We start from the raw sequence: 55,917 nt of genomic DNA, 5'->3' as shown, positions 1-55,917 counted from the left end.
CGCGCGGCCGCGCTCGCGGCGCTCGTGCTGCTGGTCGTGCAGATCGCGCTCGGCGGCTGGGTGAGCACCAACTACGCGGTGCTCGCGTGCACCGACTTCCCGACCTGCAACGGCCAGTGGATTCCGCCGATGGACTTCCAGCACGGCTTCCACCTGTGGCGCGCGCTCGGGATGACGAAGGACGGCGAGGCGATCACGCAGGACGCGCTGGTCGCGATCCACTGGACGCACCGCACGTTCGCGTTCGTGGTGGTCGCCTACCTGGTCGCGTTCGCGCTGAAGATGCGCCGCTTCGAGTCGCTGCGGCGGCCCGCGAACGGCGTGCTGCTGGTCGTCCTGCTGCAGTTCGTGACGGGCCTGACCAACATCGTGCTGCAGTGGCCGCTGCCGGTCGCCGTCGCGCACAACGGCGGGGCCGCGATCCTGCTGCTGCTCGTCGTCATGTTAAACTTTCGCATCCTTTCAAGCCGCCCCGGCCGTGTCGCGCAGCCTGTGCGCGACGCCGCCCCGGCGTGACCGCCCCCATGCAAAGCACCCTCTCCCAATCGCCCGGTAGCCGGTTTTCGCAATACATGGCGCTGACGAAGCCGCGTGTCACGCAGCTCGCGGTGTTCTGCGCGGTGATCGGCATGTTCCTCGCGACGCCGGGCATGGTGCCGTGGCACGTGCTGATCGGCGGTACGGTCGGCATCTGGCTGCTGGCCGGCGCCGCGTTCGCGATCAACTGCCTCGTCGAACAGAAGATCGACGCGATGATGCGCCGCACCGCGTGGCGCCCGTCCGCGCGCGGCGAGATCACGACCCCGCAGATCCTGCTCTTTTCGGCCGTGCTCGGCAGTGTCGGCGCATGGACGCTCTATACGTTCACGAACCCGCTGACGATGTGGCTGACGATCGCCACGTTCGTCGGCTACGCGGTGATCTACACGCTGCTGCTCAAGCCGATGACGCCGCAGAACATCGTGATCGGCGGCGCATCGGGCGCGATGCCGCCGGCGCTCGGCTGGGCCGCGGTCACCGGCGCGGTGCCGGGCGACGCGTGGATCCTCGTGCTGATCATCTTCGTGTGGACGCCGCCACATTTCTGGGTGCTCGCGCTGTATCGCCGCAAGGATTACGAGAACGCGGGGCTGCCGATGCTGCCGGTCACGCACGGCGAGAAGTTCACGCGGCTGCACATCCTGCTGTACACGGTGATCCTGTTCGCGGTCACGCTGATGCCGTTCATCTCCGGGATGAGCGGGGCCGTCTACCTGACGAGCGCGGTGCTGCTCGGCGCGGTGTTCCTCGCGTATGCGTGGAAGATCCATCGCGACTACTCGGACGAACTCGCCCGCAAGGCCTTCCGCTACTCGATCGTCTACCTGTCGCTGCTGTTCGCCGCGCTGCTCGTCGATCACTATGCACGCCCGCTGCTCGGCGTGTAACCGCACGGTTTGAACGCAATGCTCCAATCACGGTTCGGGCGCCGCGCGCGCCAAGGCTGGATGCTCGCATGCGCATTCACGGCAGCGCTGCTGCTCGCCGGATGCGACAACGCGCCGAAATTCCAGAATCTCGACATCACCGGCAACACGCAGTTCGGCAGCGATTTCTCGCTGCCCGATACGGCCGGCAAGGTGCGCACGCTCGCCGACTTCAAGGGTAAGGCCGTCGTGATGTTCTTCGGCTATACGCACTGCCCGGACGTGTGCCCGACGACGATGGCCGAGCTGTCCGAAGCGCTGAAGCAGCTCGGACCCGATGCCGCGAAGCGCGTGCAGGTGCTGTTCGTCACCGTCGATCCGGAGCGTGACACGCCGGCGCTGCTCGGCCAGTACGTGCCCGCGTTCGATCCGTCGTTCATCGGCCTGCGGCCGGCCGACGAAGCGGCACTCAAGAAGGTCACGAAGGATTTCCGCGTGTACTACGCGAAGGTGCCCGGCAAGACGCCCGGCAGCTACACGATGGATCACACGGCCGCGAGCTACGTGTTCGACCGCGACGGCAAGCTGCGCCTGTTCGTGCGCGACGGCCAGGGCCCCGGCCCGTGGGTCCACGACCTGAAGCTGCTGGTCGACTGACCAGTAGCCGCCGGGCGCCCGGCCCGGCGATCACGTGACGGCCGCCTCGCGCCGTCACGTTTTCCCTCTCTCTTCGTTGTTTGCATGCGCCGCCCGTGGGGCGGCGTGTCGGCCTGCGCGCGTATCGTGCAGAGGTCGCGCAGGCGTCGCGTTACGGCAGCGCGGGCACGTTGAAGCCGGATGCGGCACGCGTGATCCGGAATTCCGTCACGCGATACGTGGCGAGCCCCTCGATGACGAACGGATCGGTCTTCAGGATCGCGTCCAGCTCGTCGCGATCGATGCGGGCCGCGAGGATCACGCCGCCTTCGCGCGGCACCTTCGGCCCCGCTGCGATGAAGATGCCCTTGTCGAACTGCGGCTGCAGGAATGCGCGATGGCGTTCGAGCGCGTCGTCGATGCGCTCGAGCGATGCGGTGTAGTGAATGTCGATGACGTACATGGGTGGCCCTCGGAATGGCGCCGGCTCTTCGTGTGCCGGCTGGCCGGTCTTTTTAGCACAGCGGATGCGGACTGTCGCGCCGGCGGCCGCTGTGCGGCGCGGGGCGCGGGCGGCCTGTCGATCGCCGGTTCGCGGCGCCGGCCGTATTCAAGTTGTAAGCCTCGGTGCCGTAAATGAATGGGCAAGCGTTTGCGCGCGGCAGGCCGTTCGCGCGCAGCGTGCGCATCGACATCGACAGAGGCACGCAGATGAGCAGAATGAGTTTGAACCGCAAGCTGTGGCTCGCGCTTGCGCTGGTATGGATCGGTCTCCTGGGCGTCGGCGCATGGAGCGCGTACGAGACGCGCGCGACGATGCTCGCCGAACGCAAGGCAGGCATCGCGAATCTCGTCGATTCGGCGGCCGGCATCGTGAAGGCGTATCACGCACTCGCGCAGAGCGGCACGCTGCCCGAGGCCGACGCGAAGCGCGACGCGCTCGCGAGCCTCGCCGCGATGCGCTACGGCGATTCGGGCTACGTGTTCGTGATGGACTCGAAGCCGGTCGTGCTGATGCATCCGACGCTGCCGAAGCTGGTCAACACGCAGGTCGGCGACTATCTCGACCCGGACGGCAAGCCGCTGTTCGTCACGATCCTGAACGCCGCGAAGGAAACCGGCAGCGGCTTCGCCGAGTATCGCGGGCGCCTGCCGCACAGCGAGACCGCCGTGCCGAAGATCAGCTACGTCACGCGCTTCGCGCCGTGGGACTGGAACATCTCGAGCGGCGTGTTCCTGAAGGACATCGACACCATCTACTACCGGACGCTGCTCGGCCACCTCGCGGTCGTGTTCGTGATCGGCTTCGTGATCAGCGCGGCGATGCTGGTGATCATCCGCAACGTGCGCAGCAGCCTCGGCGGCGAGCCCGACGAAGCGGCCGCGCTCGCGACGCGCATCGCGCAGGGCGACCTGACGCAGCCGGTGCCGGTTCGCGCGGGGGACCGCACGAGCATGATGGCCGCGATGCACGACATGCAGGCACGGCTGCAGGCGACGATCGGCGGGATTCGCCAGTCGGCCGGATCGATCGCGTCGGCGAGCCGCCAGATCTCGGCCGGCAACGACGACCTGTCGCAGCGCACCGAGGAGCAGGCCGCCTCGCTGGAAGAAACCGCCGCGAGCATGGAGCAGTTGACCGCAACCGTGAAGCAGAACGCCGACAACGCGCGGCAGGCGAGCGGGCTCGCGAACAGCGCGTCGGAGATCGCGCGCACGGGAAGCGACGTCGTGAACCGCGTGATCGGCACGATGGGCCAGATCGACGACAGCTCGCGCAAGATCGCCGACATCATCGGCGTGATCGAGGGCATCGCGTTCCAGACCAACATCCTCGCGCTGAACGCGGCGGTCGAAGCCGCGCGCGCCGGCGAGCAGGGCCGCGGCTTCGCGGTGGTCGCGGGCGAAGTGCGTTCGCTCGCGCAGCGCAGCGCGACGGCGTCGAAGGAGATCCGCGAGCTGATCGTCGACTCGGTCGAGCGCGTGCGCAACGGGTCGACGCTGGTCGGCCAGGCCGGCACGACGATGGGCGAGATCCTGCAGGCCGTCGCGCGCGTGACCGACATCATGGGCGAGATCGCGGCGGCATCCGAGGAGCAGGCGAGCGGCATCACGCAGGTCGGGCGCGCGGTCACGCAGATGGACCAGGTGACGCAGCAGAACGCGGCGCTCGTCGAGGAGGCCGCCGCGGCCGCCGCGTCGCTGCAGGAACAGGCCGCGCGACTGCGCGATACGGTCGGCGCGTTCCGGGTCGGCGGGCAGATGGGCGAGCCTGCATTCGAGACGAAGGCGGCCGACCGGGCGGCGGTGGCGTAACGCGCTCGGGCCGATGCGCGACTCGCACAAATGCAACTAACGGCCGAGTCGCGCCACCCCTGCCAGCACCGCTGCGGTGCATACCCATATGAGCGGGATGTATTTCACTTCCCGCGGATCCTGTGACACCATTTACCCCTTCCTGCGAGTCGGGGCATACCCGTATCGCGCCCCATTTTCAGTCATCCAGTAAGCAAGAAAGCGAGAAACAGATGAAGCGTCGCAGTCTCCTGAAGGTATTTTCCGTGCTGGCCACCGGTGCAGCACTGACGCTGTCGGCAGGCGCGCACGCCGAAGACAAGGTGATCAAGGTCGGCACGGTCGCCGGCCCGGATTCGGAAGTGTGGCAGCTCGTGCAGAAGGTCGCGAAGGAGAAGGAAGGCCTGAACGTGAAGGTCATCGAGTTCAACGACTACGTGCAGCCGAACGCGGCGCTCGACTCGGGCGACCTCGACGCGAACAGCTTCCAGCACCAGCCCTACCTCGACAGCCAGGTGAAGCAGCGCGGCTACAAGCTGGTCAGCGCGGGCCTGACCTACATCTCGCCGATGGGCGTGTACTCGAAGAAGTTCAAGGCGCTGAAGGACCTGCCGCAAGGCGCGAAGGTCGCGGTGCCGAACGATCCGTCGAACGAGAACCGCGCGCTGCTGCTGCTGCAGACGCAAGGCGTGATCAAGCTGAAGGCGGGCGCCGGCACGGGCGGCAACAACGCGACGGTGCTCGACATTGCCGACAACCCGAAGAAGCTGAAGATCTCCGAACTCGACGCCGCGCAACTGCCGCGCGTGCTGTCGGACGTCGACGCGGCCGTGATCAACACGAACTACGCGCTCGCCGCGAACCTGCAGCCGACCAAGGACGCGATCGCGCTCGAATCGCTGACGAGCCCGTATGCGAACCTGATCGCCGTGCGCGCGAAGGACAAGGACCAGCCGTGGGTGAAGAAGCTGGTCAAGGCATACCAGTCGCCGGAAGTGCGGGAATTCATCAAGAAGCAGTTCAAGGGCTCGATGGTCGCGTCGTTCTGAACGCCGCCCACCCGTCGGACCGCTGAACGAAAAGGCCTGCATCGCGCAGGCCTTTTTCATTGGCGCGGCCGATCGACGACGGCCGCACGGTGTGGCGCGTTCAACGCCGGCTCACATCTCGCCGCGCCGCGAGCAGATCGACATGATCTGCTGGATCGCATAATTGTCGCGCACGCCGGGCAGCGACTGCACGACGCACTCGTGAAAACGCCGCTCGCGCGGCAGCAGCATCGCGTTGTTGCGATACAGCGCGTCGCACGAGCGCTGGATCAGTTGCGCCGCCGCGCCGTTGCGGCTTTCGCGCAGCGCATTGAGCATGCAGTCGTCGTATTGCGCACTGCCGTCGGTCAGTGCGAATGCCGCACCCGGCAGCGCCAACGCGACGGCCGCGCATGCGATGGCTCGGATCCCCCGTTTCATGTGCCCTCCGATGGCGTGGACTGGGTCGGCCGACAGCATAACGTAAAGCCGCGAGCGCGGCTGACGCGTTGCGCCGGGGCCGGCGGGAACCGCCGCCGGCCGGGCTTCGCGCGCGTTCGCGCACGTCGGCGCGCGCTGCAATCCGGGGCGCGATACGAAAGCGTGGAGTCAGGCGGTGGTCTGCGGAAATGGTATCCTCGTGCGTTCGCCGCTGCACGCTTTCCCGGAGCGTGCGCGGGCCGTTCGCCAGCGCGTCGCACGCATGGCGGCGCCCGCCCGACGGCGGCGGCGGGAATCCATCATCCAGAACCGACACAATACGGGGGAGACACACCCATGAAGCGTTTCAAGACTTTTGCGATCCGTTCGATCACGGCCGGCGTGGCCGCACTCGCGCTGGCCGGTGCCGTGCACGCCCAGACCGTCAAGGTGCTGTCGATCGTCGACCACCCGGCGCTCGACGCGATCCGCGACGGCGTGCGCGCCGAGCTGAAGGCGGAAGGTTACGGCGACGACAAGCTCAAGTGGGAATACCAGAGCGCGCAGGGCAACACGGGCACGGCCGCGCAGATCGCGCGCAAGTTCGTCGGCGACCAGCCCGACGTGATCGTCGCGATCGCGACGCCGGCCGCGCAGGCAGTGGTGGCATCGACGAAGAGCGTGCCGGTCGTCTATTCGGGCGTGACCGATCCGGTCGCCGCGCAGCTCGTGAAGGGCTGGGGCCCGTCGGGCACCAACGTGACGGGCGTATCCGACAAGCTGCCGCTCGATCGCCAGGTCGCGCTGATCAAGCGCGTCGTGCCGAATGCGAAGACGGTCGGCATGGTCTACAACCCGGGCGAGGCGAACTCGGTCGTCGTCGTGAAGGAACTCAAGGAGATCCTCGCGAAGCAGGGGATGACGCTGAAGGAAGCGGCCGCGCCGCGCACCGTCGACATCGGCCCGGCCGCGAAGAGCCTGATCGGCAAGGTCGACGTGATCTACACGAACACCGACAACAACGTCGTGTCCGCGTACGAAGCGCTCGTGAAGGTCGCGAACGAAGCGAAGATCCCGCTCGTCGCCGGCGACACCGACAGCGTGAAGCGCGGCGGCATCGCGGCGCTCGGCATCAACTACGGCGACCTCGGCCGCCAGACGGGCAAGGTCGTCGCGCGCATCCTGAAGGGCGAGAAGCCGGGCGCGATCGCATCGGAAACGAGCAGCAACCTCGAGTTGTTCGCGAACACGGGCGCGGCCGCGAAGCAGGGCGTGACGCTGTCGACGGACCTGCTCAAGGACGCGAAGACGGTCATCAAGTAAGCCGCGGCCCGACCGCCGCGCTTGCGGGCCCGATCCGGGCCTGAACGACACCGCCGGACGGGCGGCTCCCACCCGGGGCCGCCTGTTCGCTTCGCCCGGCCGTACACGTCCGGCCGGGAAGCAACAGGATTTCCCCATCATGTCTCTGTTCTCGTTTCTGGGCGCGCTGGAGATCGGCCTGATCTTCAGCCTCGTCGCCCTCGGGGTGCTGATCTCGTTTCGCATCCTCAACTTCCCCGACCTCACCGTCGACGGCAGCTTTCCGCTCGGCGGCGCCGTCGCCGCGACGCTGATCTCGGCCGGCTACGACCCGTTCAGCGCGACCTGCATCGCGATCGTCGCGGGCGCGGTGGCCGGCTTCATCACCGGCTGGCTCAACGTGCGCCTGAAGATCATGGACCTGCTCGCCAGTATCCTGATGATGATCGCGCTCTATTCGGTGAACCTGCGGATCATGGGCCGGCCGAACGTGCCGCTCATCACCGAGCCGACCATTTTCACCGTGCTGCAGCCGGACTGGATGCCCGACTACGTGCTGCGCCCGGCACTGCTCGCGATCGTCGTCGTGGTCGCGAAGCTCGGCCTCGACTGGTTCTTCTCGTCGCAGCTCGGCCTCGCGATGCGCGCGACCGGCGCGAACCCGCGGATGGCGCGTGCGCAAGGCATCGCGACTGGTCGCGCGACGCTCGCCGGGATGGCGCTGTCGAACGCGCTCGTCGCGCTTGCCGGCGCCCTGTTCGCGCAGACGCAGGGCGGCGCGGATATCTCGATGGGGATCGGCACGATCGTGATCGGGCTGGCCGCGGTGATCATCGGCGAGACGCTGCTGCCGGCGCGCCGGCTCGTGCTGACGACGCTCGCCGTCGTGCTCGGCGCGATCGTCTATCGCTTCTTCATCGCGCTTGCGCTCAACAGCGAATTCATCGGGCTGCAGGCGCAGGATCTGAACCTCGTGACGGCGGCGCTCGTCACGATCGCGCTGGTGCTGCCGGCGACGCGCAAGAAGCTGTTCGCGCGCAAGAACGGAGGTGCCTGACATGCTCTCCGCACAAGACCTGAAACTCACGTTCAATCCCGGCACGCCGATCGAGACGCGCGCGCTGCGCGGGCTGTCGCTCGAGATTCCCGACGGCCAGTTCGTCGCGGTGATCGGCTCGAACGGCGCCGGCAAGTCGACCTTCCTCAATGCGGTCAGCGGCGACCAGGCCGTCGATGCGGGACGCATCTCGATCGACGGCACCGATGTTACGCGCAAGGCCGCGTGGGATCGCGCGCACCTCGTCGCGCGCGTGTTCCAGGATCCGATGGCCGGCACCTGCGAGGCGCTGACGATCGAGGAGAACATGGCGCTCGCGATGGCGCGCGGTGCGCGGCGCGGCTTCCGGGCCGCGCTCGACCGGCCGTCGCGCGAGCGGTTCCGCGACAAGCTGCGGCTGCTGAACCTCGGCCTCGAGAACCGGCTGACCGACCGGATCGGGCTGCTGTCGGGCGGCCAGCGGCAGGCGGTGAGCCTGTTGATGGCGTCGCTGCGGCCGTCGCGGATCCTGCTGCTCGACGAGCACACGGCCGCGCTCGACCCGAAGACGGCCGCGTTCGTGCTGGAGCTGACCGCGCGCATCGTCGCCGAGAGCAAGCTGACGACGATGATGGTCACGCACAGCATGCGGCAGGCGCTCGACTACGGCGACCGCACGGTGATGCTGCACCAGGGGCAGGTCGTGCTCGACGTGTCGGGCGACGCGCGCAAGGGGCTCGACGTGCCGGACCTGCTGCAGATGTTCGAGAAGGTGCGGCACGAGCAGCTCGACGACGACGCGCTGCTGCTCGGCTGACGGTCAGATGGTGGACCGGCGCGGTGTGCAGGGTGCGCATCGTGCCGGTTGGCCGGCCGGGCCGGGCTCTGCCTGGTTCGGCCGGGCTGCGCGATTCGGTTCGCATGCGCCTGCGCCCGACTGGTGTGGCGGGCGTCGGGGCGGTGCGAGCCGGTGATGCCGGGGGCGACCCGCCGTCATGTCGTGGGCCTGCCGGCTTTTCACCCGTCTTTCATCTGACGAAATACCGGTTTCGTACCAGTACTGTGCGGCGTGGACGCATTGCCATATACTGTATATCCATACAGTTGTGGGTGGCATCATGCTCGCATCCTCCATTTCTCCCGAATCCCTTCATCCGTCGCTGTGGCGCGGCTCGCAGCTCGCGCGCGGCGGTCCGCGCACGATCGAGACCGGCTTCGCGCCGCTGTCGGCCGAATTGCCGGGCGGCGGCTGGCCGGTCGGCGGGCTCGTCGAACTGCTGGCCGCGCAGCCGGGCTGCGGCGAGATGCGGCTGCTCGCGCCCGCGCTCGCGCGCACCGTCAGTGCCCGGCGGCCACTCGCGCTCGTCGCGCCGCCGCAGTCGCCGCATGCGACCGCGCTCGCCAGTCTCGGCGTGCCGGCCGACGCGCTGCTGTGGCTGCGTGCCGGCAGCCACACGGATGCGTTGTGGGCCGCCGAGCAGGCACTCAAGACCGGTTGTTGCGGCGCGCTGCTGCTGTGGCAGGACGCGCGGCCCGATGCGCTGCGGCGCCTGCATCTCGCGGCCGCGCGCACGGGCGACACGCTGTTCGTGATGCTGCGCCCGCTGTCGGCCGAGCGGCAACCGTCGCCGGCCGTGCTGCGCGTTGCGCTGTACCCGGTGCCGGGCGGCGTGTCGCTCGACATCGTCAAGCGACGCGGCCCCGCCCGCAGCGAGCCGCTCGTGCTCGACCTGCCGTCGCCCATCGTGGAGAGCCGCTATGCGCGTCTTGCTCGGCATCCATCTGCCGCGCCTGCCGCTCGACGTGTGCGTCGCGCTTCCGTCTGACGGCGAGGCGGGCGAGGCCGGCAGCGCAGGCAGTGCGGTGCTCGAGCAGGGTGTCGTGCTGATCGCCGACGCGGCCGCGCGCCGGCAGGGCGTGCGCGCGGGCATGAAGCGCGGCGGCGTGCTCACGCTCGCGCCGCACACGCAGCTCGTCGAACGCGATCCCGCGCGCGAGGCCGATGCGCTGCGCGCGGTCGCGCTCGCGTTGCTGCGCTTCTCGCCGTGCGTCGCGCTCGGCGACGAAGCCACGCTGCTCGTCGACGTCGGCCCGAGCCTGCGCTTGTTCGGCGGCTTGCCATCGCTGTGCCGCCAGGTGCGCGCGACGCTCGCGGCGCTCGGCTATGCGGCACGCCTGTCCGCCGCGCCGACCGGGGGCGGCGCGTGGCTGCTCGCGCGTGTGTCGGCCCGTGCGCGGATCCGGCGCCGCGTCGCGAGCCCGGCCTCGCTTGTTCGCGCGCTCGACCGGCTGCCCTGCGTGCTGCTGCCCGATGCGCGTCCGTATGCGGGCTGGTTCGACGGGCTCGGTTGCCGCACGCTCGCCGATCTGCGCGGCCTGCCGCGCGCGGGGCTGCAGCGCCGTTGCGGTCCCGCGTTGCTGGCTGCGCTCGATCGTGCGTATGGCGACGCGGTCGAGCCGCTTGCGTGGATGGCGGTGCCGCCCGTGTTCGACGTGCGGCTCGAATTGCAGGAGCGGGTCGAATACGCGGAAGCCGTGTTGTTCGTGGCGCGGCGGCTCGTCGTGCAGCTGTGCGGCTGGCTGGCCGCGCGGCACCTGTCGCTGGCCGCGATGACGTTCGATCTCGAACACGAGCGCGGCCGCCAGGCCGTGCCGCCAACGCCGCTCGAGCTCGCGTTCGCGTCGCCCGTGCGCGATGAGGCGCATTTCATGCGGCTGCTCGGCGAGCGGCTCGCGCGCGTCGAGTTGCCGGCCGCGGTGATTGCGGTGCGGCTGAAGGCCACGCGGGTCGAATCGGTCGCGCCGCCGGCCGACGATCTTTTCCCCGAGCCGGGCGGCACGCGCGAGACGCGCGCGCGGTTGTTCGAGCTGCTGGTCGCGCGGCTCGGCGCGGACAACGTGCTGCGCGCGGCGCCCGTCGCCGATCACCGGCCCGAGGCGGCGAACCGCTGGCTGCCGCTCGATGCGCAGGCGGGCAAGCCGGCTCCCGGGCCGCCCGCCGTGCCGCCGAGGCCAGCCTGGTTGCTGGCGGAGCCGCTGCCGCTGTTGATGCGCGGGGAGCGGCCGGTATTTCATACGCCGCTGAGGATGATGTCGTCGGTGGAGCGGATCGAGGCCGGGTGGTTCGACGGTCAGCTCGCTGCGCGCGATTACTGCGTCGCGCAGGACGAGGCCGGCGCGTGCTACTGGGTGTTCAAGGAGCGGGCGGGGAGCGAGGCCGAGCCGCGCTGGTTCCTGCACGGCCTGTTCGGGTGAACGGTGATGGTTGCGGAATTCAGCTGGCTGCCCGATTACGCGGAATTGTTCTGCCGTTCGAACTTTTCGTTCCTGCATGGCGCGTCGCATGCGGAGGAACTGGTCGAGCGCGCGGTCGAGCTCGGCTATCGCGGGATCGCGATCACCGACGAATGCTCGCTTGCCGGCGCGCCGCGCATGCACGTCGCGGCGAAGGCGAAAGGGTTGCCGCTCGTCATCGGGTCGTATTTCGACGTCACGCCGGATGAAGTCGCACCCGGCCACGATCCGGGCCCCGGCGCGTTCGGGCTCGTGTTGCTGGCGCAGAATCGCGAGGGCTACGGCAACCTGTCCGAGATGATCTCGTGGCGGCGGATGGCGTCGCCGAAGGGGACTTACAAGCTGACGTCGCGGATGCTGTCGGCGCCGCCAGCGGAGTTTGCGCATTTGCGCGGCATGCCTGATTGCTTCGCCATCCTCGTGCCGACGTATCCAGTGCGTGCTGATGTACTCGATGCGCAGGTCGCGTGGTTTCGCACGACGTTCGGCGAGCGGGCGCGGCTCGGGCTCGTGCAGCTGCAGCGCGCGCTGGACGGTGCGCAGCGCGAGGAGATTCGTGCGGCGGGTGAGCGGCGTGGCGTGCGTGTCGTCGCGCTGGGCGACGTGACGATGCACCGGCGCTCATGCAAGGAACTGCAGGACGTGATGACGGCGATTCGCGTCGGCATGCCGGTTTCCGAGTGCGGGTATGCGCTTGCGCCGAATGCGGAACAGCATTTGCGTGGGCGGAACCGGATCGGGAATCTGTTCTCGCCGGAGGAGATTGCGGAGACGTGCGCGATTCTCGATGCGTGTCCTTTCGAACTGGATTCGCTGCGCTACGAGTATCCCGACGAGATCGTGCCGAAGGGGCATACGCCGACGAGCTATCTGGAGCAGGAAACCATGGCCGGGGCGGCCACACGCTATCCGCAAGGTGTGCCGGAGAAGGTGTCGAAGCAGATCCGGTATGAACTCGACCTGATCGCGCAACTGAGTTACGAACCGTTCTTCCTGACCGTCTACGACATCGTCAAATACGCACGCAGCCAGAACATCCTGTGCCAGGGGCGTGGCTCGGCGGCGAACTCGGTCGTCTGCTTCTGCCTCGGCATCACCGAGGTGAATCCCGAGCAAAGCACGATGCTGTTCGAGCGCTTCATCAGCGCGGAACGCGGCGAGCCGCCCGATATCGACGTCGACTTCGAGCATCAGCGTCGGGAAGAGGTGATTCAGCATATCTACGAGAAGTACGGACACAACCGCGCAGCACTCGCAGCCGCCGTATCGACGTATCGTCCGCGCGGCGTGCTGCGCGAAACCGGCAAGGCGCTCGGCGTCGATCCGATGCTGGTCGATCGCGTCGCGAAAGCGCACCGCTGGTTCGACGGTAGCCGCGACCTGCTGCAGCAATTCTCGACGATCGGGCTTGATCCCGAGACGCCGCTCATCCAGGCATGGGCCCGGCTCGCCGCGCGGCTCCTCAACTTTCCGCGTCATCTGTCGCAGCACTCGGGCGGCTTCGTGATCAGCCGCGGCAAGCTCACGCGGCTCGTGCCGGTCGAGAACGCGGCGATGGACGGGCGGCGCGTGATCCAGTGGGATAAAGACGACCTCGAATCGCTCAAGCTGATGAAGGTCGACGTGCTCGCGCTCGGCATGCTGTCGGCGCTGCATCGCGCATTCGACATGCGTACCGCGTGGCGCGGGCCGCCGGAGCCGGATGGCGAGCCGTTCACGCTGAAGCACATTCCGCAGGATGACAAGGCGACTTACGACATGATCTGTCGTGCCGACACGGTTGGCGTGTTCCAGATCGAATCGCGCGCGCAGATGTCGATGCTGCCGCGCCTGCGCCCGGAGACTTACTACGATCTGGTGATCGAGGTGGCGATCGTGCGGCCGGGGCCGATCCAGGGCGGGGCCGTGCACCCTTATCTGAAACGGCGCCAGGGACTCGAAAAGGTCAGTTATCCCAAAGAGGAATTGAAACCCGCGCTCGAACGGACGTGCGGCGTGCCGATCTTCCAGGAGCAGGTGATGCAGATCGCGATGATCGCGGCAGGCTTCACGCCCGGCGAGGCGGATGAACTGCGTCGCGCGATGGCCGCATGGAAGCGCAAGGGCAATCTCGAGAAATATCACCGCAAGATCGTCGACGGGATGCGCGAGCGCGACTATCCGCCCGACTTCGCCGAACAGATCTTCGAACAGATCAAGGGCTTCGGCGATTACGGTTTCCCCGAAAGCCACGCAGCCAGCTTCGCGAAACTCGCGTACGCCAGCAGCTGGCTCAAATGCCACGAACCGGCGATCTTCCTCGCCGCGCTGCTGAACAGCCAGCCGATGGGTTTCTACCCGCCGTCGCAGCTCGTGCAGGACGCGAAGCGGCACGGCGTGCAGGTGCGGCCGATCGACGTGACGCAAAGCAACTGGGAAGCATCGCTCGAAGCGCTGCCCGATCAGCCGCCGCCGCACGGCCAGCCGGCCGTGCGGCTCGGCCTGTCGCTCGTGCGGGGGCTCGGCGAAGCCGCCGCACGCCGCATCGAAGCCGCGCGCACGGCGGCCGGCCGGTTCGACAACGTCGACACCCTCGCACGCCGCGCGCAGCTCGAACGCCGCGATCTCGAAGCGCTCGCCGCCGCGAACGCGCTTGCGACGCTCGCCGGCCATCGCCGCGATGCGCTATGGCAAGCGGTTGCGGCCGCCCCCGAACGCGACCTGCTCGCGACCGCGCCGATCGACGAAGTGGAGAAGCCCGCACTCGGCGCGCCGTCGGAAGCCGACGACATCCTCGCCGACTATCACACCACCGGCCTCACGCTGAACCGCCATCCCGTCGCGCTGCTGCGGTCCGAACTGCGCGCGCGGCGGCTGTCGTCCGCGGCCGAATTGCACGACCGCCCCGACGGGCGGCTCGCGCGCGCGTGCGGGCTCGTGACCGCGCGGCAGATGCCGGGCACCGCGAAAGGCGTGATGTTCATGACGCTCGAGGACGAAACGGGCTGCGTGAACCTGATCGTCCGGCCCGAGCTGCTCGCGCGGCAGCGCCGCGAAACCCTCGATTCGCGGCTGCTTGCCGCGTCCGGCGTGTGGCAGGTCGCGAGCGACGTGAGGCACCTCGTCGTGCAGCATTTCGAGGATCTGACGCCGCTGCTCGGCGGCCTGCGCACGTCGAGCCGCGAATTCCACTGATTCCACTGACGCAACCGGCGCGCGCCGCCGAACGCGCGGTGCGTCGCCACCCGTGCATACCAGTTGGCCAAACTGGTTCTATCCAGGTCTCATATTCGTGCCCAAAACCTGGCCGAACCGCGTACTGGAACTGTCCCCTTGCATACCAATCCGGGTAAATCCCTACCCCGTACTTCATTGTAAACAAAGAGTTTGTGAGAACTAAAACGCTTGCCGGGCAAGGCTTCCAGCGATTTCCGCACCACTAATACCAGTTCGTTGACTGGTATTATGGTGGTTATATAATGCCCTCACTTTCGACGGCCTGCGGTCGTCGTCCGACACCCGGAGGCACATGGAAACCGGCTGGTCCGAACTGGCGCCCGATCCCCTCAGCGATACGCCGCTCTATCTGCAGCTCGCCCGCAATCTGGCGAGCGCGATCCACGCCGGCGCGTGGCGGGCCGGCGAGGCGCTGCCGTCGGAACGGCTGCTGTCGGTGTCGGTCGGCGTGTCGCGGATCACGGCCCGTCGCGCCCTCGCGCTGCTGGTCGAGCAGGGGCTGATCAAGCGGGCGCGCGGGGCGGGCAGCTTCATCACGCCGCGCGTCGCCGATCCGCTGTCGCGTCTCGTCGGCTTCACCGCGAAGATGCAGCAGCGCGGTTTCGTGCCCGATTCGGTGTGGCTGTCGCGCACGCTGCGTGCCGCAAACCGCGACGAGATCACGCGGCTCGGCCTCGCGCCCGGCGCGACGGTGGCGCGGCTCGAACGGCTGCGCCGCGCGGACGGCATCGTGATGGCCGTCGAACACTCGACGCTGCCGGCCGCGGTGGTGCCCGATCCGCAGGTGCTCGGCGCGTCGCTGTACGAATACCTCGAAGCGCGCGGCATGACCGTCGTGCGCGCGCTGCAGCACTTTCGCGCGGCGAACGCGACGCACGCGATCGCGAAATGGATGGCGGTGAAGCCGGGATCGGCCCTGCTGGTGATCACGCGGATCGGCTACGGCGCCGACCAGCGCGCGATCGAAGTGAGTGAAACGTATTGCCGCGACGATTACTACGACTTCGTCGCCGAACTGAAACGCTGACGCGCGAGACTGCCCGCGCGCGACACGCGTGAAGCAACGACACGGATTTGCAAATCACGACGCGGATGCCCGCGTCACCAGATCATCAAGAGAACGTCATGCTGACTGGAAACATCCTTACCCCCGACGGCTGGATTCACGGTTCGCTCGATAGCGAGAACGGCCGCATCACGACCCTCGACGGCACGCCCGTCGATCCCGCGAAGAACGACGCGCCTTACATCCTGCCCGGCTTCATCGACCTGCACGTGCACGGCGGTGGTGGCGCCGACGTGATGGAAGGCGGCGACGCGATCGAGACGATCGCCCGCACGCACGCGCAATTCGGCACGACGAGCCTGCTCGCGACGACGATGACCGCGCCGCGCGACGAACTGATGCAGGTCGTCGCGAACCTCGGCACCGTCGCGCGCACCCGCACGCCGGGCGGCGCGCGCGTGCTCGGCGTGCACCTCGAAGGCCCGTACATCAACCCCGGCAAGCTCGGCGCGCAGCCCGACGCGGCCGTGTCGGCGGTGCTCGACGAAGTGCTGAAGTACCTGTCGATCGCGCCGATCCGCGTCGTCACGCTCGCGCCGGAAATCGCCGGCCACATCGAGATCATCGGCGAGATGGCCGCGCGCGGCGTGCGCGTGCAGCTCGGCCATTCGCTCGCGACCTACGACGACGCGGTGGCCGCGCTCAAGCATGGCGCGTGCGGTTTCACGCACCTGTTCAACGCGATGTCGCCGCTGCATCACCGCAACCCGGGCCTGGTGGGGGCGGCGCTTGCCCACGCCGAATACGCGGAAATCATCCCCGACCTGCTGCACGTCCACCCGGGCGCGATTCGTGCTGCGCTGCGCGCGATCCCGCGCCTGTACGTCGTGACCGACAGCACGTCGGCAACCGGCATGCCCGACGGCGAATACCGGCTCGGCAGCCAGCACGTGACGAAGTGCCTCGGCGGCGTGCGCCTCGCCGACGGCACGCTCGCCGGCAGCACGCTGACGATGGACCAGGCGCTGCGCAACCTCGTATCGCTCGGCCTGCCGATCGCCGACGTGTCGAACCGGATGTCGCGCTACGCGGCCGACTACCTCGGCGTCGCCGATCGCGGCCGCCTCGAGCGCGGCGCATGGGCCGACCTCGCGGTGTTCGACCGCGACCTGAACCTCACCGCGACCTACGTCGAAGGAGAATCGATTGTCGAATATGCTTAAGGAAGCGCGCGAGTCCGCCCAGGTCGTCGCCGCGCAGATCGCCGACACGACGCGCGTCGAAGCGCTTGCCGGCCAATTGCTCGATCACCCGCCGGCCGTCGCGCTGACGGTCGCGCGCGGCAGCTCGGATCACGCCGCGAGCTATTTCGCGAGCCTGACGATGAGCCGCCTCGGCGTGCCGGTCGCGTCGCTGCCGATGTCGGTCGCGACGCTGCAGCAGGCGCCGCTGAAGGTGCAGGACCAGCTCGCGATCGCCTTCTCCCAGTCGGGCAAGAGCCCCGATCTCGTCAATACGATGGCCGCGCTGCGCGAAGCCGGCGCGCGCACCGTCGCCGCCGTGAACGTGCTGCCGTCGCCGCTCGCCGACGCGTGCGAGCACCAGTTGCCGCTGCTCGCCGGCCCCGAACTGTCGGTGGCCGCGACGAAGAGCTATATCGCGATGCTGTCGCTGTCCGCGCAGATCGTCGCGTACTGGCAGCGCGACGCCGCGCTGATGACCGCACTGCGCGGCCTGCCCGACGTGCTCGCACAGGCCGGCCAGCTCGACTGGTCGCAGGCCGTCGCGGCGCTCGCGGGTGTCGAGCGGATGATCGTGATCGGCCGTGGCCTGGGCCTCGCGATCGCGCAGGAAGCCGCGCTGAAGCTGAAGGAAACGTCCGGCATCCAGGCCGAGGCGTTCTCGAGCGCCGAAGTCCGTCACGGCCCGATGGAGCTGATCGACCGCGACTATCCGCTGCTCGTGTTCGCTCCGCCGGGGCCCGAGCAGGCCGGCCTGCTGCAGCTTGCCGCGGACATGCGCGCCCGCGGCGCCGCCGTGCTGCTCGCGGCGCCCGCCGGCATACCCGGCGCGACGCTGCCGCTCGCGCAGTCTGCCCATTCGGCGCTCGACCCGATCGCCGCCATTCTTTCGTTCTACGTGATGGCGGCGGATCTCGCCGTTGCGCGCGGCCGCAATCCCGACACGCCGCGCCACCTGAACAAAGTCACCGAAACGCACTGATAGCCGAGACCGCCGATGAGACGCGCCGAGGAGTCCCAGTTGAAGAGCCCCACCCACGATCAGATCGTCCTGCTTAGCCCCATGACGGGGCCGATCGTCGCACTGGCCGACGTGCCCGATCCGGTGTTCTCCGGCGGGATGTTCGGCGACGGCATCGGCATCGACCCGCTCGCGGGCCAGCTCGTCGCGCCGTGCGCGGGCGTCGTGTCGCATCTCGCGCGCACGGGCCACGCGGTGACGATCACGACGCCGCAAGGCGCGGAAGTGCTGCTGCACATCGGCATCGACACGGTCGAGCTGAACGGGCAGGGTTTCATCGCGCACGTCGAGGCCGGCGAGCGTGTCGAGGCCGGCACGCTGCTGATCGAGTTCGACCAGGATGCGGTGGCGCGCAGCGCGCATTCGCTCGTGTCGGTGATCGCGATCGCGAACTCGGATGCGTTCGAGGTCGTCGATCGTGCCAGTGGCTTCGCGACGGCCGGCGAGACGCCTCTGCTGGCACTGCGCGGCAAGGGCGAAGCGGCCGCGCAGGCGGCACAAACCGGCGCCGCGGCGCAAAACGAAGTGCGCCGTGAAATCGTGCTGGCGCAGCCGGGCGGCCTGCATGCGCGGCCGGCCGCGCGGGCGCGTGAAGCCGTGCGCGGGTTCGACGCGACCGTCGATGTGCTGTTCGACGGCCGCAAGGCGTCGATCGCGAGCGTCGTCGGCCTGCTCGGCCTCGGCGCCGGCGAAGGCGCGACGGTCGAACTGGTCGGCCGTGGCGCGCATGCGCAGCAGGCCGTCGATGCGGTCGAGCACGAGCTGCTGCGCGAAGCGCACGGCGAAGTCGAGGAGAAACCGGCGCGGCTGAGGTCGCCCGCGCCCCAGACGGTCGCGCGCAACGTCGGTGCCCCCATCGACCCGAACACGCTCGCAGGCGTGTGCGCGGCGCCCGGCATCGCGGTCGGCACGCTGGTGCGTCTCGACGCTGCGGAAATCGTGCCGCCCGAGCAGGCCGCCGGCACGCCGGCCACGGAAAGCCGCCAGCTCGACCAGGCACTGAAGGCCGTCGACGCCGAACTCGACGAAACGGTACGTAACGCATCGGCGCGCGGCGCGGTCGGCGAAGCGGGCATCTTCGCGGTGCACCGCGTGCTGCTGGAAGACCCGACGCTGATCGACGCGGCGCGCGACCTGATCAGCCTCGGCAAGAGCGCGGGCTTCGCGTGGCGCGCGACGATCCGCACGCAAATCGACACGCTGTCGAAGCTCGACGATGCGCTGCTCGCCGAACGCGCGGCCGACCTGCGCGACATCGAGAAGCGCGTGCTGCGCGCGCTCGGTCACACGAACGGTGCCGCGCGTGCGCTGCCCGACGAAGCGGTGCTCGCGGCCGAGGAATTCACGCCGTCCGACCTGTCGTCGCTCGATCGCCAGCGCGTGACCGCGCTCGTGATGGCGCGCGGCGGCGCGACGTCGCACGCGGCGATCATCGCGCGGCAGCTCGGCATTCCGGCGCTGGTCGCGGTCGGCGATGCGCTGTACGCGATTCCGGACGGCACGCAGGTCGTCGTCGATGCGAGCGCGGGCCGGCTCGAACACGCCCCGACCGCGCTCGACGTCGAGCGCGCGCGGCACGAGCGCCAGCGCCTGGACGGCGTGCGCGAGGCGAACCGGCAACTGGCAGGTGAAGCCGCCGCGACGGTCGATGGCCGTGCGATCGAGGTCGCCGCGAACATCGCGACGCTCGACGACGCGAACACCGCGGTCGACAACGGTGCCGACGCGGTCGGCCTGCTGCGCACCGAGCTGATGTTCATCCATCGCCAGGCCGCGCCGACGGTCGTCGAGCACCAGCAGAGCTACCAGTCGATCGTCGACGCATTGCAGGGCCGCACGGCGATCATCCGCACGCTCGACGTCGGCGCCGACAAGGAGGTCGACTACCTGACGCTGCCGCCCGAACCGAACCCGGCGCTCGGCCTGCGCGGCATCCGTCTCGCGCAGGTGCGCCCCGATCTGCTCGACGATCAGTTGCAGGGCCTGCTGGCAGTGAAGCCGTTCGGTGCGGTGCGCATCCTGCTGCCGATGGTGACCGACGCAGGCGAGCTCGTGCGCCTGAAAAAGCGCATCGACGAATTCGCGCGCGCGCAGGGCCGCACCGAGCCGATCGAGGTCGGCGTGATGATCGAGGTGCCGTCCGCCGCGCTGCTGGCCGACCAGCTCGCGCAGCACGCGGATTTCCTGTCGATCGGCACCAACGACCTGACGCAGTACACGCTCGCGATGGACCGCTGCCAGGCCGATCTCGCCGCGCAATCCGACGGCCTGCATCCGGCCGTGCTGCGCCTGATCGACATCGCGGTGCGCGGCGCCGCGAAGCATGGCAAGTGGGTGGGCGTGTGCGGTGCGCTCGGCGGCGATCCGCTCGCGGTGCCGATCCTGGTGGGCCTCGGCGTGACCGAACTGTCGGTCGACCCCGTGTCGGTGCCGGGCATCAAGGCGCGTGTGCGCCGTCTCGATTACCAGTTGTGCCGTCAGCGCGCGCAGGATCTGCTCGCGCTCGATTCGGCACAGGCGGTAAGGGCAGCAAGCCGCGAGGTCTGGCCGCTCGACTGAGCGTCGACGGCAGGTTCGCGACCGGTTTCAAGACGAAAGCAATTAGGTCAACGACGATTAATGACGAGACAAGGATTGGAGGACTGAATGAACGGGAATCCGTTTCTGAAAATACAGGGCCTGGGCCGGGCGCTGATGCTGCCGATCGCGGTATTGCCGGTTGCCGGCATCCTGCTGCGACTCGGCCAGCCGGACGTGTTCAACATCAAGATGATCGCCGACGCCGGCGGCGCGATCTTCGACAACCTGCCGCTGCTGTTCGCGATCGGCGTGGCGGTCGGTTTCGCGAAGGACAACAACGGCGTGGCGGCGCTCGCGGGCGCGATCGGCTACCTGATCGAAACCGCGATCATGAAGGACATCGATCCCAAGCTGAACATGGGCGTGCTGTCCGGGATCATCGCGGGTGTGGTCGCGGGCCTGCTGTACAACCGCTACAAGGACATCAAACTGCCGGACTACCTCGCGTTCTTCGGCGGCAAACGGTTCGTGCCGATCATCACGGGCCTGGTCTGCGTGGTACTCGGCATCGCGTTCGGGTACGTCTGGCAGCCGGTCCAGCATGCGATCGACGCGGCCGGCCAGTGGCTGACGACGGCGGGCGCGATCGGTGCGTTCGTGTTCGGCTTCCTGAACCGCCTGCTGCTCGTCACGGGCCTGCACCACATCATCAACTCGCTCGCATGGTTCGTGTTCGGCAACTTCACGCCGCCCGCCGGCGGCGAGATCGTGCACGGCGACCTGCACCGCTTCTTCGCGGGCGACCCGACCGCGGGCACCTTCATGGCCGGTTTCTTCCCGATCATGATGTTCGGCCTGCCGGCCGCGTGCCTCGCGATGCTGCACGAAGCGCCGAAGGAACGCCGCGCGATGGTCGGCGGCCTGCTGTTCTCGATGGCGCTCACGTCGTTCCTGACCGGGGTGACCGAGCCGATCGAATTCAGCTTCATGTTCCTCGCACCGGTGCTGTACGTGATCCACGCGGTGCTGACGGGGCTGTCGCTCGCGATCTGCCAGATCCTCGGCGTGAAGCTCGGCTTCACGTTCTCGGCCGGTGCGATCGACTACGTGCTGAACTACGGGCTGTCGACGAAGGGCTGGATCGCGATCCCGCTCGGCATCGCGTACGGCGCCGCGTACTACGGGCTGTTCCGCTTCTTCATCCGCAAGTTCAACATGGCCACGCCGGGCCGTGAGCCGGCATCGGCCGACGCGGCCGCGGAATCGTACGCATCGGGCGGCTTCGTCGCGCCGGCTGCAGGTGCCGCTGCGGTTGCCGCTGCACCGCGTGCGCAACGCTACATCGCCGCGCTCGGCGGGGCAGGCAACCTGTCGGTCGTCGACGCGTGCACGACGCGCCTGCGCCTGACCGTCGTCGATCCGGAGAAGGTGTCGGAGCCGGAACTGAAGTCGATCGGCGCACGCGGCGTGCTCAAGCGCGGCGGCAACAGCGTGCAGGTGATCATCGGGCCCGAGGCCGACATCATTGCCGACGAGATGCGTGCGGCCATCGGCAGCGGCGCAGCAGGCGCGGCATCGACGGCGACGGCCGCCGCGGCACAGCCCGTCACGGGCGCGGCCGCCGGCCCGCTCGATCCGGAGCCGACGCGCTGGCTCGCGGTGTTCGGCGGCGCGACCAACGTCGTGTCGCTCGACGCGGTCGCGACCACGCGCCTGCGGGTGGTCGTGCGCGATCCGTCGGCGGTCGATCGCGATCGTCTCGGTGCGCTCGACGTCGCGTGGGTGTCGCTCGATACGTTCCACATCGTCTGCGGCAACGCGGCGGCACGCTATGCCGAACAGCTCGGCGCGCGCCTGCCGCCGTCGGGCAGCGGGGCGGCCGCACAACCGGCCTGACGCTGATGCGATGAAGCCGATCCGATCCGATCCGCGCTGCGGGTTCGGGCCGGTCAGTAAAACGAAAACGGCTTGCGATGCGTCGCAAGCCGTTTTTCTTTGGTGCGGGTGATGGCGCGATGCGTTCGCCTGCGTCGTGCCGTCGCTCAGCCCTGCAACCGCTCAGCCGTTCACGGATTCGTCAGCGTGAAGGTCGGCTTCCGGTAGCCGACGCCGGCCCGGTCGAGCTTCGGCAGTTCGCGTTGCGTGAGCAGCGTCGCGAAGCCGGCCCAGTCGCGTTGCAGCGCGGCCGTGTCGACGTGATGCGTGTCGCCGCGCCTGAAGCGCACGCCGGCCGCATACGGCAGCTCCCAGTCGGCCCGGTGCCATGCACGCTCGGCCAGCGCCAGCAGCCGCGGATAGGCCATGTATTCGAGGAAGGTGTCGTTGCGCATCACCTCGCCCCACGCCTGCCCCTGCATGCCTTCGATGCGCGGCGCGGGGCCCGTGCCCGTCACCTCGAACGTGTTGCCGTCACGGTCGCCCATCACTTCGGCGTTCTGCGGCAGGTTCTCCGGCGCGAGCGAAAACACCTTGTACTCGTCCGTCGCGTGCGAGCCCCAGTAGTAGCCGCGCTCGCGCGGGTTGAGCGTGTACGGGAAGTCGAAGTACAGGTAGTCGGGCAGCGCGAGCACCGTCTGGTAGCCCTTGCCGCTCAGGTCGCGCGCGCTGTCCGATGCGCCCCAGAAGATCGTGTCCCACAGCGACACCATCACGTGGCGCGTGCTGAAGTCCTGCGGCCCGTTCGCATGCTTGATGCCGTCCTGCCACGCGGCCATCGTGTCGATCCCGTTCGCGTTGACCGCCGCGCTCACCTGTTGCGCGAAACGCGTCGGCAACTCGTCGATCGACTTGATCTCGCCGCGCTGGAGCAGTGCCGTGCACGCGGGCGAACGCGCCCACGGCTTGTCCTGCGCGGCGAGGTCGATGCGCCCCTTGTTCGGATCGGTGCCGTTCAGCGGCTGGAAGCCCCCGCCGAGGAAGATGTTCTTCGCCTCGTCGCCGCCGTAGTGCCAGGTGTGCAGCGGCGCCTGCGCGTCCGCATGCATCGCCGCGATCTCGCGGATCACCTTCGACGCGAAATTGAGCGCGCCCGGCACGCACGGGTTCAGGTCGCTGCGCCGGTCGTAGAACTGCACCGTCGTCAGGTTCGACGTGTCCTGCGGATCGAGCAGCCGGTATGCGTTCGCTTCCTGCTCGCGGCCGGCCGCATGCAGCCGCTTGTAGCGTGCTTCCATCGTCACGACGGCCGCCCGCGCATGCGCGGGCATGTCGATCTCGGGGATGATCTCGACGAAATGCGCGGCTGCGTAGCGCACCAGCGACACGTAGTCGTCGCGCGTCAGGTAGCCGCCGCCGGAGCGGTTGTCCGGGCCGGAGCCGAGCTGCGGCAGCAGGCAGCGCGTCTCACTCGGGTCATGGCAGCGGCGCGCCCCGATCTCGGTGAGTTCGGGCAAGCCGGGAATCTCGATGCGCCAGCCCTCGTCGTCCGACAGATGCAGGTGCAGACGGTTGAGCTTGTACGCGCTCATCTGGTCGATCAGCCGGCGCAGTGTCGCCGGGTGCTTGAAGTTGCGTGCGAGATCGACGTGCATTCCGCGATGCGTGAAGCGCGGCGCATCCTCGACGAGCATCGCCGGGATCGGGCCGCCGCCGGCGGGCGCGAGCGAGTAGAGCGTCTGCACGCCGTAGTAGAGGCCGGCACGATCGTACGCTTCGATGAACGCGCCGCGCGGCCCGATCGCGAGCCGGTAGCCGCCCGGCGTCGCGATGTCGGCCGGCAGCCGGCGCGGCGCGACGGCGCCCCACACCGGCACGCGTGCGCCGTCGAGCCCGAGTGTCGCCGCGCGCTCGCGCAGCGCCGCGACCTGCGCGTCCGGCAGGTTCGGCAGCGTGAGCTCGACGCCGCGCAGGTCGAGCGTGCCGGGCAGCGGCTGCTCGCGCTTCACGCTCGGCAGCGCGCGGCTCGCGTCGGGCCGCGCGGCGACGGGCGGCGCATTGCCGGTCGAGTTGTTCTGCGCGTCGGCCGGCAGCGATTCGACGTAGCGCAACTCGTCGTCGGTGTCGTTGTAGCGGAGCACGGCGGGCGGCGCGCCGTCGACGACCACGTACGGGCGCGGGATCACGTCGCTGTAGCGCAGCAGCCAGTATTCGGCGACGAACGGCAGCTCGATGCGCTCGCCCGGTGCCAGCCGCACCGAGCCCGGTTGCGGCGTCAGTTCGTACAGGTCGCCGGTGAGCCGCCGCAGCGCGAAGCCGGGGCGGTCGATCCGCAGCAGGCGGCGGATGCTGTGCAGGTAGAGCTTCCAGCCGCCGTCGGCGATCGCCTGGTGGCCGCGGTTCTGCAGGATCAGGCGGCCGGTCGCGCAGGCCGCGCCGTCGGCGCCGAGATCGGCGCACGGCACGCCGGCCGCAGCTGCATGATTGTTGTCGACGGCGACGCGCAACGCGAGGCCGTTCGACAACTGCGTCGCGAGATCGGCCGGCGGCACGGGTGGACGGACGGTGCCGGCCGTCGCGAGCGCCGCGCTCGACGCTGGCGGCGCGCCGAGCGCGACCGGCGACAGCGCAGCGATCAGCAGGCCGGCAAACAGGGTGGACAAGGTTCGGTTCATGCGGACTCCTGAGACAAAAGGGGGCGTAGCGGCGTCACGGGATGACGTCGCTGCGAGCGGGTCTTTCAACGGAGCTGCGGGGACAACAGGGTGCGCGGGCGATGTGCTGCTCCGCGCGAAGTCGGCACGCGGGCGCGTGCGTTACGGAACGGGTGGCGGGCAGGCGTGCCGGTCGGATCGGCGCGGGCGGGTGCGCGTCTTCATCGGCGGTGCACGGCAGCGGCTGCTGCTGATGTGGATGCCGTGACGACGTGCCCATGGGCAGCGACGCGCGCGCGACCTGCGCGGTCGATGACGGCGACACTCGCCGACGACGCACAACCGGCCGCCACGCGCCGACGACGAGACGGCGCGCCAGCGCGCGCCACATTCGGGATTCGCATGTCTCCCCCACCCGGAAGGATTCGGCCTGTCAGCGGCCGTGTCCAAAGATCTTATGAAACCTTTTATTGGTATTCAAGTGGTATCAATCTGGCGCTAAATTGGCATCGCGCCGGCGGGCCTGTCCAGCCGGCCGGGGCGAAAAAAAACCTCGCGCGAGGCGAGGTTCCTTCCGGACGGCGGCGGCGCGATTGGCCGCGCGCGCATCAGTCGTGGCGAACGCGTGCTTCCTGCGTCTTCTGCCGCGCTTCGAGCCACATCGCATTGACGATGCCGAACGACAGCGCGACGCCGATACCGAGAATCCAGCTGAAATACCACATGATCCGACTCCTTGCGAAACGGTGGGCGAGGGCGCGTGCGCGCCCCGGCCCGGTTCAAAGCATCAATACAGCGAATGCTTGTTCTCTTCGAGCACCTCGCGCGTGACCTTGCCGCGCATCACGCGATACACCCAGCTCGTGTAGAGCAGGACGATCGGCAGGAACACGATCACCGCGAACAGCATCACCTGCAGCGTCATGTGGCTCGACGTGGAATCCCACACGGTCAGGCTGCTGCGCGGGTCGAGCGACGACGGCATGATGAACGGGAACATCGAGAAGCCGGCGGTCAGGATCACGCCGGTGATCATCAGGCCCGTGCAGAAGAACGCCGTCTTCTCCTGCTTCGAGCCGGCGAGCAGCAGCGCGATCAGGCCGCCGGCGATCGCGACAACGGGCGCCGCGATCATCCACGGGAATTCGCCGTAGTTCGCGAGCCACAGGCCCGAGCCGGCGGCGACGTCCTTGAGCAGCGGGTTCGCGACCGTATCGGTGGGCGCGGCGTGCGTGATGTGGAAGCCGCCGATGGTCGACGCGACCAGCACGCCGGCCAGCACGAACAGCACGACCGCGAGGAACGACGCCACGCGCAGCGCGACCGACGCACGGCGCGCGATCACGCCGTCCGTCTTCATCTTGATGAAGGCCGCACCGTGCGCGACGAGCATCGTGAGGCTGACGAGCCCGCACAGCAGCGCGAACGGGTTCAGCAGCGCCCAGAAGCCGCCGTAGTAGGTCACGCGCAGGTCGCTGTCGAACTTGAACGGCACGCCTTGCAGCAGGTTGCCGAACGCGACGCCGAACACGAGCGCCGGCACGAAGCCGCCGACGAACAGGCCCCAGTCCCAGCCCGCACGCCAGCGCGGGTCGGGCCGCTTGCTGCGGTAGTCGAAGCCCACCGGCCGGAAGAACAGCGCGAACAGCACGAGCAGCATCGCGAAGTAGAAGCCGGAGAACGACGCCGCGTAGACGAGCGGCCAGGCCGCGAACATCGCGCCGCCGGCCGTGATCAGCCACACCTGGTTGCCTTCCCACGTCGCGCCGACGGTGTTGACGATGATGCGGCGCTCCTCGTCGGTCTTGCCGAGGAACGGCAGCAGCGCGGTCGCGCCCATGTCGAAGCCGTCGGTGACGGCGAAGCCGATCAGCAGCACGCCGACGAGCAGCCACCAGATCAGCTTGAGAGTTGCATAGTCCATAGCGATTCCTTGTTCCGTTTCAGGTGCGTGCTCACGCCGTGGCGCGCTCGCTGGCGGCCGCGATTTCGTGGTGATAGCGGCCGGTATGCAGCGACGACGGGCCGAGGCGCGCGTACTTGAACATCAGCTTGATCTCGATGACGAACAGCGCGGTATAGAACAGGATGAAGCCCGCGAGACTCAGGTACAGGTCGCTCGGTTGCAGGCTCGACGCGGACAGGTGCGTCGGCAGCACGCCGGCGATCGTCCACGGCTGGCGGCCGAGCTCGGCGACGATCCAGCCGAATTCGATCGCGATCCACGGCAGCGGGATCGCCCACACCGCATAGCGGAGGAACCAGCGGCGGTTGTCCTGCAGCAGTTCGCGGCGCGCGCAGAACCAGAACGCGGCGATGAACGTCGCGACGAACAGGAAGCCGAGGGCCACCATGATCCGGAACGAGAAGAACACGGGCGCGACCGGCGGGATCGTCTTCTTCGCGGCGGCCTTGATCTGCTCGGGCGTCGCGTCGACCACGTTCGGCGTGAACTGCTTGAGCATCAGCCCGTAGCCGAGATACTGCTTGTGCTGGTCGAACAGCGCGCGGGTCGCGTCGCTCGTGTCGCCCTGCTTGATCTTCTGCAGCGCGCCGTACGCAACCATCCCGCTCTGGATGTGCTCCTCGCTGTGCTTCGCGAGCTCGCGCAGGCCGATCACCGGTTCGTCGATCGAGCGCGTCGCGATCAGGCCGAGCGCGTACGGGATCTTGATCGCATAGTCGGTGCGCTGTTCTTCCTGGTTCGGGATGCCGATCAGCGTGAACGATGCGGGTGCCGGCTGCGTTTCCCATTCGGATTCGATCGCGGCGAGCTTCATCTTCTGCACTTCGCCGGTCGTATAGCCCGATTCGTCACCGAGCACGATCACGCACAGCGTCGCCGCGAGGCCGAAGCCGGCCGCGACCGCGAACGAGCGCAGCGCGAAGTCGACGTCGCGCTTCTTCAGCAGGTACCACGACGACACGCCGAGCACGAACATCGCCGCCGACACATAGCCGGCCGATACCGTATGCACGAACTTCACCTGCGCGACCGGGTTGAACAGCACGTCGAACAGGCTCGTCATCTCCATGCGCATCGTCTGGTAGTTGAACTCGGCACCGACCGGGTTGTTCATCCAGCCGTTCGCGACGAGGATCCACAGCGCGGACAGGTTCGAGCCGAGCGCGACGAGGAACGTGACCATCAGGTGCTTGACCTTCGACAGGCGGTTCCAGCCGAAGAAGAACAGGCCGACGAACGTCGATTCGAGGAAGAACGCCATCAGGCCTTCGACCGCGAGCGGTACGCCGAAGATGTCGCCGACATAGTGCGAGTAGTACGACCAGTTCGTGCCGAACTGGAATTCGAGCGTGATGCCGGTCGTCACGCCCATCGCGAAGTTGATCCCGAACAGCTTGCCCCAGAACTGGGTCATGTCCTTGTAGACCTGTTTGCCGGTCATCACGTACACCGCTTCCATGATGACGAGCAGCCAGGACAGGCCGAGCGTCAGCGGCACGAACAGGAAGTGGTAGAGCGCCGTGATGCCGAACTGCAGACGTGACAGATCGACGACTTCACTACTTATCATGGTGGTCTCCCTCGGTAGATGCAGGCGCCGGTACCGAGAGCAGCTTCTCGGCGACGGCGGCAGGCGGCAACGACATGTGCTCGGCCTGCGGATGATTGAAGAATGCGTATTTGAGCGACATCAGGAGGATCAGCTTGACGATCAGCACCAGGGTGATGTCGCGGGCGAGGGTCGGGCCGCGTGCCCACGCGGCGATGCGCGCGCGCCAGCCGATCGTGCCGGCCGGCCGCGCGGGCGGCGGCGCAGGCTCTTTATTGATCGAGATCAAGGCGAATATCCTGAATCGATTTAAATCTGATTTGGGGCGACTTTACGTCGGATTTATGACGGCCGTGAAGCTGTTTTAATCCTTTTGCGCCTGACATGCCAATTTTAAAAGGACGGCTTTCCGATGCCGAGTGCTGCGCTGCGGCAGACCGTCGCGAAACACGGGCCGAAACTTGAGGCAGATCAAGGTTATGCGGAAGGGGCCCCCAAACGGCCTATTACCTGACGAATCAGGTCAATTAATCCGCACTGAAACGCGCCGAGAAACGACCGAAGCAGCGAATGAAAAGCAGCGGAAAAGACGGGCGAAAAAAAACCGCTGCCGGTCGGGCAGCGGTTTTTGATGAAGCGCTCTAAATCGCAGCGATTTACGCGTATTCGGCGAGGGCGGTGCGCATCTTTTTCATCGCGCTCGCCTCGATCTGGCGGATGCGTTCCGCCGACACACCGAACTCGGCGGCGAGATCGTGCAGCGTCGAGCCGCCCGAGCCGTCGTCGTCGACGTGCAGCCAGCGCGCCTCGATGATGCGGCGGCTGCGCGCGTCGAGTGCGCCGAGTGCCTGCGCGATGCCGTCCGTCTGCAGCGTGTCGCGCTGACGCGCGGCCAGCACGGCGGTCGGTTCGTTGTGCGAGTCGGCCAGGTAGGCGATCGGCGCGTACGACTCCTCGCCGTCCTCGACCTGCCCTTCGAGCGCGATGTCGCCGCCCGACAGGCGCGTTTCCATTTCGGTCACGTCTTCGCGCTTGACGTTCAGTTCCTTCGCGAGGCCGTCGATTTCCTCGGGCGTCATCGCCTGCAGGCCTTTCTTGTGGCTGCGCAGGTTGAAGAACAGCTTGCGCTGCGCCTTCGTCGTCGCGACCTTCACCGTGCGCCAGTTGCGCAGGATGTACTCGTGAATCTCGGCCTTGATCCAGTGGATCGCGTACGACACGAGACGCACGTTCTGGGCCGGATCGAAGCGCTTCACGGCCTTCATCAGGCCGATGTTGCCTTCCTGGATCAGGTCGCCGTGCGGGAGACCGTAGCCGAGATAGTTGCGCGAGATCGACACGACGAGCCGCAGGTGCGACAGCACGAGGCGGCGTGCCGAGTCGAGGTTGTTGCCCTCGCGGAATTCGGTCGCGTACTGGCGTTCCTCTTCCGGCGTCAGCAGCGGAATGCGATTGACGGCCTGGATATACGCGTCGATGTTGCCAAGCTGGCCCGGCAACATCGATTGGGCTGCGAGCGCCAGCGAGCCTGCCGATGCGGCCTTGGCCGGCGTCGGGCTCAGGGTGTTCGGGAGGGTCAGGGCGTTGCTCACTAAAAAACTCCTTTGGAATCAGGGACAAACCCCCGGTCTCGGATGAGATTCCGGGAGCCATCTTAGCACTCCCGGAAACCGAGTGCTAATTCCTTAGAGCAAGCGTGGGCATCGGAGTTCCCGCTTTTTCTATCGAGCAAGTCGAGTCGATAGCCTATTCTGCGACAGAGGGGGCGAAGCGAAGTTCCGTAAGCCGTTGTTTCTGATGGTAATCAGTAGACGATTTCAATTTTTGTCGTTTTGGAAGCAAGCCATTTCGCTTTGTGATGCCGATCCGAAAAGTCCTTTACCATACCATTCAGTTCGCTTGAGCCGGCCGATGCGGCTGGCTCCATTCAACCCCCAAAGTTGGAGTGACAGATGAACAATAAGAAGAATCGCCGGCCCCGCAGCCGGCTTGCGCTGCACGCGATGCTGGCGGCGTCCCTTCTGGCCGGATCGGGTGCGGCATGTGCGGATCGATGGGGGATTCAGGCGGGCGGTGGTTTTTCGGATCGCCGCGGGGTCGACAAGGCCGATCTCGGCGTGGTGTGGGATCCGGGCTGGAACTGGTGGGAAATCGGCGGCTGGCACTTCGCGTTCGTCGTGGAAGGGCACGCCGGCTACTGGCACACGGGCGGCAACGTCCACGGCAACATCGGCGAATTCGGCGTGACGCCGATGTTCCGCTTCATCAAGAGCGCCGGGGAGATCCGCCCGTTCATCGAGGCCGGCGGCGGCGTGAGGCTGCTGACGCACCCGACGATCTCGGATCACTTCTCGTTGGGCACCGCGTTCCAGTTCGCGCCGACGGCGGGGGTGGGCGTGCAGTTCGGCCAACGGCAACAGTATCAGGTCGGCTACCGTTTTGAACATGTGTCTAACGCGGGTATCAAAGAGCCGAATCCTGGTATAAATTTCCACCAGTTCTACTTGCAGTACAACTTCTGATCCGCACGCCCGCGCACGGCGTGCGCGTTGCCGAGGAGTCAGGCGATGGCGAAGGTGGTCGATGCGATCCGCGCGCTCGAGCGCGATCGGTTCCGGGCGATGGTGGACGGGGACGGCGAGGCGCTCGACACGCTTTTGTCGGACAAGGTGTTCTTCGTCCACACCAACGGCAAACGCGAAACCAAGCAGCAGTTCATCGACGCCATCGTCGCCGGCCGCCGCCGCTATCGCCAGATCGAAATCCAGTCGCAGGACGTGCTGCCCGTCGGCGATGAAACCTGCGTCGTCACCGGGCGCGCGTTGATCGAGATGGAAACGAACAACGGCGGCCTGGTCTTCCCGATTGCCTATACCTCCGTCCACACCCACCAGCAGGGCCGCTGGAGCCTGTTCGCGTGGCAGGCGACGCGGTGCGCGACCGAGACATGAGCGCGCGTGGCGCTCCTTTTCATGTCCCGACCGAAGCGGCCTTCTGGGCCGCTTTTTGCTGCCTCGTGCGACGCGGATCGCGCGGCGCACGGGCGGTCACGCCCCACTCGCTGACGTTTGAACCCTGAAACGGAACCTGCCGCTCAGGCCGCCGCGCGGCGATCCGCGCAGTGCCAGGCCGAGCGGTTGATCGCGCTGACGACCGCGTCGAGCGCGGCGCTCGCCGCATCGGCGTGCAGGCCGACGCCGTGCCGCAGCGGCGCATCGCCGACCCGGCAGCCGACCGATACCGCGATCCGTCCATCCGTCGTGCGCGCGTGTTCGCACGACGCGACGTCGATCGCGGCGCCGGCGGCCGCCGCGAATGCCGCGGCCAAACGTCGCACGGCCTCGTCGGGCGTCGTGTCTGCCGCGGGCGCTGCCGCGATCTCGCGGTTCTGCCAGCGCACGCCGTTGCCGTGTCGCTCGGCCGGCCCGTCGGTGTCGAAGAATTCGCGCGCGAACAACGCGCAGATCGCGTCGCCGGTCACTTCCTCGCCGGACGCGTCGGCGAGCGTCTGCACCGCATGGCTGAATTCGATCTGCACGCGGCGCGTCGGCGTGAAGCCCATCCCGCGTTCGAGCAGGAACGTCGCGCCGCCCTTGCCCGACTGGCTGTTCACGCGGATCACCGCGTCATAGCTGCGGCCGAGGTCGGCCGGGTCGATCGGCAGGTACGGCACTTCCCAGGCCGCGTCGGGGCGCTGCTGCGCGAAGCCCTTGCGGATCGCGTCCTGGTGCGAGCCCGAGAACGCGGTGAACACGAGGTCGCCCGCGTACGGGTGGCGCGGATGCACGGGAATCTGGTTGCAGCGTTCGACGACGCGGCGCACCGCGTCGATGTCGGAGAAATCGAGCCCCGGATCGATGCCCTGCGTGTAGAGATTCAGCGCGAGCGTGACGAGATCGACGTTGCCGGTGCGCTCGCCATTGCCGAACAGGCAGCCCTCGATGCGGTCGGCGCCCGCGAGCAGCGCGAGTTCGGCCGCCGCGACCGCGGTGCCGCGATCGTTGTGCGGATGCACCGACAACACGATGCTGTCGCGGTACGCGAGGTTGCGGTCCATCCACTCGATCTGATCGGCGAACACGTTCGGGCTGGCGGCTTCGACGGTGGCCGGCAGGTTGACGATCATCTTGTGATCGCGGGTCGGCCGCCAGGTCTGCGCGACCGCGTCGCAGATCTCGCGCGCGAACGTCAGCTCGGTCATGCTGAAGGTTTCCGGCGAGTACTGGAAGGTCCACTGCGTGTCGGGGCGCGCGGCGGCGTGTTCCTTGATGATGCGCGTGCCGTCGATCGCGAGCGCCTTCACGTCGGCCTTCGACATCCCGAACACGATGCGGCGGAACGACGGGCAGACCGCGTTGTACAGGTGCACGATCGCGCGCGGCACGCCTTCGAGCGCATCGAAGGTGCGGGCGATCAGGTCCTCGCGCGCCTGCACGAGCACTTCGATCGTCACGTCGTCGGGAATCCGCTTGTCGTCGATCAGCTTGCGGACGAAATCGAAGTCGGTTTGCGACGCCGACGGAAAACCGACTTCGATCTCCTTGAACCCGATCGCGACCAGCATCTCGAAGAACTCGAGCTTCTGCTCGATGCTCATCGGCTCGATCAGCGACTGGTTGCCGTCGCGCAGGTCGGTGCTCATCCAGACGGGCGCGCGCTCGATGGTGCGCGACGGCCATTTGCGGCCATTGAGGCGGACGGGCTCGAACGGACGGTACTTGTCTTGCGGATTGCGCTGCATCTTCTGGACCTCGGGTCTCAAGTCGCGAGCGAAGACGGGCGGCATGGGCGACGGTTGGCGCTGCCTCGCTCCGCGGCACGTAAACGCGCTGCGGATGCGGATGATCTTCGCGAGTCGGCCGACGGATAGACGGACGAATGCTGACGACTTCGGGTTGTAAAAACTACGAGAGGGGTACTGCGAGGAACTGCTGGGAGGGACCGTGCGGACAGCACACGGCGCTACCAAAGCCTTAGGCTAGTCGTAGCGATAGCGGCCGCGCTAGGCGGCCGGAGGTAATTCGGAGGGTGTTCGGAAGGGAACGCATGAGGGCCACTCTATGCCAGGATGCGCTCGCGTGTCAAATGCCCTGCAAGCGGGGCCGGTTCGCGAGCGTGCCTTCAGCGTGCGATGCGGGCGATCTGCACGATCGTCGCGACCTGCCGGGCGACCGTGTCGGGCACCGGCACTTCGCCGCGCAATACGGCGTCGGTCCACGCGGCCGTCGTGGCCGCGTCGCGCGATTCGGGCAGGGCGACAGCAGGCGCATCGGTCGACGAGCGTTCTGCGTCGATCAGCGTGTCGCACACGCCGTCGTGCAGCCAGTCGACCTGCACCTGGCGCCGCGTGTCGGCAACGGCTTCGCCCTCGGTGCCGCGTGCCAGCAGCGCGCCGCCGAGCGCGGCATCCGGATGGTCGCGGAACAATTGCGCCAGGCTGTCGCGGTACGGCGGGTGCGTGTAGTTGACGAGCCGCAGGCCGGCCGGCGCGAACGGCTGCAGGATCTTCACGAGCGTGTGCGTCGAGTTGCGCACGCCGAGCACGCTGCGCATCGACAGCAGGCGTGCGATGCGCGGCGCCAGCACCTCGATCGACGCGAACGCGACGCGGCGCTCGGCGAGCATGTCCTCGATGGCATCGTGCGAAGCCGACGGTGCGAGCGACAACGCCGAGAAGATCTCGGCGCTCGTCACGCGGCCCGGATCCTGCTCGACGCCATGCACGAGCACCGGCACGCCTTCGCGCGCGAGCAGCAGCGCGAGCAGCGGCACGAGGTTCGGCTGCTTGCGCGCGCCGTTGTAGCTCGGGATCGACACGGGGCGGAACGCGGCATCCTGCACGTGCACCGGCTCGAACGACGCCTGCGCGGCGGCGAGCATCGCGGCCAGCTCGTCGGCGGATTCGCCCTTCAGCCGATAGGCGATCAGGATCGCGCCGAGTTCGACGTCCGACACGCGTGCGTCGAGCATCGCGCGATAGAGCTCGAACGTGTCCTCGGCGGACAGCGCGCGTGCGCCGTGCGGGCCGCGGCCGATTTCCTTGATGAAGCGGGCGCACGGGAACGGAACGGCGGCGGGATCGTGGGAAGCGGTCATCGGGGCGTGGGGCGGGCGGCCGGCATCGGGCCGCGCTGTGAGCGGTGAGGAATGCCCCGAGTATCGCACGGGTGCGGCTGCCGCCAAGCGAGGCCGCGCGGCGCGGCGCGCTACACTCTGAGTCCCGGCGGTGCGCGCCGGCTGCGCCGCGCCCGTGCCGTCGCCGGCCGAATACGACTACGAGAGACATCCCATGAAGCTTTACAGCTATTTCCGCAGTTCCGCGTCGTACCGCGTGCGGATCGCCCTGAACCTGAAGCAGCTGCCGTTCGACTATGTCCCCGTGCACATGCTGCGCGACGGCGGCGAGCAACTGAAGGACGCGTACCGCGCGCTGAATCCGGATGCGGTCGTGCCGACGCTGATCGACGGCGACGCGACGCTGCAGCAGTCGCTCGCGATCATCGAATATCTCGAGGAAACCCATCCGGAGCCGGCGCTGCTGCCGAAGCAGCCGGTCGATCGCGCGTATGTGCGCGCGGTCGCGCTGCAGATCGCGTGCGAAATCCATCCGCTCAACAACCTGCGCGTGCTGAAGTACCTGAAGCACACGCTGAAGGTGCCCGAGGAGGCGAAGAACGCGTGGTACCGGCACTGGATCGAGGCGGGCTTCGAGACGCTCGAGACGCGTCTAGCGGGCGATCCGCGCACCGGCAAGCTGTGCTTCGGCGATACGCCGACGCTCGCCGACATATGCCTCGTGCCGCAGGTGTTCAACGCGAACCGCTTCTCGATCGACACGACGCGCTATCCGACGATCCAGCGGATCGTCGACCATGCGTCGACGCTCGATGCGTTCAAGGCCGCCGAGCCCGGCGCACAGCCCGACGCCGAATGAGCGCGGTGCACCCGGGCCGCGCATGACCGGGCGCGCATGAAAAAAGGGCGCCCGAAGGCGCCCTGTGCGATGCGTGCCGGCGATGTTCAGCCGAGCAGCGCGTCCGCGAATTCGACCGCGCTGAACGGCTGCAGATCCTCGACCTTCTCGCCAACGCCGATGAAGTACACCGGCACCGGGCGCTGCCGCGCGATCGCGGCGAGAATCCCGCCCTTCGCGGTGCCGTCGAGCTTCGTGACGATGAGGCCGGTGAGGCCGAGCGCGTCGTCGAATGCCTTGACCTGCGTGAGCGCGTTCTGGCCGGTGTTCGCATCGATCACCAGCAGCACTTCGTGCGGCGCGCCGTCGTGTGCCTTCGAGATCACGCGCTTCACCTTCTTCAGCTCTTCCATCAGGTGGAGCTGCGTCGGCAGGCGGCCGGCCGTGTCGGCCATCATCACGTCGATCTTGCGCGCGCGCGCGGCGCTGACCGCGTCGAAGATCACCGCGGCCGGATCGCCGCTTTCCTGCTGCACGACCGTCACGTTGTTGCGCTCGCCCCAGACCGCCAGCTGTTCGCGCGCGGCCGCGCGGAACGTGTCGCCCGCGGCCAGCAGCACCGACTGGTCGAAGCTCTGCAGATGCTTCGCGAGCTTGCCGATGCTGGTCGTCTTGCCTGCACCGTTCACGCCGGTGATCATCATCACGAGCGGCTGCGCGCGGCCGAGCATCAGCGATTTCTCGAGCGGCGTCAGCAGCTCGACGAGCAGGTCGTGCAGCGCCGATTTCACCTGCTGCGGGTCGGTCAGGCGGCCCGTGCGCACCTTTTCGCGCAGCGCGCCGAGCAGGTACTCGGTCGCGTCGACGCCCGCGTCGGACATCAGCAGCGCGGTTTCGAGCTCCTCGTACAGATCCTCGTCGATCTTCGTGTTGACGAACACGCCGGTGATGCTCGAGCCCGTCTTGGCGAGCCCCGTTTTCAGGCGCGCGAGCCACGATTTCTTCGCGGTGGCGTCCTGCAGCGGCGGCGGGACGATTTCGACCGTCTCGACGACTTCGTCGCGGCCATCGTTGGTCGGCGTGACCGTCATCACGACGGCCGGCGCGGCCGGTTGCGCGGGTGCTTGCGGCACGTCGGCCGCGGGCGGGGCCTCGACCGCGGGCGCTTCGGACGGTTCGTCCGTTTGCTGCGCGTCGGCCGATTGCGATTCCGCCGGATCGGGCTCCTGCGTTTTCTTGAATCGTTTGAAGAAGCTGAACATGGTCTGACGTCGGGAAGAGGGCGGGCCGCCGCCAGGGGCGGGCACCGGACGGGCCGTTCTGCGTTCGCGCGGGCGCGGCGCACGGCGGCCGAAACCGTGCATTTTATCAGTGCGGCGTGGCGCTCGCGCCAGCGCGCATCGCCGCTGTGGTAACGTGCGCCTGTTTAGCGGTGCGCCCCCGCGCGCGCCCGGTCCCTCCGTCGTCGATATTCCGTATGTCCCGTTCCTCTCCCGGCCGCCCGGCGGCCCCTTCTGGCCGCGGCAAGCCGCACACGATCCGCATCATCGGCGGTGACTGGAAACGCACGCCGCTCGCGGTGCTCGATCTCGACGGCCTGCGGCCGACGCCCGATCGCGTACGCGAGACGCTGTTCAACTGGCTCGGCCAGGATCTCGAAGGCCGGCGTTGCCTCGACCTGTTCGCGGGCACCGGCGCACTCGGTTTCGAGGCGGCGTCGCGCGGCGCGGCGAGCGTCGTGATGGTCGAGCGCCATCCGCGCGCCGCGCAGCAGCTGCGAGCGATCAAGGACAAGCTCGGCGCGCGTGCGGTCGAGGTTGCCGAGGCGGACGCGCTGCGGCTCGCGGCCGGGCTCACGCCGGGCGCGTTCGACGTCGTGTTTCTCGATCCGCCGTTCGACGATCTGGCCGCGCTCGAGCGCGCGATTGCGCTGGCGGCGCCGCTCGTCGCGGCGGGCGGCGCGCTGTACGTGGAGACGGGGGCGGAGCTCGATCCGGCCGCGCACGACGCGCTCGCCGGCTGGGAGGTCGTGAAGCACGGCAAGGCCGGTGCGGTTCACTATCATTTGCTGCGGCGCGAAAATGATGAATAATGCGCGTTCCATACGAGGCGGCGCGCCGCAAAGGCGACGCATGCCCATCTCGGCAGCGGCGTGCGCATCGCACCGCTGCCATCCCGTTTGCGTGATGACAGGAGGAGCGACATGGTAGTCGCCGTGTATCCCGGTACGTTCGATCCGCTGACGCGCGGGCACGAAGACCTCGTGCGGCGTGCGTCGAGCATTTTTGATACGCTGGTGGTCGGTGTGGCCGACAGCCGCGCGAAAAAGCCGTTCTTCTCGCTCGAAGAACGTCTGACGATTGCGAACGAGGTGCTCGGCCATTATCCGAACGTGAAGGTGATGAGTTTCACCGGCCTCCTGAAGGATTTCGTCCGCACCAACAATGCGCGCGTGATCGTGCGCGGCCTGCGCGCCGTGTCCGATTTCGAATACGAGTTCCAGATGGCGGGGATGAACCGCTACCTGCTGCCCGACGTCGAGACGATGTTCATGACGCCGTCCGATCAGTACCAGTTCATCTCGGGGACGATCGTGCGCGAAATCGCGCAGTTGGGCGGCGATGTCAGCAAGTTCGTGTTCCCGTCCGTCGAGAAGTGGCTGACCGAGAAAGTCGCTGCGATCGGAGGCCCTGCCGCGTGATGCGGCGCCGGCCGGTTTCGTTGCGAAGCCGGCCGCCGGCCTGAAGAAGTGAGATCAGTATGGCTTTGATGATTACCGACGAGTGCATCAATTGCGACGTGTGCGAGCCCGAGTGCCCGAACGGCGCGATTTCGATGGGCCCGGACATCTACGTGATCGACCCGAACAAGTGCACCGAGTGCGTCGGCCATTTCGACGAACCGCAGTGCCAGCAGGTGTGTCCGGTCGAATGCATTCCGCGCGATCCGCAGCATGACGAATCGCACGCGCAATTGATGGAGAAGTATCACGCGTTGACCGCCGAAAAGGGCGACGACGCGTCGTGACCCCGCGGTGACGCGCGCGCTCGAGTCCTTCGGCACGACCGTCACGCATCCAGATCGGCGCCGCCCGGCGCCGGTTCTTCCGTTTCAGGCCAGCAGCTCGCGCAACGCCGCGACGAGCGCATCGCATTCGGCGTCGGTGCCGACGGTGATGCGCAGGTGCTGGTCGATCCGCGGCAGCCGGAAGTGCCGCACGAAAATCTCCCGTTCCTTCAGTTCCGCTGCGATCGCGCCCGCGTCGTGCGCGGGATGGCGCGCGAACACGAAATTCGCGGCCGACGGCACGATGTCGAAGCCGAGCGCGTCCAGCGCATGCGTGAGCCGCGTCCGGCTGTCGATCACGCGCCGGCAGGTTGCGTTGAAATAGTCGGTGTCTTCATAGGCGGCCTGCGCGGCCACTTGCGCGAGCCGGTCGAGCGGGTACGAGTTGAAGCTGTCCTTCACCCGGTTCAGCGCGTCAATCAGCGCTGCGTCACCGAATGCGAAGCCGACGCGCATGCCCGCGAGCGAGCGCGCCTTCGACGTCGTGTGGACGACGAGCAGGTTCGGGTAGCGATCGATCAGCGTGATCGCGGACTGCGCGCCGAAGTCGACATACGCTTCGTCGATCACGACGACCGACGACGGATTCGCCGCTGCGATCCGCTCGACGTCAGCGAGCGGCAGCGCACGCCCGGTCGGTGCGTTCGGGTTCGGAAACAGCACGCCGCCGGCGTCGTCGAGATAGTCCTCGACACGGATCGAGAAGTCGTCCGCGAGCGGCACGATCGACGTCTGGACGCCGTACAGGCGCGCGTAGGTCGGATAGAAGCTGTACGTGATGTCGGGGAAGCGCAGCGGCCGGTCGTGCTTGAGCAGCGCCTGGAACGTGTGCGCGAGCACCTCGTCGGAACCGTTGCCGACGAACACCTGCTCGGGCTTGATCCGGTGATGCGCCGCGACCGTTTCGCGCAGCGCGCGCGCAACCGGGTCGGGATAGCGGCGTAGCGTGTCGCCGGTCTCGCCGAGTTCGCGTGCGATTGCCGCGACGACGCGTGGCGACGGCGGATAGGGATTCTCGTTGGTGTTCAGCTTCACGGGGTGTGCGAGCGCGGGCTGCTCGCCCGGCACGTAAGGCACGAGTTGCTGAACGATGTCGCTCCAGTAACGGCTCACCGCTTGGCTCCTGTCGGGCAAAGCGACCAGATTACCGCATGTGCGCGCAGGGCGGGGCCGCCCGGCGGCACCGGACGGCTCGATGCACCGGAGCGGTGCGATGCGGTCAGTTGCGATGCAGCTGCATCGTCGCGCGGTCGAGTTCGCCCTTGACGACCATCGGCATCACGGCGAGCGCACGTTCGATCGACGCGTCGATCACGTCCTGTTCCTCGCGGCGCGGCGGTTTCAGCACGAAGTTCGCGACGTCGGGCTTCGCGCCGGCGCGCGCGCTTTCCGGAATCAGGTCGCGTGGATGGCCGATGCCGATCCGCAGCCGCCAGTACTGCTGCGACGACAGGTGCGCGGTGATGTCCTTCAGGCCGTTGTGGCCCCCGCTGCCGCCGCCGAGCTTCAGCTTCACGGTGCCGGGCGGCAGGTCGAGCTCGTCGTGCGCGACGAGGATCTGGTCGGGCAGGATCTTGAAGAATTGCGCGAGCGCGACGACCGACTGGCCGGAGCGGTTCATGTAGGTTTGCGGCTCGAGCAGGTGGACTTCCTCGCCGTGCAGGCGCGCTTTCGCGTAGAAGCCATGGAAGCGGCGCTCGTCGCGCAGCGTCGTTCCGGCTTCGCGGGCGAGCTGGTCGATCAGCCAGAAGCCGGCGTTGTGGCGCGTCGCGGTGTATTCCGCCCCGGGATTGCCGAGGCCGACGATCAGTTTGATCATGACGTTTCGAAGGCGGCAACGGCCGCCTGGGCGCAGAAAAAGAAAAACCCGCCGGGCAAGCCGCGGCGGGTTGCGTCGACCGTTTCGAGAAACGGATCGATGGGGCGCGTGGGCAGCCCGCTCAGGCAGCCGGCGTTTCGCCTTCTGCTGCGTCCGACACGGCACCAGCCGGGACCGTCGCCGATGCGACAACCGGGTTTTCCGCGTCGATGTGCGCGACCAGCGCGACGCCCTTCGGCAGCGTGATGTCCTTCGCGTGCAGCGATTGACCGGCTTCGATCTTCGACAGGTCGACTTCGAGGAACTCCGGCAGGTCAGCCGGCAGGCACTCGATTTCGATTTCCGTCGCGACGTGCGAAACGATCGCGCTCGACAGCTTCACGGCCGGGCTGATTTCAGCGTTCAGGAAGTGCAGCGGAGCCTTCGTGTGCAGCTTCTTCTTCGCGTCAACGCGTTGGAAGTCCACGTGCAGCACCAGTTGCTTGAACGGGTGGTATTGCACGTCGCGCAGCAGAACCTGTTGCGACTGGCCAGCCACTTCGAGGTCGAGGATCGACGAGTGGAAAGCTTCCTTCTTCAGGGCGTGCCACAGGGCGTTGTGATCGAGTTCGATCTTTTGCGGGGCTGCTTCGCCACCGTAAACGATACCCGTGGTCTTACCAGCGTTGCGCAGGCGGCGGCTCGCACCCGTACCTTGCTCTTGGCGCTCGAAAGCGACGACTTTCATGTGATTCTCCAATAGCTGCCCGCGACCAGGCAGTAAAACGGGGCCGTCAAATTGCGGCCCCCGATGAAACGGCCGGGGTTTCGTCTATCCCGTCCGATTGTGCAAAAAGCGAAGCGTTGCCGCTTCGCTTTCCGCGCATGCTTTGTTCAGTCGATTCGCGATCAGGATTCCGCGAACAGCGACATCACCGAGTCGCCGCGGCGGATCCGCGAGAACGTTTCGGCCAGCAGGCTCGCGCTCGTCAGTGCACGGATCTTCGAGCAGCCGAGCGATTCGGCGGACAGCGGGATCGTGTCGGTGACGACCAGCTCGTCGAGTGCCGATGCGGCGATGCGGTCGCCTGCGCCACCCGACAGCACCGGGTGCGTCGCGTAGGCGAAGACCTGCTTCGCGCCGCGCTCTTTCAGCACTTGAGCAGCCTTGCAGAGCGTGCCTGCCGTATCGACCATGTCGTCCATGATCACGCAGGTGCGGCCTTCGACTTCACCGATGATGTTCATCACTTCGGAGACGTTCGCCTTCGGGCGACGCTTGTCGATGATCGCGAGATCGCAGTTGAGCTGCTTCGCGAGTGCCCGGGCACGCACCACGCCGCCGACGTCCGGCGACACGACGAGCAGATCCGGGTAGTTCTGCTTGCGCAGGTCACCCAGCAGGATCGGCGTTGCGTAGATGTTGTCGACCGGGATGTCGAAGAAGCCTTGAATCTGGTCGGCGTGCAGATCCATCGTGATGATCCGCTCGACGCCGGCGATTTCCAGCATGTTCGCGACGACCTTCGCCGAGATCGCGACGCGCGCCGAACGCGGGCGGCGATCCTGACGGGCGTAACCGAAGTAGGGGATGGCTGCAGTGATCCGGCCGGCGGATGCGCGCTTGAGCGCATCGACCATGATCATCAGTTCCATCAGGTTGTCGTTCGTCGGTGCGCACGTGGATTGCAGGACGAAGACGTCCTTGCCACGCACGTTTTCCTGGATCTCGACCTGGATCTCGCCGTCGGAGAAACGGCTGACCATTGCTTTGCCGAGGGGAATTCCAAGGATATTGACGACTTCCTGGGCGAGCGCGGGATTCGCGTTGCCAGTAAAAACCATCAGGCCGTCATGGCTGCTCATCGTGCACCTGCTTCGGGCTTAGGCGGGAAATGCGGGAAAATTTTGGCAGGGGAGGAAGGACTCGAACCCTCGCATGCCGGAATCAAAATCCGGTGCCTTGACCAACTTGGCGACTCCCCTACACTTAACTGATAACTTCACCGAACTTGTGTAGGCCGTTCGGCAAAGTAAAACTTCATGACGCGAAAGCGAAGAGCGGATGCTCGTTCAGGCTCTCGGCAACTGCACCGTTCCAACTGGTGGGCAGCTTGGCTTGCGCCGCTTCTGCCTCATGCTTGCTGCGAAACGCTGCAAACACGCTTGCTCCGGAGCCGGTCATCCTCGCGGGGGTCACATCATACAACCATTTGACCACCTGCGCAACTTCCGCGTACTTACTTGTCACAACTTGCTGCATATCGTTCCGACCGAAACTATCTGGCCATCCCGCGTCGCTGCTTTGCCGTGCAAGAAAGTCCGTAATTGTGACGCGCTTCGAATCTCTTGTCAACAACTCATCTGAAAATATTTCAGCGGTTGGGACGTGAACGCGGGGCGTTACAACCAAGAACCAGCGAGTCGGCAATTGTACCTCAGCTAATTCTTCTCCGATACCCTCTGCGAACGCATTTTTTCCAAAAATAAAAAACGGGACGTCTGCGCCGAGTTTTACCGCGAGCGACTGGAGTTCGGCGCGCGGCAGGTCGAGTTGCCACAGGCGGTTCAGCGCGAGCAGCGTCGTCGCCGCGTCGGAGCTGCCGCCGCCGAGGCCGGCCCCCATCGGCAGGCACTTGTCGATCTCGATGTCGACACCGTGCGCGGTGCCCGTATGCGCTTTCAGCAGGTTGGCTGCGCGCACGACAAGATCGCTTTCCTCGGGCACGCCGGGTACGTTGGTGACGCGTGCGACGCGGCCGTCGTCGCGGAGCGTGAAGTGCAGCGTGTCACCCCAGTTCAGCAACTGGAACACGCTCTGCAGATCGTGATAGCCGTTCGGACGGCGGCCGGTGATGTGCAGGAACAGGTTGAGTTTCGCGGGCGCAAGGCAGTTGCGCAGCGAGCGGGTCGAATCGGTCATGCGTATGTCTGGGCTGGGCCAGTGCTCACTGATCGAGCACGAGCTTGATGTCGAGCGGCGGTGTCGCGCGCACGAGGTTGACGCGTTTGACGCCCGTGGCCGGGGCATCCGCGTAGGCAAGGTAGTCGATCGTCCAGCCGTCCTGGCGGATCTGCTTGACGCGCGTACCGTCGGCCGGATCGCGCACCGTCTGCGCGGGCGTGGCGGGCGCGGCGGTCGGCAGCAGCCAGTAGCGCAGGCCCGCGAGCGGCAGTTCGAAACCGAGCGTTTTCTGCATCAGGTCGCCGACGTCCGGCGCATATTGCGTCGGACGGTTCGGCAATTCGAGCGACGCCGCGCGCGGCGTCGATTTCACGACCGCGAGCGTCTGGCCGAGCGGGCTGCGCAGCTCGAGCGACACGTCGTCGCCGTGCTCCTGCCAGTCGAAGTTGCCGTACACGTTCTGCGGATTGCCGAGACGGTCGTCGTACCGCACCGCGAAGCGGCCATGGTAAGCGTGCGTGGCGGCGGTCTGCAGCGCCGCGCCGGTCGGCGCGCTGGCCGACGGCGGCGTGCTCGCGCAGCCGGCGAGCACGAGCGCCGCGCCGGCTGCGGCCAGCGTGCGCTGCGCGCGGAAGGACAGGGAAAACGTCGGGAACATCTGCATCAGAGACCGTTGATCTGGAGGCGTTTCAGCGTCTGCACGAGCGTGTCGTTGTCCGGCTCGAGCTTTTGTGCGTCACGCCATGCGGAACGCGCATCGTCCTGCGCGCCGCTCTTCCACAGCACTTCGCCGAGATGCGCGCCGATCTCGGCGTTCGGCTGCAGTTCGTACGCACGCCGCAGCACCTTCGCCGCGCCGGCCGTATCGCCCATCCGGTACTTCACCCAGCCGAGGCTGTCCATGATGTACGCGTCGTTCGGCGCGAGCGTCATCGCCTTGTCGATCAGCTTGCTGGCTTCGGGGAGCCGCTGGTTGCGGTCGGCGAGCGAATAGCCGAGTGCGTTGTACGCCTGCGGATTGTCGGGCTGCGTGCGGATCAGCTCGCGCAGCTGCTTTTCCATCGTCGTGTAGTGGCCGGTCTTTTCGGCCGCCATCGCGTAGTCGTAGCGCAGGTCGGGATCGTCTGGGAAGTCCTGGACCGCCTGCCCGAGCCGTGCCTCGGCTTCCGGGTAGCGCTTCGCGGTGAACAGGATCGACGCGTCGGTGCGTGCGACCACGGCCGCATCGCGCGGATCCGTGATCGGCAGGTCGTCGAGCACCTTGCGCGCCTCGTCGGTCTTGCCCTGTTTCTGCAGCAATTGCGCGCGCGTGATCTGCGCGGGCAGGTAATGCTGGCTCGTCTGGTCGACCTTGTCGAGCCACTGCGACGCCTGCGCGTCGTTGTTCTGGTCGATCGCGATCTGCGCGAGGTAGATGTAGCCCTGGCCGACGTCGAGATTCGGCTGCTTGTCGCCGAGCTGGACGTACTGCTTCAGGTAGCCGGTCGCTTCGTCGAGCTTCTTCTGCTGGATCTTGATCAGCGCGAGCGCCATCAGCGGCGTCGGGTCCTTCGCGTCGAGCTTGCGCATCGTCTCGAACTGCTTCTGCGCGTCGTCGAGGCGATCGTCGGCGAGATAGAGCTGCGACAGCGCGAGCCGCGCATCGCGCGACTTCGGATTCTGCTGAACATACTTCTCGAACGACGTGATGCCCGCCGCGCGTTCCGCCGGCCCCATCTGCGACAGCATCAAAGCCGCCGGCAGGTAGTCGGGGCGGAGCTGCAGCGCCTGCTTCAGCGACTGCGCGGCGCCGTCCTTGTCGTCGACCGCGAGCTGCTGGCGCGCGATCGCGAGCTGGGCTTCGGGCCGGTTCAGGTCGTTCTTCAGCATGTCCTTCAGCACCGCGAGGCCGCCGACGCGGTCGGAGCCGCGCACGAGCAGCGCCTGCAGCGCGAGGATCGCCGGGCCGCGCGTCTCGCCGGTCGCCCGGGCCAGCTCCCGCGCGAGCATCGGCTGTGCATCGGCCGGCTTGCCGGCGAGCACCAGCAATGCGGCGTCGACCTGCGATGCGCGATTCGAATCGGGTGCGTACTGGCGCCACAGGTTCGCGGCGGACAGCGCGTCGGCCGGGCTCTGCGCGCCGAGCGCGATCTCGGTCGCACGCTGCGCCATGCGCGGATCGCGCGTGTCGCGGGCGAGCGCGAGGTAGGTCTGGTAGGCCGGCGCGGGCTGGTTACGCTGCAGCGCGACCTCGGCGGCGAGCACCTGGTAGACGATCTGGCTCGTCAGCGGAACGCCGGGGAGATCCTTTTTCTCGTCCGGCATCACATGCTCGAACGCGCCCTGCGACTCCGCGTCGTCCGATGCCGGATCCTGCGCGTGGGCCGGGAAGGCGGTGAGGGTCCAGGCGGCAAACAGCGCGGCGCCGAGTGCACGGCGGACCGGGAAGGCGCGCGCGCCGCGCACGGCGGCGGGACGCTTCTGAAGCAGCTTCGAGGGCAGAGTCATGGAAATCCGTTCGATGTTTCAACCGATTGTAACGCGCTCGCTACAATACACGCACGATCGTGAATCCAGTCTCAGACCCGCAAAACATGCCAGAGTTGCCAGAAGTCGAAGTCACGCGCCGGGGCATCGAGCCCTTTGTCGCGGGCCGCCGCGTCGAGCGTGTCGACGTCCGTACCGAGATGCTGCGCTGGCCCGTGCCGGCGGGGCTCGCCGAGCAGTTGCGCGCGCGCGAGGTGCGCGCCGTCGAGCGTCGCGGCAAGTACCTGCTGTTCGAGGTCGACGCGGGCTGGTTCATCGTCCACCTCGGCATGACGGGCACGCTGCGCGTGCTGCCCGCGGCCGGCGTGCCGGTCGCCGCGAAGCACGACCACATCGACTGGATCTTCGACGAATTCGTGCTGCGGTTCCGCGATCCGCGCCGCTTCGGCGCGGTGCTGTGGCACCCGCGCGAAGCGGGCGACGTGCATGCGCATCCGCTCCTCGCGAGCCTCGGCGTCGAACCGTTCTCGCCGGCGTTCACCGGCGCGCTGCTGCACGCGCGCACGCGCGGGCGCACCGTGTCGGTCAAGCAGGCGCTGCTCGCGGGCGACATGGTCGTCGGCGTCGGCAACATCTATGCGTCGGAGAGCCTGTTTCGCGCCGGCATCCGGCCGACGACGGCCGCCGGCAAGGTGTCGCTGCCGCGCTACGAGCGTTTGGCCGACGCAGTGCGCGCGACGCTTGCCGACGCGATCGAGCGCGGCGGCAGCACATTGCGCGATTTCGTCGGCAGCAACGGCGAAAGCGGCTATTTCCAGCTCGACTGCTTCGTCTACGACCGTGCGGGCCAGCCATGTCGCGTATGCAACACGCCGATCCGCCAGATCGTGCAGGGCCAGCGGTCGACCTATTTCTGTCCGACCTGCCAGCGTTGAAACCTTTTTCCACAATTAGATAACTTGAAGCCGCCCCGCATCGCCCCCGCTCCGTTCCCCGTCACGCCGTTGCATCGCACGTTCGCCACGCGCCTGGTCGCGTGGCAGCGCGAGCATGGCCGCCACGACCTGCCGTGGCAAAACACCCGTGATCCGTACCGGATCTGGCTTTCGGAAATCATGCTGCAGCAGACGCAGGTATCGACCGTCATCCCGTATTACACGCGCTTTCTCGAACGCTACCCCGACGTCGCCGCGCTCGCGGCCGCGCCGACCGACGACGTGATGGCGCTCTGGGCGGGGCTCGGCTACTACTCGCGCGCGCGCAACCTGCATCGCTGCGCGCAGGTCGTCGTCGCCGAGCACGGCGGTGCGTTCCCGGCGACGCCCGACGCGCTGGCCGAATTGCCGGGCATCGGCCGTTCGACGGCCGCGGCGATCGCGTCGTTCGCGTACGGCGCGCGCGCGACGATCCTCGACGGCAACGTGAAGCGCGTGCTTGCGCGGGTGTTCGGCGTCGAGGGCTTCCCGGGCGAGAAGCGTGTCGAGAACGACATGTGGGCGCTCGCCGAATCGCTGTTGCCCGACGCCGCGAACGCGGCCGACGTGAGCGCGTACACGCAGGGGCTGATGGATCTCGGCGCGACGCTGTGCGTGCGCGGCAAGCCCGATTGCGCGCGCTGCCCGTTCGCGGGCGACTGCGTCGCGCAATCGACGGGCCGCCAGCGCGAACTGCCGGCCGCGCGGCCGAAGAAGGCCGTGCCGACCCGCAAGACCTGGATGCTCGTGCTGCGCGACGGTGACGCCGTGCTGCTCGAGCGGCGGCCGCCGACCGGCATCTGGGGCGGGCTGTGGAGCCTGCCGCAGGCGGACGGCGACGCCGCGCTCGCGGAACTCGCACGCGGCTTCGGCGGCGGCGGCACGGTGCCGCTCGCGCCGCTCACGCACACGTTCACGCATTTCCGGCTCGAGATCGAGCCGCGGCTGAGCGACATGGCCGACGGCGGCCTGCCTGCCGGCGCGCGGGACGCGGACACCGCCTGGGTGCCGCTGAGCCGGCTCGACGCGTATGGCGTGCCGGCGCCCGTGCGCAAGCTGCTCGATGCACTGAGCGGGCCGCTGCTGTAACGAAGGGGAGAGGCGCGGCGCATGCCGCGCTTTCAGGGAGACGTCGGACGCTCGTGGTTTTTCGTGCCGACGGAAGCCGCCTTGGGTTGGCTGGCGCGAAGTGGCTGTCTGGGGTGATACAGAAAACGCCGGCCCGGCTTTTCGCCCGGAAGGAAGCCCCTCGGGGGATGCCGTCTCCCGGATAGCTCAGGCAAAGCGACAGGTCCCGGGCACGCTATAACCAGCCATGCCGGTCGAGCACGTGGTGCACGGCGTCGATGCGTGCGCCGACGTCCGGAAACTCCATCAGCTTCTGCCGCGCGCGCAGGTCGAGCGGCAGCAGTTCCGCGAGACGGTTCGATACCCAGCTCGGATCGTCGAGGCGGAACGGTTCGCCGAATGGCATCTTCTCCGGATCGGACTTCTTCAGTGCGTCGATGATGCGCTCGAGCACCTCGGCGCACGAGCCGAACTGCGCGAGTGACTGCTCGCCTTCGAGCGGGATGTCGTCGGGCAGCGGCTCCGCGATGCCGACCAGCAGCCCGTTGCCTTCGACGCGGTACGACAGCAGCTCGAAACGCTGCGTGCCGACCGCCTGCAGGTACAGCATGCCGAATTCACCGGTATCGCATTCGGTGATGCGCGCCATGCAGCCGATGGTCTCCGGCACCGATACGGCGCCGTCCTGCGCGACTTCCGGCCCGCTCTTCAGCAGGCACACGCCGAACGGTGCGTCGTCGCGCAGGCACGCGCGGGCCATGTCGAGATAGCGCGCCTCGAACACCTTGAGCGGGAGCAGGCCCCCCGGAAACAGCACCGTGTGCAGCGGAAACAGCGGCAGGTCGATCAGGGTGGTCGATAGGGAGGACATGGCGCGCGGGCGTTGGGGCGGGCGTCGCTAGGGTCGGTCGACCTCGGAGACGAGCCGCGACGACGCGTCGACATCCACTGGCGCGTCACGATGCCGCACGATCACGTTCGCGTCGTGCGCAAGGCGCGCGGCGAGCGTTTCCGCGATGAACACCGACCGATGCTGCCCGCCGGTGCAGCCAATGGCGACGGTCAGGTAGCTGCGGTTGTCATCGCGGAAGTGCGGCAGCCATTTCATCAGGAACGCATGGATGTCGTCGATCATCTGATGGACGATCGGCAGTGCGTCGAGAAAGGCGATGACCGGCTGGTCGAGCCCGGTGAGCGGGCGCAACTCGTGGTCGTAGTACGGATTCGGCAGCGCGCGCACGTCGAACATCAGGTCGGCGTCGAGCGGCACGCCGCGCTTGAAGCCGAACGATTCGAACATCACCATCAGGTCGTTGTTCTTCTGCTCGATGAAGCGCTTGACCCACGTCCGCAGCGCGTTCGCGCGCAGCGTGCTCGTGTCGATCTGGTGGCCGAATTCGGCGAGCGGCGCGACGAGGTGGCGTTCGCGCTCGATCGCTTCCTCGAGCGACGACAGCAGGCCGACGTCCGCATCGTGCGACAGCGAGCCGGACAGCGGATGGCGGCGGCGCGTCTCGGAGAAGCGCTGGATCAGCGCCTGGGTGCTCGCGTTGAGGAACAGCACGCGCACGTCGTGCTCGCGCGACAGGTCGCGGATCAGGCCGGGCATTTCGTCGAGCGACGCACTCGAGCGCGCGTCGATCGCGACCGCGAGCCGGCGCTGGCCATCCTCGGCGAGGTAGCGGGCGAGTTCGGGGAGCACGTGCGGCGGCAGGTTGTCGACGCAGTAATAGCCTGCGTCTTCGAGCGCGTTCAGCGCGACGGACTTGCCTGAGCCGGAGATGCCGGTGATGAGGACGATGCGCATGGGAAGCAGAGAATCCTGACGTTTCATCATAGCACCGGCTCGACGCGTCGGCGTTGCGTGGCCGGCGCGTGCGGTTACACCAGTTTGCCGGGGAACTGACTGTCGGGATCTTGCATCGCGAGTCGTTGCCGATCCATGAAATCGCGCAACGTGTCGATTCCGCGCAACTGCAGGATCGTGTTCCGGACGGCCGCCTCGACGAGCACCGCGAGGTTGCGGCCGGCCGCGACCTGGATCGTGACCTTGCTGATCGGCAGGCCGAGCACGTCGACGGTCTGGCTTTCGAGCGGCAGGCGCTGGAATTCGCCGTCGGGGCGCCGCACGAGCTGGACGATCAGCTTCAGCTTCATTTTCCGCCGCACGGCGGTTTCGCCGAAGATCGTCTTGATGTCGAGCAGGCCCAGACCGCGCACTTCGAGCAGGTTCTGCAGCAGCGGCGGGCAGCGCCCTTCGACGAAATCGGGGCCAAGTCGAACGAAATCGACCGCGTCGTCGGCGACGAGGCCGTGGCCACGGCTGATCAGCTCGAGGCCGAGCTCGCTCTTGCCGAGGCCCGAATCGCCGGTCAGCAGCACGCCCATCCCGAGGATGTCGATGAACACGCCGTGCAGCGTCGCGCGCGGCGCGAGGATGCGCGACATGTAGAGCCGCAGGCTGTCGATCACCGCGGCGGCCGACATGGGCGTGGTGAACAGCGGGGTCGACGAGCGCGTGCAGCGCAGCACGAGTTCGGGCGGCGCCGCGGCCCCGCCGGCGACGACGAGGAACGGCGGCTCGAGCGCGATCAGCTCGGCCATGTGGCGCGAGCGGTCTTCGTCGGTTTGCCGCTGGTAGTAGTCGATTTCGGCTTCGCCGAGCACCTGGATCCGGTTCGGGTGGATCAGGTTCAGGTGGCCGACGAGGTCGGCGCTCGAGGTTGCATTGCCGACGGTGTCGGCCGAAAAACCGCGCTCCCAGCCTTCATGCCCCGTCAGCCAGCTCAGTTTCAGCGTGGCCGCGTTGTCGTCGAAGATGCTCTGGGCGTTGATGCTGGACGTATCCATGACTCTCGTCACTCCAATGGGCCGGTGCGTGCGCGCGGCGACGGACGTCGCCATGCCGGGCCGGCGCCGGGCGGCCCTGAACGGCGGCGTGTGCCGCCGCGTACGGGAAAATATTCCGCCCGGATCAACTCAAGGTTGCCACTGAGTGAGCAGGCGATGCAACTCGGCGATATCCGTTTCGTTGTGCAGACGCTCGCGCGCGTCGCGATCGGACAGCAGTTGCGCGATTTCCGACAGGATCTCGAGGTGCTGCTGGGTGGCTTGCTCGGGCACGAGCAGGAAGATCAGGAGACCGACCGGCTGGCCGTCGGGGGCTTCGAACGGGATCGCATCGGCGAGCCGGACGAACGCGGCGAGCGGGTGCTTGAGCCCCTTGATGCGCCCGTGCGGAATCGCGACGCCTTCGCCGAGCCCGGTCGAGCCGAGGCGCTCGCGCGCGAACAGGTTGTCCGTGACGGTGCTGCGGGCGATGCCGTTCTGATTCTCGAACATCAGCCCGGCTTGTTCGAACACGCGTTTCTTGCTGGTGACTGAGAGGTCGATGACGACGTTCTCTATGGGCAGGATTTTGGCTAGGCGATTCATGTTGGCAGGCGATTGGGCGGCCTGGGGTCTCCTTGCGGCGGCAGACTGACTATCCATGTTCGGCGATATCAAGGCGTTCGGCATCGGCAACCTGCAAGGCAGCTACCGCATCCAGCGCCCCCCGGCGATAACCGGAACATTATAGAGCACAGCCGCGTGCGTGGCGCAGCGCGGACGGACCGGTTGCACCCCTGCGCGGAGTCGCAAAAAAAACGCCCGGCGAACCGGGCGACGTGTGTGTTGCGGTGAAGGTTACTGCGGCGGCAGTTCGATCTGGTCGATCGATGGTTGAAGCTTGATCGGGTCGTGCGCGTGCGTTTGCAGACGCTCCATGTGCTTGACGACCTGGCGATCCAGCTTGTCGATCAGCAGGTCGATCGCTGCATACAGGTTACCGTTCGCGCTTTCGACGAAGATGTCCTTGCCCTTCAGGTGCAGGTTGATTTCCGCGCGCTGCTGCTTGTCCTTTTCCTTGTGGTTGTCGACCGAGAGGATCACAGTGCCATCGATCACCTGATCGCTATGCCGTAGCACCCGGTCCAGCTTGGTGATCACGTATTCGCGAATTGCAGGCGTGACTTCGAGATGATGTCCACTGATCTTCAGGTTCATAGTGCTTCTCCAAGCGAGTGACCACCCGGCCGCATCGAGGCGGCGCTCCGGTCGACTTGCCCGTGCCGCACGAAGGCGGCGTATCGCGGACAGGTCGCCCGGCCTGTTCCCCGTGTGCGCGGTGGTCGGGACACGCCTGCCGCCGGGCAGGCAGCAGGCTTAAAGAGACTTGCGCAGATTCACTGCCGGGATCTTGAGGGCTTCGCGATACTTCGCAACCGTGCGGCGCGCGACCACGAATCCCTGTTCTGCCAGCAGCTCGGCAATGCGGCTGTCCGAAAGTGGCGATTTAGGGTCTTCAGCTCCTATCAGTTGCTTGATGAGGGCTCGGATGGCTGTCGACGAAGCGGCGCCACCGGTGTCGGTCGAGACGTGAGATCCGAAGAAGTACTTAAATTCAAGCGTCCCGAACGGGGTCAGCATGTACTTCCCGGTTGTCACACGGCTGACAGTCGACTCGTGTAGGCCCAGCGTATCAGCAATTTCCCGCAAAACCAAGGGGCGCATGGCAATTTCACCGTGCGCAAAGAAGTTCTTTTGACGCTCGACAATGGCCTGCGCGACACGCAGGATCGTGTCGAAACGCTGCTGGATGTTCTTGATCAGCCAGCGTGCTTCCTGGAGCTGCTGCTTGAGCGAACCGGCCGACGGATCGCCGCGGCTGTTGCGCAGGATGTTCGCGTAAAGGTTGTTGATCCGCAGGCGCGGCACGACCTCCGGATTGAGCTCCGCGAGCCATCCCTGGCCGGCCTTCTTCACGATGATGTCGGGTACGACGTAGTCGGCCTCGGCCTTGCCGTATGCGGCGCCGGGGAACGGCTCCAGCGAGCGGATCAGCGTGTGCGCGTCGCGCAGCGCGTCGTCGCTCGCCTTCAGGTGCTTGCGCAGCCGCGTGAAGTCGCGGGCGGCGAGCAGCTCGAGATGCTGCGACACGATCTCGAGCGCGAGCGTGCGTGTCGGGGACGGATCGAGGCGCAGCAACTGCAGCTTCAGGCATTCGGACGCCGAACGGGCACCGACCCCGGCCGGATCGAAGCTGTGCAGCAGCGCGAGCGCCGCGTTGAGTTCGTCGCAGTCGATCTCCAGCTCGGGCGGCAGGTCGGCGAGCACTTCATCGAGCGTGGCGGTCAGGTAGCCGTCGTCGTCGAGCGATTCGATCAGGAACATCACGAGCGCGCGGTCGCGCGGGCCGGCCTGCGTGACGCGCAACTGCGCGGACAGGTGGTCGCGCAGCGACGTCGCCGCTTCCTGCACCTGCAGCGGCGGGAGGTCGTCGTCGTCGGATGCGCCGCTCGAGCGGCCGTATTCGTCGAGGTTCCACTGCGGGCCGTCGTTGCCGTCGCCGGATGCATAACCGTCGTATTCGTCCGCGCCGGCCGGCTCGTCGCGCTCGGCACGATCGCTCGACGAACTGCTGCCGTTGGTCACAGCGGGCTCGGTGTTCTGCGCGGGAGGCGTCTGCGCGATCAGCGATCCGTCCGCAGCAACACGCAGCGGGCTCGCGATCCATTCATCCTCGTTCTCGAGCAGCGGGTTCTGCGCGACGGCCATCGCGACTTCCTGCTGCAATTCGAGCGTCGACAACTGCAGGAGCCGGATCGACTGCTGTAGCTGGGGCGTCAGCGCCAGATGTTGCGACAGGCGGAGTTGAAGGCTGGCTTTCATGGCAAGGAGGGAGTCATACCGGCAGTTTGCCACGACCCAGGCGCGTTGAGCCATCCGCGATTACGCGCGGCGCGCCGCCCGGCCGCGGGCATGGCCGCGAAGCGGGGCGCGGCCCCGCGCGGCGACGCCGGGCGGGGTGCAGCCAGCCACGAGGAGGAGTTACATCCGGAAGTGTTCGCCGAGGTACACGCGGCGTACGCTTTCGTTTTCGATGATTTCGCTCGGCGCACCGGCGGCGAGCACCGAGCCGTCGCTGATGATGTAGGCGTGGTCGCAGATGCCGAGCGTTTCGCGGACGTTGTGATCGGTAATCAGCACGCCGATGTTACGCTGCTTCAGGAACTTGACGATCTTCTGGATCTCGAGCACCGCGATCGGGTCGACGCCGGCGAACGGTTCGTCAAGCAGGATGAAGTTCGGGTTGGTGGCCAGCGCGCGCGCGATTTCGACCCGGCGCCGTTCGCCGCCCGACAGCGACAGCGCGGGATTCTCGCGCAGGTGGGCGATCTGCAGCTCGTCGAGCAGCGCTTCGGCGCGCGACGAGATCGCGTCCTTCGACAGCCGCTTGCCGTCTTCGCCGTGCTGCAGCTCGAGCACCGCGCGGATGTTCTCCTCGACGGTCAGCTTGCGGAACACGGACGCTTCCTGCGGCAGGTACGACAGGCCGAGCGACGCGCGCTTGTGGATCGGCAGCAGGCTGATCGAGCTGCCGTTCAGCGAGATCTCGCCGGCGTCGAGCGGCACCAGGCCGACGATCATGTAGAACGACGTGGTCTTGCCGGCGCCGTTCGGGCCGAGCAGGCCGACGACTTCGCCGCTTTTCACGTCGAGCGACACGTCCTTGACGACCGTGCGCGAGCCGTAGCGCTTCTTCAGGTTGCGGACGACGAGCGAGCTCGTCGTGCCGGCCGGCTGGCGGTTCGGTAGCGCGTTCATTGGCCCGGCGCCCCCTGGATCGTGGTCGACGGCGACAGCTTTGCCGGCGCGCCGTTCAGCGGTGCGGGCCCGCCGTTCTTCGGCGACAGCATCGCGCGCACGCGGCCGTTCGGGTTGCCCGGCGCGGCGACGTCCTTGCCGCCCTTCGCGGTGTAGAAGTCGCGCTGGCCGTCGTACGTGATCACGCTGCCGTGCACGGTATCGGCGACGGTCGACGTACCCTGCAGGCGGCGCACGGTCGCGGCGGTGGTCAGCGTGGTCAGGTCCTGCTTGCCGTCGTAGTCGATGCGCTCGGCGTCACCGTCGATGTACTCGTCGAGGCCTTCGCGCTTCTGGCGGAACGTCGCGTGCTTCTTGCCGCTGCCGAACGAAGTGGCGTACTGATAGCCTTCCGGGTCCTGGCGCACTTCGACGCGATCGCCCTTGATGATGATCGTGCCCTTCGTGATCACGACGTTGCCGGTCGCGACCGTGACCTGCTTCAGGTCGTCATAGGTCAGGTTGTCGGCCTCGACGTTGATCGGCTTGCCTTGGTCGGCCTTCTCGGCATGGGCGAGCGGCGCCAGCCCGACCAGCGGGAGCGCCACGAGCGTCGCGGCAAGCGCGGCGCGGACGGCGCGCGCAGCGCCGCCGGAAATCTGTCGAGGGAACGATTCGTTCATGCAGTCACGTGAGGGATGCGTCACTTGGGTTGAGCTTTCGAGCCGCCGGACGTGTCCTGCGCGGCGATCGTGCCGCGCACGTTGCCGTAAAGCTCGATGACCCGGGTGACGTTGTTGTACTTCATGCCGTCGGTCGCGTTGACGAGCGACAGGCCGCGCTGAAGTTTAACCGGCTTTTCGGTCTGGATCACATCGTCATTGACGAAGATCCGGAAATGCTGGGAATCAGCCTGCATCTGCGGATCGCCGCCGCCGGCCGCGCGCAGGATGCGCGCGTCGTCGTACAAGTCGACGATCGACACGTCGCCGTTGACGGTGCCGCGCTTCGAGGTGGTCGTCACGACCGGCTTGCCGGGCTGGAACGCGCGCATGGCCGGATCGGTCAGGTCGCTGTCTTCGGTGTCTTCGTAATGGACCAGCTTCGCGGCCGTCAGCCGGTACTGGGTCGCGCCCGACTGGTCGAGCTCGGTGACCGAGAAGTTGTCGGCGAAATAGTCGGGCGTGTGGCGCTTCGGCTGCACGGTGCCCTCGCCGGGCGGCGGCAGCGTGGCCTGCAGCAGCCACCAGGTGATGCCCGCGAGCGCGGCGACCGCGACGAGCGGCAGCAGCTGGGTCCAGCGGAAATGCGTGTTCATCCGTCAGGCTCCGCAGGCGGCCGCGAGCAGCGCGTCGTAGCGGCGCTGCGCGCGCAGGATCGCGTCGCAGACCTCGCGGACGGCGCCATGGCCGCCGCGGGCCTCGGCCACCCAGTGCGCGCGGGCGATCACCTCGGGGTGCGCGTTCGCGGGGGCCGTCGCGAAGCCGCAGCGCAGCATCACGGGCAGGTCGGGCCAGTCGTCGCCCATGTAGCCGCACTGGTCGGCGGTGAGGCCGAGCGAGGCGATCAGGTCGGTGAACACGGCGAGCTTGTTCTCGACGCCCTGGAACAGGTGCGCGATCTTCATTTCCTTCG

At 67.5% G+C, this 55,917-nt stretch carries 52 protein-coding genes and 1 tRNA gene (2 of these 53 running past the window's edge); 24 read left to right on the top strand and 29 right to left on the bottom strand.

The features are described 5' to 3' along the window. The 3 genes in view from CFB39_RS15800 to CFB39_RS15790 are tightly spaced (at most 18 nt apart) and all read left to right on the top strand, a layout consistent with a single transcriptional unit that may run on beyond the window. Positions 1-516, top strand: the end of a protein-coding gene (locus CFB39_RS15800) for a heme A synthase (protein ID WP_089473596.1). The gene continues 597 nt to the left of window position 1, outside the view; 516 of the gene's 1,113 nt are visible here — the last part of the coding sequence; its start codon lies off the left edge, out of view; it ends in the stop codon at positions 514-516. 8 nt (positions 517-524) lie between these two features. Further along, entirely contained in the window at positions 525-1,427 is a 903-nt protein-coding gene (gene cyoE, locus CFB39_RS15795) for a heme o synthase (RefSeq protein ID WP_006477738.1), read from the top strand. 18 nt (positions 1,428-1,445) lie between these two features. Next, complete coding sequence (locus CFB39_RS15790; protein ID WP_043187233.1) at positions 1,446-2,063, top strand: SCO family protein; 618 nt, start codon at positions 1,446-1,448, stop codon at positions 2,061-2,063. Positions 2,064-2,214: 151 nt separating this feature from the next. On the opposite strand, the gene CFB39_RS15785 is transcribed toward CFB39_RS15790, so the two are convergent. Beyond that, the gene (locus CFB39_RS15785) at positions 2,215-2,505 is read right to left on the bottom strand and encodes a YciI family protein (protein ID WP_069248921.1); all 291 of its coding nucleotides are present in this window, start codon (positions 2,503-2,505) and stop codon (positions 2,215-2,217) included. 248 nt (positions 2,506-2,753) lie between these two features. Here CFB39_RS15785 and CFB39_RS15780 point away from each other — a divergent pair, with 248 nt between their 5' ends. Beyond that, positions 2,754-4,358 carry a methyl-accepting chemotaxis protein gene (locus CFB39_RS15780; RefSeq protein ID WP_089473796.1) on the top strand — a complete coding sequence of 535 codons (1,605 nt, stop codon included), beginning with the start codon at positions 2,754-2,756 and terminating at the stop codon, positions 4,356-4,358. A gap of 212 nt (positions 4,359-4,570) precedes the next feature. Further along, the gene (locus tag CFB39_RS15775; RefSeq protein WP_089473595.1) at positions 4,571-5,386 is read left to right on the top strand and encodes a MetQ/NlpA family ABC transporter substrate-binding protein; all 816 of its coding nucleotides are present in this window, start codon (positions 4,571-4,573) and stop codon (positions 5,384-5,386) included. Positions 5,387-5,497: 111 nt separating this feature from the next. On the opposite strand, the gene CFB39_RS15770 is transcribed toward CFB39_RS15775, so the two are convergent. Further along, complete coding sequence (locus tag CFB39_RS15770; RefSeq protein WP_089473594.1) at positions 5,498-5,806, bottom strand: VF_A0006 family four-cysteine protein; 309 nt, start codon at positions 5,804-5,806, stop codon at positions 5,498-5,500. A 336-nt stretch (positions 5,807-6,142) separates the two neighbouring features. Here CFB39_RS15770 and CFB39_RS15765 point away from each other — a divergent pair, with 336 nt between their 5' ends. From CFB39_RS15765 to nagE, 11 genes are all read left to right on the top strand, one after another. Beyond that, on the top strand, positions 6,143-7,108 hold the full coding sequence (locus CFB39_RS15765; protein WP_089473593.1) for an ABC transporter substrate-binding protein: 966 nt from the start codon (positions 6,143-6,145) through the stop codon (positions 7,106-7,108). 139 nt (positions 7,109-7,247) lie between these two features. Continuing rightward, the gene (locus tag CFB39_RS15760; RefSeq protein WP_089473592.1) at positions 7,248-8,144 is read left to right on the top strand and encodes an ABC transporter permease; all 897 of its coding nucleotides are present in this window, start codon (positions 7,248-7,250) and stop codon (positions 8,142-8,144) included. Position 8,145: 1 nt separating this feature from the next. Continuing rightward, complete coding sequence (locus CFB39_RS15755; protein WP_089473591.1) at positions 8,146-8,940, top strand: ABC transporter ATP-binding protein; 795 nt, start codon at positions 8,146-8,148, stop codon at positions 8,938-8,940. Positions 8,941-9,241: 301 nt separating this feature from the next. Then, positions 9,242-9,949, top strand: a complete 708-nt coding sequence (gene imuA / locus CFB39_RS15750) for a translesion DNA synthesis-associated protein ImuA (RefSeq protein WP_069248915.1) — start codon at positions 9,242-9,244, stop codon at positions 9,947-9,949. Beyond that, a complete protein-coding gene (locus CFB39_RS15745) occupies positions 9,882-11,378 on the top strand; it encodes a DNA polymerase Y family protein (RefSeq protein ID WP_089426375.1) in 1,497 nt (498 codons plus the stop codon). The genes imuA and CFB39_RS15745 overlap by 68 nt, the downstream gene beginning before the upstream one ends. A 6-nt stretch (positions 11,379-11,384) precedes the next feature. Beyond that, positions 11,385-14,591, top strand: a complete 3,207-nt coding sequence (locus CFB39_RS15740) for an error-prone DNA polymerase (RefSeq protein WP_089473590.1) — start codon at positions 11,385-11,387, stop codon at positions 14,589-14,591. Positions 14,592-14,925: 334 nt separating this feature from the next. Beyond that, entirely contained in the window at positions 14,926-15,660 is a 735-nt protein-coding gene (locus CFB39_RS15735) for a GntR family transcriptional regulator (protein WP_043187255.1), read from the top strand. Positions 15,661-15,758: 98 nt separating this feature from the next. Beyond that, entirely contained in the window at positions 15,759-16,862 is a 1,104-nt protein-coding gene (nagA, locus tag CFB39_RS15730) for an N-acetylglucosamine-6-phosphate deacetylase (protein WP_089426373.1), read from the top strand. After that, positions 16,855-17,862: an SIS domain-containing protein gene (locus CFB39_RS15725; protein WP_179250069.1), complete on the top strand. Its 1,008-nt coding sequence runs from the start codon at positions 16,855-16,857 to the stop codon at positions 17,860-17,862. Before nagA ends, CFB39_RS15725 begins: the two co-directional genes overlap by 8 nt. Before the next feature lie 15 nt (positions 17,863-17,877). Next, on the top strand, positions 17,878-20,460 hold the full coding sequence (gene ptsP / locus CFB39_RS15720) for a phosphoenolpyruvate--protein phosphotransferase (RefSeq protein WP_089473589.1): 2,583 nt from the start codon (positions 17,878-17,880) through the stop codon (positions 20,458-20,460). Positions 20,461-20,547: 87 nt separating this feature from the next. After that, positions 20,548-22,317: an N-acetylglucosamine-specific PTS transporter subunit IIBC gene (gene nagE / locus CFB39_RS15715; protein ID WP_089426370.1), complete on the top strand. Its 1,770-nt coding sequence runs from the start codon at positions 20,548-20,550 to the stop codon at positions 22,315-22,317. 170 nt (positions 22,318-22,487) lie between these two features. On the opposite strand, the gene CFB39_RS15710 is transcribed toward nagE, so the two are convergent. The 6 genes from CFB39_RS15710 to rpoH form a co-directional block, all read right to left on the bottom strand. After that, the gene (locus CFB39_RS15710) at positions 22,488-24,971 is read right to left on the bottom strand and encodes a family 20 glycosylhydrolase (RefSeq protein ID WP_089473588.1); all 2,484 of its coding nucleotides are present in this window, start codon (positions 24,969-24,971) and stop codon (positions 22,488-22,490) included. 587 nt (positions 24,972-25,558) lie between these two features. Continuing rightward, positions 25,559-25,675 carry a cytochrome bd-I oxidase subunit CydX gene (gene cydX / locus CFB39_RS15700; protein WP_011353251.1) on the bottom strand — a complete coding sequence of 39 codons (117 nt, stop codon included), beginning with the start codon at positions 25,673-25,675 and terminating at the stop codon, positions 25,559-25,561. Between the two features lie 62 nt (positions 25,676-25,737). Continuing rightward, positions 25,738-26,874 carry a cytochrome d ubiquinol oxidase subunit II gene (cydB, locus tag CFB39_RS15695; protein WP_089431705.1) on the bottom strand — a complete coding sequence of 379 codons (1,137 nt, stop codon included), beginning with the start codon at positions 26,872-26,874 and terminating at the stop codon, positions 25,738-25,740. A gap of 31 nt (positions 26,875-26,905) precedes the next feature. Continuing rightward, a complete protein-coding gene (locus tag CFB39_RS15690) occupies positions 26,906-28,486 on the bottom strand; it encodes a cytochrome ubiquinol oxidase subunit I (protein WP_089431704.1) in 1,581 nt (526 codons plus the stop codon). After that, on the bottom strand, positions 28,476-28,754 hold the full coding sequence (gene cydP, locus CFB39_RS15685; protein ID WP_089426366.1) for a cytochrome oxidase putative small subunit CydP: 279 nt from the start codon (positions 28,752-28,754) through the stop codon (positions 28,476-28,478). Before cydP ends, CFB39_RS15690 begins: the two co-directional genes overlap by 11 nt. 367 nt (positions 28,755-29,121) lie before the next feature. Next, positions 29,122-30,057 (bottom strand): RNA polymerase sigma factor RpoH, encoded by a 936-nt coding sequence (gene rpoH, locus CFB39_RS15680; RefSeq protein WP_089426365.1) that lies wholly within the window; start codon positions 30,055-30,057, stop codon positions 29,122-29,124. A 360-nt stretch (positions 30,058-30,417) separates the two neighbouring features. Here rpoH and CFB39_RS15675 point away from each other — a divergent pair, with 360 nt between their 5' ends. Continuing rightward, entirely contained in the window at positions 30,418-30,987 is a 570-nt protein-coding gene (locus tag CFB39_RS15675) for an acyloxyacyl hydrolase (RefSeq protein WP_089473587.1), read from the top strand. 45 nt (positions 30,988-31,032) lie between these two features. After that, on the top strand, positions 31,033-31,416 hold the full coding sequence (locus CFB39_RS15670; RefSeq protein WP_069248904.1) for a nuclear transport factor 2 family protein: 384 nt from the start codon (positions 31,033-31,035) through the stop codon (positions 31,414-31,416). A gap of 143 nt (positions 31,417-31,559) precedes the next feature. Here CFB39_RS15670 and leuA read toward each other — a convergent pair whose 3' ends face one another. Beyond that, a complete protein-coding gene (gene leuA, locus CFB39_RS15665; protein WP_089473586.1) occupies positions 31,560-33,206 on the bottom strand; it encodes a 2-isopropylmalate synthase in 1,647 nt (548 codons plus the stop codon). 380 nt (positions 33,207-33,586) lie between these two features. Continuing rightward, a complete protein-coding gene (gene ybiB, locus CFB39_RS15660) occupies positions 33,587-34,561 on the bottom strand; it encodes a DNA-binding protein YbiB (protein WP_089473585.1) in 975 nt (324 codons plus the stop codon). Between the two features lie 193 nt (positions 34,562-34,754). Here ybiB and maiA point away from each other — a divergent pair, with 193 nt between their 5' ends. After that, a complete protein-coding gene (gene maiA, locus CFB39_RS15655; RefSeq protein ID WP_089473795.1) occupies positions 34,755-35,399 on the top strand; it encodes a maleylacetoacetate isomerase in 645 nt (214 codons plus the stop codon). A gap of 86 nt (positions 35,400-35,485) precedes the next feature. On the opposite strand, the gene ftsY is transcribed toward maiA, so the two are convergent. Beyond that, positions 35,486-36,640 (bottom strand): signal recognition particle-docking protein FtsY, encoded by a 1,155-nt coding sequence (gene ftsY / locus CFB39_RS15650; RefSeq protein ID WP_089473584.1) that lies wholly within the window; start codon positions 36,638-36,640, stop codon positions 35,486-35,488. A 215-nt stretch (positions 36,641-36,855) separates the two neighbouring features. Here ftsY and rsmD point away from each other — a divergent pair, with 215 nt between their 5' ends. The 3 genes from rsmD to CFB39_RS15635 all read left to right on the top strand — a co-directional run bounded on the left by rsmD (position 36,856) and on the right by CFB39_RS15635 (position 38,405). After that, entirely contained in the window at positions 36,856-37,470 is a 615-nt protein-coding gene (gene rsmD / locus CFB39_RS15645; protein ID WP_089426360.1) for a 16S rRNA (guanine(966)-N(2))-methyltransferase RsmD, read from the top strand. Positions 37,471-37,581: 111 nt separating this feature from the next. Next, the gene (gene coaD / locus CFB39_RS15640; RefSeq protein WP_039346084.1) at positions 37,582-38,079 is read left to right on the top strand and encodes a pantetheine-phosphate adenylyltransferase; all 498 of its coding nucleotides are present in this window, start codon (positions 37,582-37,584) and stop codon (positions 38,077-38,079) included. 59 nt (positions 38,080-38,138) lie between these two features. Continuing rightward, a complete protein-coding gene (locus CFB39_RS15635; RefSeq protein WP_069248899.1) occupies positions 38,139-38,405 on the top strand; it encodes a YfhL family 4Fe-4S dicluster ferredoxin in 267 nt (88 codons plus the stop codon). A gap of 84 nt (positions 38,406-38,489) precedes the next feature. Here the strand turns inward: CFB39_RS15635 and hisC are convergent, their stop codons facing one another. From hisC to CFB39_RS15595, 8 genes are all read right to left on the bottom strand, one after another. Then, entirely contained in the window at positions 38,490-39,557 is a 1,068-nt protein-coding gene (hisC, locus tag CFB39_RS15630) for a histidinol-phosphate transaminase (RefSeq protein WP_089473583.1), read from the bottom strand. A gap of 106 nt (positions 39,558-39,663) precedes the next feature. Further along, the gene (gene pth, locus CFB39_RS15625) at positions 39,664-40,263 is read right to left on the bottom strand and encodes an aminoacyl-tRNA hydrolase (RefSeq protein WP_006477776.1); all 600 of its coding nucleotides are present in this window, start codon (positions 40,261-40,263) and stop codon (positions 39,664-39,666) included. 121 nt (positions 40,264-40,384) lie between these two features. Next, the gene (locus tag CFB39_RS15620; protein WP_085042200.1) at positions 40,385-40,990 is read right to left on the bottom strand and encodes a 50S ribosomal protein L25/general stress protein Ctc; all 606 of its coding nucleotides are present in this window, start codon (positions 40,988-40,990) and stop codon (positions 40,385-40,387) included. A gap of 161 nt (positions 40,991-41,151) precedes the next feature. Next, the gene (locus CFB39_RS15615) at positions 41,152-42,108 is read right to left on the bottom strand and encodes a ribose-phosphate pyrophosphokinase (protein ID WP_089426358.1); all 957 of its coding nucleotides are present in this window, start codon (positions 42,106-42,108) and stop codon (positions 41,152-41,154) included. 43 nt (positions 42,109-42,151) lie between these two features. Next, positions 42,152-42,228 (bottom strand) — tRNA-Gln (locus CFB39_RS15610). 55 nt (positions 42,229-42,283) lie between these two features. Further along, positions 42,284-43,165, bottom strand: a complete 882-nt coding sequence (gene ispE, locus CFB39_RS15605; protein WP_089473582.1) for a 4-(cytidine 5'-diphospho)-2-C-methyl-D-erythritol kinase — start codon at positions 43,163-43,165, stop codon at positions 42,284-42,286. A gap of 25 nt (positions 43,166-43,190) precedes the next feature. Next, positions 43,191-43,811: a lipoprotein insertase outer membrane protein LolB gene (gene lolB, locus CFB39_RS15600; protein WP_089426356.1), complete on the bottom strand. Its 621-nt coding sequence runs from the start codon at positions 43,809-43,811 to the stop codon at positions 43,191-43,193. Beyond that, complete coding sequence (locus tag CFB39_RS15595; protein WP_089456955.1) at positions 43,811-45,634, bottom strand: tetratricopeptide repeat protein; 1,824 nt, start codon at positions 45,632-45,634, stop codon at positions 43,811-43,813. Before CFB39_RS15595 ends, lolB begins: the two co-directional genes overlap by 1 nt. Before the next feature lie 86 nt (positions 45,635-45,720). Between CFB39_RS15595 and mutM the strand changes: the two genes are divergently transcribed. Both mutM and mutY read left to right on the top strand, forming a co-directional pair. Beyond that, positions 45,721-46,548, top strand: coding sequence for a bifunctional DNA-formamidopyrimidine glycosylase/DNA-(apurinic or apyrimidinic site) lyase (gene mutM, locus CFB39_RS15590; protein ID WP_089426354.1), 828 nt, complete (start codon positions 45,721-45,723; stop codon positions 46,546-46,548). 24 nt (positions 46,549-46,572) lie between these two features. Continuing rightward, positions 46,573-47,676, top strand: coding sequence for an A/G-specific adenine glycosylase (gene mutY / locus CFB39_RS15585; RefSeq protein WP_089426353.1), 1,104 nt, complete (start codon positions 46,573-46,575; stop codon positions 47,674-47,676). Between the two features lie 214 nt (positions 47,677-47,890). On the opposite strand, the gene CFB39_RS15580 is transcribed toward mutY, so the two are convergent. The 10 genes from CFB39_RS15580 to CFB39_RS15535 form a co-directional block, all read right to left on the bottom strand. Beyond that, on the bottom strand, positions 47,891-48,526 hold the full coding sequence (locus tag CFB39_RS15580; RefSeq protein ID WP_089426352.1) for an LON peptidase substrate-binding domain-containing protein: 636 nt from the start codon (positions 48,524-48,526) through the stop codon (positions 47,891-47,893). 27 nt (positions 48,527-48,553) lie between these two features. Continuing rightward, the gene (gene rapZ, locus CFB39_RS15575; protein ID WP_089473581.1) at positions 48,554-49,462 is read right to left on the bottom strand and encodes an RNase adapter RapZ; all 909 of its coding nucleotides are present in this window, start codon (positions 49,460-49,462) and stop codon (positions 48,554-48,556) included. 74 nt (positions 49,463-49,536) lie between these two features. Then, positions 49,537-50,505, bottom strand: coding sequence for an HPr(Ser) kinase/phosphatase (hprK, locus tag CFB39_RS15570; RefSeq protein ID WP_011353227.1), 969 nt, complete (start codon positions 50,503-50,505; stop codon positions 49,537-49,539). A gap of 129 nt (positions 50,506-50,634) precedes the next feature. Beyond that, complete coding sequence (locus CFB39_RS15565; protein ID WP_089426657.1) at positions 50,635-51,174, bottom strand: PTS sugar transporter subunit IIA; 540 nt, start codon at positions 51,172-51,174, stop codon at positions 50,635-50,637. A 168-nt stretch (positions 51,175-51,342) separates the two neighbouring features. Beyond that, positions 51,343-51,702, bottom strand: coding sequence for a ribosome hibernation-promoting factor, HPF/YfiA family (hpf, locus tag CFB39_RS15560; protein ID WP_006477786.1), 360 nt, complete (start codon positions 51,700-51,702; stop codon positions 51,343-51,345). Positions 51,703-51,861: 159 nt separating this feature from the next. Beyond that, positions 51,862-53,367, bottom strand: coding sequence for an RNA polymerase factor sigma-54 (locus CFB39_RS15555; protein ID WP_089473580.1), 1,506 nt, complete (start codon positions 53,365-53,367; stop codon positions 51,862-51,864). 159 nt (positions 53,368-53,526) lie between these two features. Then, positions 53,527-54,303, bottom strand: a complete 777-nt coding sequence (lptB, locus tag CFB39_RS15550) for an LPS export ABC transporter ATP-binding protein (RefSeq protein WP_039346017.1) — start codon at positions 54,301-54,303, stop codon at positions 53,527-53,529. Further along, on the bottom strand, positions 54,300-54,965 hold the full coding sequence (gene lptA / locus CFB39_RS15545; protein ID WP_089426349.1) for a lipopolysaccharide transport periplasmic protein LptA: 666 nt from the start codon (positions 54,963-54,965) through the stop codon (positions 54,300-54,302). Before lptA ends, lptB begins: the two co-directional genes overlap by 4 nt. A gap of 20 nt (positions 54,966-54,985) precedes the next feature. Further along, positions 54,986-55,600, bottom strand: a complete 615-nt coding sequence (gene lptC / locus CFB39_RS15540) for an LPS export ABC transporter periplasmic protein LptC (protein WP_089473579.1) — start codon at positions 55,598-55,600, stop codon at positions 54,986-54,988. A gap of 3 nt (positions 55,601-55,603) precedes the next feature. Beyond that, positions 55,604-55,917: the 3' portion of an HAD family hydrolase gene (locus tag CFB39_RS15535; protein ID WP_089473578.1), read on the bottom strand. 223 nt of this gene lie beyond the right edge of the window; only the last 314 of its 537 coding nucleotides appear in the window; its start codon lies off the right edge, out of view — the gene reads right to left on this strand; its stop codon occupies positions 55,604-55,606.

Source organism: Burkholderia sp. AU6039 (assembly GCF_002223365.1).
Taxonomy (GTDB): domain Bacteria; phylum Pseudomonadota; class Gammaproteobacteria; order Burkholderiales; family Burkholderiaceae; genus Burkholderia.
Note: the sequence above shows the minus strand (reverse complement) of the source record. Positions and strands in the feature narration are given on the sequence as shown.

Bases quoted from the DNA above. Each gene is read 5' to 3' on its own strand.
- cyoE (WP_006477738.1), top strand. From the start codon at position 525: ATGCAAAGCACCCTCTCCCAATCGCCCGGTAGCCGGTTTTCGCAATAC.
- CFB39_RS15790 (WP_043187233.1), top strand. From the start codon at position 1,446: ATGCTCCAATCACGGTTCGGGCGCCGCGCGCGCCAAGGCTGGATGCTC.
- CFB39_RS15785 (WP_069248921.1), bottom strand. From the start codon at position 2,505: ATGTACGTCATCGACATTCACTACACCGCATCGCTCGAGCGCATCGAC.
- CFB39_RS15780 (WP_089473796.1), top strand. From the start codon at position 2,754: ATGAGCAGAATGAGTTTGAACCGCAAGCTGTGGCTCGCGCTTGCGCTG.
- CFB39_RS15775 (WP_089473595.1), top strand. From the start codon at position 4,571: ATGAAGCGTCGCAGTCTCCTGAAGGTATTTTCCGTGCTGGCCACCGGT.
- CFB39_RS15770 (WP_089473594.1), bottom strand. From the start codon at position 5,806: ATGAAACGGGGGATCCGAGCCATCGCATGCGCGGCCGTCGCGTTGGCG.
- CFB39_RS15765 (WP_089473593.1), top strand. From the start codon at position 6,143: ATGAAGCGTTTCAAGACTTTTGCGATCCGTTCGATCACGGCCGGCGTG.
- CFB39_RS15760 (WP_089473592.1), top strand. From the start codon at position 7,248: ATGTCTCTGTTCTCGTTTCTGGGCGCGCTGGAGATCGGCCTGATCTTC.
- CFB39_RS15755 (WP_089473591.1), top strand. From the start codon at position 8,146: ATGCTCTCCGCACAAGACCTGAAACTCACGTTCAATCCCGGCACGCCG.
- imuA (WP_069248915.1), top strand. From the start codon at position 9,242: ATGCTCGCATCCTCCATTTCTCCCGAATCCCTTCATCCGTCGCTGTGG.
- CFB39_RS15745 (WP_089426375.1), top strand. From the start codon at position 9,882: ATGCGCGTCTTGCTCGGCATCCATCTGCCGCGCCTGCCGCTCGACGTG.
- CFB39_RS15740 (WP_089473590.1), top strand. From the start codon at position 11,385: ATGGTTGCGGAATTCAGCTGGCTGCCCGATTACGCGGAATTGTTCTGC.
- CFB39_RS15735 (WP_043187255.1), top strand. From the start codon at position 14,926: ATGGAAACCGGCTGGTCCGAACTGGCGCCCGATCCCCTCAGCGATACG.
- nagA (WP_089426373.1), top strand. From the start codon at position 15,759: ATGCTGACTGGAAACATCCTTACCCCCGACGGCTGGATTCACGGTTCG.
- CFB39_RS15725 (WP_179250069.1), top strand. From the start codon at position 16,855: ATGCTTAAGGAAGCGCGCGAGTCCGCCCAGGTCGTCGCCGCGCAGATC.
- ptsP (WP_089473589.1), top strand. From the start codon at position 17,878: ATGAGACGCGCCGAGGAGTCCCAGTTGAAGAGCCCCACCCACGATCAG.
- nagE (WP_089426370.1), top strand. From the start codon at position 20,548: ATGAACGGGAATCCGTTTCTGAAAATACAGGGCCTGGGCCGGGCGCTG.
- CFB39_RS15710 (WP_089473588.1), bottom strand. From the start codon at position 24,971: ATGAACCGAACCTTGTCCACCCTGTTTGCCGGCCTGCTGATCGCTGCG.
- cydX (WP_011353251.1), bottom strand. From the start codon at position 25,675: ATGTGGTATTTCAGCTGGATTCTCGGTATCGGCGTCGCGCTGTCGTTC.
- cydB (WP_089431705.1), bottom strand. From the start codon at position 26,874: ATGGACTATGCAACTCTCAAGCTGATCTGGTGGCTGCTCGTCGGCGTG.
- CFB39_RS15690 (WP_089431704.1), bottom strand. From the start codon at position 28,486: ATGATAAGTAGTGAAGTCGTCGATCTGTCACGTCTGCAGTTCGGCATC.
- CFB39_RS15675 (WP_089473587.1), top strand. From the start codon at position 30,418: ATGAACAATAAGAAGAATCGCCGGCCCCGCAGCCGGCTTGCGCTGCAC.
- CFB39_RS15670 (WP_069248904.1), top strand. From the start codon at position 31,033: ATGGCGAAGGTGGTCGATGCGATCCGCGCGCTCGAGCGCGATCGGTTC.
- leuA (WP_089473586.1), bottom strand. From the start codon at position 33,206: ATGCAGCGCAATCCGCAAGACAAGTACCGTCCGTTCGAGCCCGTCCGC.
- ybiB (WP_089473585.1), bottom strand. From the start codon at position 34,561: ATGACCGCTTCCCACGATCCCGCCGCCGTTCCGTTCCCGTGCGCCCGC.
- maiA (WP_089473795.1), top strand. From the start codon at position 34,755: ATGAAGCTTTACAGCTATTTCCGCAGTTCCGCGTCGTACCGCGTGCGG.
- ftsY (WP_089473584.1), bottom strand. From the start codon at position 36,640: ATGTTCAGCTTCTTCAAACGATTCAAGAAAACGCAGGAGCCCGATCCG.
- rsmD (WP_089426360.1), top strand. From the start codon at position 36,856: ATGTCCCGTTCCTCTCCCGGCCGCCCGGCGGCCCCTTCTGGCCGCGGC.
- coaD (WP_039346084.1), top strand. From the start codon at position 37,582: ATGGTAGTCGCCGTGTATCCCGGTACGTTCGATCCGCTGACGCGCGGG.
- CFB39_RS15635 (WP_069248899.1), top strand. From the start codon at position 38,139: ATGGCTTTGATGATTACCGACGAGTGCATCAATTGCGACGTGTGCGAG.
- pth (WP_006477776.1), bottom strand. From the start codon at position 40,263: ATGATCAAACTGATCGTCGGCCTCGGCAATCCCGGGGCGGAATACACC.
- CFB39_RS15620 (WP_085042200.1), bottom strand. From the start codon at position 40,990: ATGAAAGTCGTCGCTTTCGAGCGCCAAGAGCAAGGTACGGGTGCGAGC.
- CFB39_RS15615 (WP_089426358.1), bottom strand. From the start codon at position 42,108: ATGAGCAGCCATGACGGCCTGATGGTTTTTACTGGCAACGCGAATCCC.
- ispE (WP_089473582.1), bottom strand. From the start codon at position 43,165: ATGACCGATTCGACCCGCTCGCTGCGCAACTGCCTTGCGCCCGCGAAA.
- lolB (WP_089426356.1), bottom strand. From the start codon at position 43,811: ATGCAGATGTTCCCGACGTTTTCCCTGTCCTTCCGCGCGCAGCGCACG.
- CFB39_RS15595 (WP_089456955.1), bottom strand. From the start codon at position 45,634: ATGACTCTGCCCTCGAAGCTGCTTCAGAAGCGTCCCGCCGCCGTGCGC.
- mutM (WP_089426354.1), top strand. From the start codon at position 45,721: ATGCCAGAGTTGCCAGAAGTCGAAGTCACGCGCCGGGGCATCGAGCCC.
- CFB39_RS15580 (WP_089426352.1), bottom strand. From the start codon at position 48,526: ATGTCCTCCCTATCGACCACCCTGATCGACCTGCCGCTGTTTCCGCTG.
- rapZ (WP_089473581.1), bottom strand. From the start codon at position 49,462: ATGCGCATCGTCCTCATCACCGGCATCTCCGGCTCAGGCAAGTCCGTC.
- hprK (WP_011353227.1), bottom strand. From the start codon at position 50,505: ATGGATACGTCCAGCATCAACGCCCAGAGCATCTTCGACGACAACGCG.
- CFB39_RS15565 (WP_089426657.1), bottom strand. From the start codon at position 51,174: ATGCCGAACGCCTTGATATCGCCGAACATGGATAGTCAGTCTGCCGCC.
- hpf (WP_006477786.1), bottom strand. From the start codon at position 51,702: ATGAACCTGAAGATCAGTGGACATCATCTCGAAGTCACGCCTGCAATT.
- CFB39_RS15555 (WP_089473580.1), bottom strand. From the start codon at position 53,367: ATGAAAGCCAGCCTTCAACTCCGCCTGTCGCAACATCTGGCGCTGACG.
- lptB (WP_039346017.1), bottom strand. From the start codon at position 54,303: ATGAACGCGCTACCGAACCGCCAGCCGGCCGGCACGACGAGCTCGCTC.
- lptA (WP_089426349.1), bottom strand. From the start codon at position 54,965: ATGAACGAATCGTTCCCTCGACAGATTTCCGGCGGCGCTGCGCGCGCC.
- lptC (WP_089473579.1), bottom strand. From the start codon at position 55,600: ATGAACACGCATTTCCGCTGGACCCAGCTGCTGCCGCTCGTCGCGGTC.